45 protein-coding genes, 3 rRNA genes and 7 pseudogenes (1 of these 55 only partly in view) are annotated in these 57,671 nt (G+C 68.0%); 33 read left to right on the top strand and 22 right to left on the bottom strand.

From position 1 onward, the window contains the following. Positions 1–33: 33 nt before the first annotated feature. On the bottom strand, positions 34–2,193 hold the full coding sequence (locus C4B68_RS17540) for a protein kinase domain-containing protein (RefSeq protein ID WP_099506238.1): 2,160 nt from the start codon (positions 2,191–2,193) through the stop codon (positions 34–36). 134 nt (positions 2,194–2,327) lie between these two features. On the opposite strand from C4B68_RS17540, the gene C4B68_RS17535 reads away from it, so the two are divergent. From C4B68_RS17535 to C4B68_RS17525, 3 genes are all read left to right on the top strand, one after another. Further along, positions 2,328–2,648 carry a peptidase gene (locus C4B68_RS17535; RefSeq protein ID WP_099506239.1) on the top strand — a complete coding sequence of 107 codons (321 nt, stop codon included), beginning with the start codon at positions 2,328–2,330 and terminating at the stop codon, positions 2,646–2,648. 61 nt (positions 2,649–2,709) lie between these two features. Then, a complete protein-coding gene (locus C4B68_RS17530; RefSeq protein WP_099506240.1) occupies positions 2,710–3,210 on the top strand; it encodes a hypothetical protein in 501 nt (166 codons plus the stop codon). Positions 3,211–3,369: 159 nt separating this feature from the next. Beyond that, positions 3,370–4,173: a class I SAM-dependent methyltransferase gene (locus C4B68_RS17525; RefSeq protein ID WP_099506241.1), complete on the top strand. Its 804-nt coding sequence runs from the start codon at positions 3,370–3,372 to the stop codon at positions 4,171–4,173. Here C4B68_RS17525 and C4B68_RS17520 read toward each other — a convergent pair. Continuing rightward, positions 4,128–4,930: pseudogene (locus C4B68_RS17520) on the bottom strand (SulP family inorganic anion transporter); the annotation flags it as partial. The gene C4B68_RS17525 and the pseudogene C4B68_RS17520 sit on opposite strands and share 46 nt — an antisense overlap. Before the next feature lie 229 nt (positions 4,931–5,159). On the opposite strand from C4B68_RS17520, the gene C4B68_RS17515 reads away from it, so the two are divergent. The 3 genes from C4B68_RS17515 (at position 5,160) to proC (ending at position 8,014) form a co-directional block, all read left to right on the top strand. After that, positions 5,160–6,098, top strand: coding sequence for an ABC transporter ATP-binding protein (locus C4B68_RS17515; protein WP_373682278.1), 939 nt, complete (start codon positions 5,160–5,162; stop codon positions 6,096–6,098). Beyond that, positions 6,095–6,961 carry an ABC transporter permease gene (locus tag C4B68_RS17510; protein WP_240634391.1) on the top strand — a complete coding sequence of 289 codons (867 nt, stop codon included), beginning with the start codon at positions 6,095–6,097 and terminating at the stop codon, positions 6,959–6,961. The genes C4B68_RS17515 and C4B68_RS17510 overlap by 4 nt, the downstream gene beginning before the upstream one ends. Before the next feature lie 243 nt (positions 6,962–7,204). Then, complete coding sequence (gene proC / locus C4B68_RS17505) at positions 7,205–8,014, top strand: pyrroline-5-carboxylate reductase (protein ID WP_099506242.1); 810 nt, start codon at positions 7,205–7,207, stop codon at positions 8,012–8,014. 72 nt (positions 8,015–8,086) lie between these two features. Here the strand turns inward: proC and trpS are convergent, their stop codons facing one another. Continuing rightward, positions 8,087–9,088 carry a tryptophan--tRNA ligase gene (gene trpS, locus C4B68_RS17500; protein ID WP_099506243.1) on the bottom strand — a complete coding sequence of 334 codons (1,002 nt, stop codon included), beginning with the start codon at positions 9,086–9,088 and terminating at the stop codon, positions 8,087–8,089. An 848-nt stretch (positions 9,089–9,936) separates the two neighbouring features. Between trpS and C4B68_RS17490 the strand changes: the two genes are divergently transcribed. From C4B68_RS17490 to C4B68_RS17440, 11 genes are all read left to right on the top strand, one after another. Beyond that, positions 9,937–11,462 (top strand): 16S ribosomal RNA (locus tag C4B68_RS17490). Positions 11,463–11,781: 319 nt separating this feature from the next. After that, a 23S ribosomal RNA gene (locus C4B68_RS17485) occupies positions 11,782–14,901 on the top strand. A gap of 92 nt (positions 14,902–14,993) precedes the next feature. Continuing rightward, positions 14,994–15,110, top strand: a 5S ribosomal RNA gene (gene rrf, locus C4B68_RS17480). Together the 16S, 23S and 5S rRNA genes form the textbook arrangement of a ribosomal RNA operon. Positions 15,111–15,172: 62 nt before the next feature. After that, positions 15,173–15,817, top strand: a complete 645-nt coding sequence (locus tag C4B68_RS17475) for an HAD family hydrolase (RefSeq protein WP_099506164.1) — start codon at positions 15,173–15,175, stop codon at positions 15,815–15,817. Between the two features lie 185 nt (positions 15,818–16,002). Beyond that, positions 16,003–17,211, top strand: coding sequence for an MFS transporter (locus C4B68_RS17470; protein WP_099506165.1), 1,209 nt, complete (start codon positions 16,003–16,005; stop codon positions 17,209–17,211). Next, the gene (locus tag C4B68_RS17465) at positions 17,162–18,334 is read left to right on the top strand and encodes an acetoin utilization protein AcuC (RefSeq protein ID WP_099506201.1); all 1,173 of its coding nucleotides are present in this window, start codon (positions 17,162–17,164) and stop codon (positions 18,332–18,334) included. The genes C4B68_RS17470 and C4B68_RS17465 overlap by 50 nt, the downstream gene beginning before the upstream one ends. A gap of 198 nt (positions 18,335–18,532) precedes the next feature. Further along, a complete protein-coding gene (locus tag C4B68_RS17460; RefSeq protein WP_099506166.1) occupies positions 18,533–19,348 on the top strand; it encodes a phosphatase in 816 nt (271 codons plus the stop codon). A gap of 129 nt (positions 19,349–19,477) precedes the next feature. After that, positions 19,478–19,690 carry a helix-turn-helix domain-containing protein gene (locus C4B68_RS17455; RefSeq protein WP_004984898.1) on the top strand — a complete coding sequence of 71 codons (213 nt, stop codon included), beginning with the start codon at positions 19,478–19,480 and terminating at the stop codon, positions 19,688–19,690. A 141-nt stretch (positions 19,691–19,831) separates the two neighbouring features. After that, positions 19,832–19,930: a 30S ribosomal protein bS22 gene (locus tag C4B68_RS17450; protein ID WP_003948845.1), complete on the top strand. Its 99-nt coding sequence runs from the start codon at positions 19,832–19,834 to the stop codon at positions 19,928–19,930. Positions 19,931–20,326: 396 nt separating this feature from the next. Beyond that, complete coding sequence (locus tag C4B68_RS17445) at positions 20,327–21,388, top strand: NAD-dependent epimerase/dehydratase family protein (protein WP_099506167.1); 1,062 nt, start codon at positions 20,327–20,329, stop codon at positions 21,386–21,388. A 14-nt stretch (positions 21,389–21,402) separates the two neighbouring features. Then, positions 21,403–22,458: a lysophospholipid acyltransferase family protein gene (locus C4B68_RS17440; RefSeq protein ID WP_099506168.1), complete on the top strand. Its 1,056-nt coding sequence runs from the start codon at positions 21,403–21,405 to the stop codon at positions 22,456–22,458. A gap of 82 nt (positions 22,459–22,540) precedes the next feature. Here the strand turns inward: C4B68_RS17440 and C4B68_RS17435 are convergent, their stop codons facing one another. The 3 genes from C4B68_RS17435 to C4B68_RS17420 all read right to left on the bottom strand — a co-directional run bounded on the left by C4B68_RS17435 (position 22,541) and on the right by C4B68_RS17420 (position 26,454). Continuing rightward, complete coding sequence (locus tag C4B68_RS17435; RefSeq protein WP_099506169.1) at positions 22,541–23,767, bottom strand: DUF5667 domain-containing protein; 1,227 nt, start codon at positions 23,765–23,767, stop codon at positions 22,541–22,543. A gap of 255 nt (positions 23,768–24,022) precedes the next feature. Beyond that, positions 24,023–24,793, bottom strand: a complete 771-nt coding sequence (locus C4B68_RS17430) for an ECF subfamily RNA polymerase sigma factor, BldN family (protein WP_099506170.1) — start codon at positions 24,791–24,793, stop codon at positions 24,023–24,025. Positions 24,794–25,521: 728 nt separating this feature from the next. Next, complete coding sequence (locus tag C4B68_RS17420) at positions 25,522–26,454, bottom strand: HAD family hydrolase (RefSeq protein WP_099506172.1); 933 nt, start codon at positions 26,452–26,454, stop codon at positions 25,522–25,524. 152 nt (positions 26,455–26,606) lie between these two features. Here C4B68_RS17420 and C4B68_RS17415 point away from each other — a divergent pair, with 152 nt between their 5' ends. The 6 genes from C4B68_RS17415 (at position 26,607) to C4B68_RS17390 (ending at position 32,947) form a co-directional block, all read left to right on the top strand. Continuing rightward, positions 26,607–26,906 (top strand): glutaredoxin family protein, encoded by a 300-nt coding sequence (locus C4B68_RS17415; RefSeq protein WP_099506173.1) that lies wholly within the window; start codon positions 26,607–26,609, stop codon positions 26,904–26,906. A 298-nt stretch (positions 26,907–27,204) separates the two neighbouring features. Continuing rightward, entirely contained in the window at positions 27,205–27,963 is a 759-nt protein-coding gene (locus C4B68_RS17410) for a redox-sensing transcriptional repressor Rex (RefSeq protein WP_099506174.1), read from the top strand. Beyond that, positions 27,960–29,666 (top strand): glutamyl-tRNA reductase, encoded by a 1,707-nt coding sequence (locus tag C4B68_RS17405; RefSeq protein ID WP_099506175.1) that lies wholly within the window; start codon positions 27,960–27,962, stop codon positions 29,664–29,666. Before C4B68_RS17410 ends, C4B68_RS17405 begins: the two co-directional genes overlap by 4 nt. Next, a complete protein-coding gene (gene hemC, locus C4B68_RS17400) occupies positions 29,663–30,622 on the top strand; it encodes a hydroxymethylbilane synthase (RefSeq protein ID WP_099506176.1) in 960 nt (319 codons plus the stop codon). The genes C4B68_RS17405 and hemC overlap by 4 nt, the downstream gene beginning before the upstream one ends. Then, positions 30,619–32,331, top strand: a complete 1,713-nt coding sequence (locus C4B68_RS17395; protein ID WP_099506177.1) for a bifunctional uroporphyrinogen-III C-methyltransferase/uroporphyrinogen-III synthase — start codon at positions 30,619–30,621, stop codon at positions 32,329–32,331. The genes hemC and C4B68_RS17395 overlap by 4 nt, the downstream gene beginning before the upstream one ends. Positions 32,332–32,602: 271 nt before the next feature. Further along, positions 32,603–32,947, top strand: a complete 345-nt coding sequence (locus C4B68_RS17390) for a DUF4145 domain-containing protein (protein WP_143674514.1) — start codon at positions 32,603–32,605, stop codon at positions 32,945–32,947. A 162-nt stretch (positions 32,948–33,109) separates the two neighbouring features. Here the strand turns inward: C4B68_RS17390 and C4B68_RS17385 are convergent, their stop codons facing one another. The 4 genes and pseudogenes from C4B68_RS17385 to C4B68_RS17370 all read right to left on the bottom strand — a co-directional run bounded on the left by C4B68_RS17385 (position 33,110) and on the right by C4B68_RS17370 (position 36,506). Beyond that, positions 33,110–34,369 carry a cation:proton antiporter gene (locus tag C4B68_RS17385; protein ID WP_206337081.1) on the bottom strand — a complete coding sequence of 420 codons (1,260 nt, stop codon included), beginning with the start codon at positions 34,367–34,369 and terminating at the stop codon, positions 33,110–33,112. Positions 34,370–34,562: 193 nt separating this feature from the next. Continuing rightward, positions 34,563–34,715, bottom strand: a pseudogene (locus C4B68_RS44735) (hypothetical protein); the annotation flags it as partial. A 315-nt stretch (positions 34,716–35,030) separates the two neighbouring features. Then, the gene (locus C4B68_RS17375; RefSeq protein WP_099506180.1) at positions 35,031–35,744 is read right to left on the bottom strand and encodes a cysteine hydrolase family protein; all 714 of its coding nucleotides are present in this window, start codon (positions 35,742–35,744) and stop codon (positions 35,031–35,033) included. Positions 35,745–35,897: 153 nt separating this feature from the next. Beyond that, positions 35,898–36,506 (bottom strand): TetR/AcrR family transcriptional regulator, encoded by a 609-nt coding sequence (locus C4B68_RS17370; RefSeq protein WP_099506181.1) that lies wholly within the window; start codon positions 36,504–36,506, stop codon positions 35,898–35,900. 308 nt (positions 36,507–36,814) lie between these two features. Here C4B68_RS17370 and C4B68_RS41905 point away from each other — a divergent pair. Continuing rightward, a pseudogene (locus C4B68_RS41905) lies at positions 36,815–37,627 on the top strand (transposase); the annotation flags it as partial. Positions 37,628–38,065: 438 nt separating this feature from the next. Here C4B68_RS41905 and cynS read toward each other — a convergent pair. Beyond that, entirely contained in the window at positions 38,066–38,536 is a 471-nt protein-coding gene (gene cynS / locus C4B68_RS41900; protein WP_099506182.1) for a cyanase, read from the bottom strand. Between the two features lie 63 nt (positions 38,537–38,599). Here cynS and C4B68_RS41895 point away from each other — a divergent pair. Beyond that, positions 38,600–38,767 (top strand): annotated as a pseudogene (locus C4B68_RS41895) (LysR family transcriptional regulator); the annotation flags it as partial. 52 nt (positions 38,768–38,819) lie between these two features. On the opposite strand, the gene C4B68_RS17345 reads toward C4B68_RS41895, so the two are convergent. After that, complete coding sequence (locus tag C4B68_RS17345; protein WP_099506183.1) at positions 38,820–39,881, bottom strand: glycoside hydrolase family 130 protein; 1,062 nt, start codon at positions 39,879–39,881, stop codon at positions 38,820–38,822. A gap of 361 nt (positions 39,882–40,242) precedes the next feature. On the opposite strand from C4B68_RS17345, the gene hemB reads away from it, so the two are divergent. Further along, positions 40,243–41,241 carry a porphobilinogen synthase gene (gene hemB, locus C4B68_RS17335; protein WP_099506184.1) on the top strand — a complete coding sequence of 333 codons (999 nt, stop codon included), beginning with the start codon at positions 40,243–40,245 and terminating at the stop codon, positions 41,239–41,241. Between the two features lie 34 nt (positions 41,242–41,275). On the opposite strand, the gene C4B68_RS17330 is transcribed toward hemB, so the two are convergent. Further along, a complete protein-coding gene (locus tag C4B68_RS17330) occupies positions 41,276–42,157 on the bottom strand; it encodes a DUF4253 domain-containing protein (RefSeq protein ID WP_099506185.1) in 882 nt (293 codons plus the stop codon). 48 nt (positions 42,158–42,205) lie between these two features. Continuing rightward, a complete protein-coding gene (gene argS / locus C4B68_RS17325) occupies positions 42,206–43,975 on the bottom strand; it encodes an arginine--tRNA ligase (RefSeq protein ID WP_099506186.1) in 1,770 nt (589 codons plus the stop codon). A 237-nt stretch (positions 43,976–44,212) separates the two neighbouring features. Between argS and lysS the strand changes: the two genes are divergently transcribed. After that, positions 44,213–45,973, top strand: coding sequence for a lysine--tRNA ligase (gene lysS / locus C4B68_RS17320; protein WP_099506203.1), 1,761 nt, complete (start codon positions 44,213–44,215; stop codon positions 45,971–45,973). A 75-nt stretch (positions 45,974–46,048) separates the two neighbouring features. On the opposite strand, the gene C4B68_RS17315 is transcribed toward lysS, so the two are convergent. The 3 genes from C4B68_RS17315 to C4B68_RS42460 form a co-directional block, all read right to left on the bottom strand. Continuing rightward, a complete protein-coding gene (locus tag C4B68_RS17315) occupies positions 46,049–47,410 on the bottom strand; it encodes a DUF2637 domain-containing protein (protein ID WP_099506187.1) in 1,362 nt (453 codons plus the stop codon). A gap of 169 nt (positions 47,411–47,579) precedes the next feature. Further along, positions 47,580–48,419: a DUF3558 family protein gene (locus C4B68_RS17310; protein WP_099506188.1), complete on the bottom strand. Its 840-nt coding sequence runs from the start codon at positions 48,417–48,419 to the stop codon at positions 47,580–47,582. 142 nt (positions 48,420–48,561) lie between these two features. Then, positions 48,562–49,398: a hypothetical protein gene (locus tag C4B68_RS42460; RefSeq protein ID WP_099506189.1), complete on the bottom strand. Its 837-nt coding sequence runs from the start codon at positions 49,396–49,398 to the stop codon at positions 48,562–48,564. A 202-nt stretch (positions 49,399–49,600) separates the two neighbouring features. Between C4B68_RS42460 and C4B68_RS17300 the strand changes: the two genes are divergently transcribed. Continuing rightward, complete coding sequence (locus C4B68_RS17300) at positions 49,601–50,794, top strand: RtcB family protein (RefSeq protein WP_099506190.1); 1,194 nt, start codon at positions 49,601–49,603, stop codon at positions 50,792–50,794. Positions 50,795–50,886: 92 nt separating this feature from the next. On the opposite strand, the gene C4B68_RS41890 is transcribed toward C4B68_RS17300, so the two are convergent. From C4B68_RS41890 to C4B68_RS17290, 3 genes and pseudogenes are all read right to left on the bottom strand, one after another. After that, positions 50,887–51,060, bottom strand: a complete 174-nt coding sequence (locus C4B68_RS41890; protein ID WP_167459101.1) for a hypothetical protein — start codon at positions 51,058–51,060, stop codon at positions 50,887–50,889. Between the two features lie 149 nt (positions 51,061–51,209). Further along, positions 51,210–51,845, bottom strand: a pseudogene (locus C4B68_RS17295) (SDR family NAD(P)-dependent oxidoreductase); the annotation flags it as partial. A 117-nt stretch (positions 51,846–51,962) separates the two neighbouring features. Continuing rightward, entirely contained in the window at positions 51,963–52,298 is a 336-nt protein-coding gene (locus tag C4B68_RS17290) for a YnfA family protein (RefSeq protein WP_099506192.1), read from the bottom strand. Positions 52,299–52,610: 312 nt separating this feature from the next. Here C4B68_RS17290 and C4B68_RS17285 point away from each other — a divergent pair, with 312 nt between their 5' ends. The 3 genes and pseudogenes from C4B68_RS17285 to C4B68_RS17275 form a co-directional block, all read left to right on the top strand. Beyond that, entirely contained in the window at positions 52,611–52,937 is a 327-nt protein-coding gene (locus tag C4B68_RS17285; protein WP_373682274.1) for a hypothetical protein, read from the top strand. Positions 52,938–53,189: 252 nt separating this feature from the next. After that, positions 53,190–53,681 (top strand): MarR family winged helix-turn-helix transcriptional regulator, encoded by a 492-nt coding sequence (locus tag C4B68_RS17280; RefSeq protein ID WP_099506194.1) that lies wholly within the window; start codon positions 53,190–53,192, stop codon positions 53,679–53,681. A 27-nt stretch (positions 53,682–53,708) separates the two neighbouring features. Then, positions 53,709–53,999 (top strand): annotated as a pseudogene (locus C4B68_RS17275) (zinc-binding dehydrogenase); the annotation flags it as partial. Positions 54,000–54,076: 77 nt separating this feature from the next. Here the strand turns inward: C4B68_RS17275 and C4B68_RS17270 are convergent. Continuing rightward, positions 54,077–54,567 (bottom strand): annotated as a pseudogene (locus C4B68_RS17270) (DUF6597 domain-containing transcriptional factor); the annotation flags it as partial. 131 nt (positions 54,568–54,698) lie between these two features. On the opposite strand from C4B68_RS17270, the gene C4B68_RS17265 reads away from it, so the two are divergent. Beyond that, on the top strand, positions 54,699–55,805 hold the full coding sequence (locus tag C4B68_RS17265; RefSeq protein ID WP_099506195.1) for an LLM class flavin-dependent oxidoreductase: 1,107 nt from the start codon (positions 54,699–54,701) through the stop codon (positions 55,803–55,805). Continuing rightward, positions 55,802–56,461, top strand: coding sequence for an FMN reductase (locus C4B68_RS17260; RefSeq protein ID WP_099506196.1), 660 nt, complete (start codon positions 55,802–55,804; stop codon positions 56,459–56,461). The genes C4B68_RS17265 and C4B68_RS17260 overlap by 4 nt, the downstream gene beginning before the upstream one ends. A 125-nt stretch (positions 56,462–56,586) precedes the next feature. On the opposite strand, the gene C4B68_RS17255 is transcribed toward C4B68_RS17260, so the two are convergent. Further along, positions 56,587–57,671, bottom strand: partial view of an APC family permease gene (locus C4B68_RS17255; RefSeq protein WP_240634389.1) — the 3' portion only. Its footprint extends 886 nt past the window's final position; the window shows 1,085 of its 1,971 coding nt (coding positions 887–1,971); its start codon lies off the right edge, out of view — the gene reads right to left on this strand; the stop codon is at positions 56,587–56,589.

Here is a 57,671-nt window from a genome sequence, read left to right as displayed (position 1 = left end):
GGGCCGCTCCTGTGGGGGCGGCCCTTTTGTGTCTCACCAGGCCGAGGGATCGCGCGTGTCGACAGCGAAGAGGGAGCCGTCGGGGGCGGTGGAGTAGACCTTGCCGTTGGCGGGGAGGGGGGCCGGAATCGTGCTGACGCGTGAACCTCGGTCATTGCCGAGCCGTGCCTTCGTCTGTCCGAGCAGCGTGCCCCGCGCCGTGTCGACCGAGAGCAGGCGCCCGTCCACGCCGGTGAAGTAGAGCCGTTGTCCGGCCACGACGGGTGCCGAGGCCCTGCTGACCGACGTCTCCGCGCGCCACAGCTGGTCCGACGTCTTGGTGTCCACGGCCACCAATGAACCGTCGCCGCCCAGCAGATACACCGCGTTCCCCTGTACGACCACCTGAGCCTGCGGCTGCGGGACGCGCAGCGCGATGCGGTGGGTCTTGCGGTTCGCGACGTCGTATCGCACGACGGAGTCCGTGTACTGGTCGATGGTGGTCGAGGTGAACCAGAGCGTTCCGTCATGGGCGCCGACGAGGCTCAGCACGCCGTCCATGTACCGCTGCCAGATCATGGCACCGGTCTCGGGGTCCACCGCGGCCACCCGCGTCTCGCCCGGGTTCGCCGTCACCACGTAGGCGACCCCGTCCCCGTACGAGAGGAACTGGGGCAGGTTCAGCCCCGGGATCGCGTGGCGCCACTTCTCCTTGCCCGTCGGGGCGTCCAGCGCGATGACCTCGGAGTCGCGGCCGGTGAGCAGGACGACGTCGCCGACGTGGGCGACGCGTCCCTCGTAGCGCGCGATGTCGCGACTCCAACGGGTCGAGCCCGTGGCGGGATCCAGCGCCGTCAGGCGTTTCCCGTTCCGGCTGACGACCTGTAGCAGCCCGCCGGACAGGACCGGCGCCGGAGTGGAGTAGGTACTCGCGCCTCCCGTGTCGCTTCGGGACCACAGCACCTTGCCGTCGGTCGGATCGATCGCGGCGGCCAGGACTCCGGGCCGGACGCAGTACAACGTCCGGGACCCGTACGTGCATTGCGGCAGGCCGTCGGCCCTGGCGCCAGGGGCGCTCAGGTTGATGTCCCACGGCTGGAAGCCGCTCTTCGTCTGCTTCCCGTCGTGTTTCTCCGGGGCAGGGGTGTCCGAGTCGCCGAGGAACGCCAAAGCGCCGATGGCGGCGGCGAGCACGGCGACGGTGGAGATGGCGGCGGGCAGGCGCCAACGTTGTGTCCGAGAGGCCTTCTTGGACTCCGGCTCGGGTGGGACGTCCTGCCGCGGTCGACCTCCCTTCGGGCCCGGAGCGGCCTCCCGCTGCCCCGACCGCACCGACTCCACATTTCTGGTGCGCTGTTCAGGAATGAACGCCTGGGTGTCGTACGAGGCGGAAACCGACCGCAGCGCGGTCATCAGTTCGTCCGGTGTGGGCCGGTCCTCGGGTTCCTTGGCGAGGCAGCGCGCAACCAGGTCGACCAGATCCTCCGGTACGCCTGTCAAGTCCGGCTCGTCGTGGACGACTTGATAGGCCACGAGATAGGGACTGTCGGAGTCGAAGGGCCCGCTCCCGGTAGCCGCGTGCACGATCACCGAACCCAGCGCGAAGACGTCGGCGGCTGGTCCGACCTCCCGCGGCCTGCGGAATTGTTCCGGAGCCATGAACGGCGGAGTGCCGATCAATTTGCCCGTCTCCGTCCGCAGTTCACTGTCCGACGGCCGCGAGATACCGAAGTCGATGACCTTGGGCCCGTCGTCGGCCAGCAGTACGTTGCTGGGCTTGAGGTCGCGATGGACGACTCCGGCCCGATGAATGTCACGCAAGGCCTCGGCGAGACCGGCCATGAGATGGCGCAGCCGGGCCGGAGGCATGGCGCCGTTCCGCTTCACGTGCTCGGCGAGGGTCGGCCCGGGAATGAACAGCGTTGCCATCCATGGGTGTTCGGCTTCGGGATCGGCGTCCACGACAGGCGCGGTGAAGGCGCCGCTGACCCGCCGGGCGGCCGCGATCTCCTGCCGGAAACGCCCCCGGAATTCAGGGTCTTGAGCGAACCCGGCGTGGACGACCTTGACGGCGAGCCGCAACCCGGAGGCGGACCGCGCCAGATGCACGATGCCCATGCCACCGGAGCCGAGTTCCGCCTCCAGCAGGTACTGCCCGGCGTAGCGCGGACGTTCCGCTTCCGGGTCCGTACCGGTGCTGCGCTGTGGCGGCATCACTCACCCCCGTGTGTCCGTCCGCATGCGCGACGCGCCGAGCCTAGTCGATGCTTCGTGCGAAGCATCGGGGGCTTGCTAGCCTCGGCGCTCCGCAGGGATTTGGCGTGAACCATTCAACGGGGGAGGCCAGGATGGCCACGGAAGACATCGAGATCACAAGCGCGGGCGAGACGGCGGAAGCGGAGCCCCAGAGCGCCGAGGCGCTCCGCACGTACCCGCTAGCACCGGGCTACAACGTCAACGTCCGCAGCGGTCCGGGCACCCACTTCAGCATCGTCCGCACCCTGCCGGCGGGCTCGCGGGTTCCGATCTACTGCCAGTGCCCGGGAGAGTCCGTCAGTGGCCCCTACGGGACGACCACGATCTGGGACAACATTTCCAATGGCCAGTTCGTCTCCGACGCGTACGTGAACACAGGCACCGACGGCTACGTAGCCCCGCGCTGCTCCTGACGACGGTGGTCGGGACCCCGCGGAGGTCCGCCGGAGCGATCACCGGAGCAATAATCGTCGAGTGAGCGACGAGACCAACACCGGAACCGGCGCCCCCGCGGGGCCCCAGCCCGAGCCCCTGCGCTTCTTCGGGACGACCTGGGTGGAGCACGACGGCGGCTACGCGGGCCGCAGGGCAGCCGTGGCCGTCGGCTCCCTGGCCGCCGCGGTGGCCGCCTGCTTCGTCCTCCGCTTCGCCTACCAGGGCCTGGCCATCGCGGACGTAGGAAAGCCGGTGACCTTCCTGGTCGTGCTGATGTTCGCGGTGTGCAGCGCCCTCGCGTTCCGCCACACCTGGGACGCGTTCGGCAAGCGCCCCGACCCCGGCCGCCAGGCCTCGCTCCGGGGCCTTCTGGCTGTCGGCTTCATAGGCTCCCTCCTCGCCTGCTTCTTCCGCTCCCTCACCGAGGCCCCCGGCGAACGACTCCACCGCGAGGAGTACGAGACGGCCCGCGAGCAGTACGCCCGCCGCACCAAGCGCCGCACGGGCAACCCGTCCCGCAAGCGGGGCCGCCGCGCTTAAGCCAGGGCCGGCAATTTTCAGCCCGTCCGGCGTTTGAGGACGAGCGCGTCAGCGCGATAAGCGGGGGTCTGGGGCGGCAGCCCCCAGGTACGGGACGGGCAGGGGCGGCGGGGGCGAAAACCCACTGCCTCAACCCCCACCACCCGCCACCATGACGGTATGACCACCCCGTCCCACACCCCGGCCCCCACTCCCACCCGAGCCCACTCCTTCAACCACGCCGCAGCCCAGTACGCCGCCAACCGCCCCTCCTACCCCTCCACCCTCTTCGACACGATCGAAGCCCTGGCCACCCGCCAGCTCACCGGCGCGAAGGTCATCGACGTAGGCGCGGGCACCGGCATAGCGACGGCCCTCCTCCACGCAAGGGGCGCCGACGTCCTGGCGGTGGAACCCGGCGACGGCATGACCGCCGAATTCCGCCGCGCCCACCCCCGCCTCCCGGTCATCCGGGGCAACGGCAACGCACTCCCCCTGGCCACCGCCTCCGCCGACTTCGTCACCTACGCCCAGTCCTGGCACTGGACAGACCCGGTCCACTCCGTACCGGAGGCCTTGCGTGTCCTGCGCCCGGGCGGCGCCCTCGCCCTCTGGTGGAACACGGACGCTCTGGACGTCCCCTGGATCGCGGCGGCAGCCGACCGCGCCGAACGCTTCCTCGGCATCGACCAGGTCGTGGAGAAGAACGGCAGCGGCGCGAAGGCAACGACCGCCCTGGCGGCCGACCCGGGCGGCCACCTGGACTTCGCCCGCCGCCAGGTCCGCTGGAGCCGCCGCGTCCCGCTGGACACGCACCTCGCCAACGTCGCCAGCCACTCGGCGTTCCTGGTCCTGGGCGAGCAGGCAACGGAGGCGTTCTTCACGGAGGAGAGGAACCACCTCCTTCGCACATTCCCCGACGAAAGGGTGGAGGAGACCTACATCGTGGACGTCCTGGTGGCGACGGTGGCACCCCGTCCCTGATCCCGCCCCGCGGCCCACCCCTCCCAAGTCGCCGCACACGCATGATCCACGTGCCGCAGCCCTCCCAGCTCGAGGCGTACGTCCCGGTCGTGCGGCAACGCCTCCCACGCGTCCAGCAGCTTCGGCAGCCGCAGGAACGTGGCGTCGCCGACGACCCGTACGACCAGCCCCGAGGCCCCTGGTCCTCGGTCTCCACCTGCACATGGCTGATGTCCCACGCGGTCTTGGCCACGGCGAGCGCGAGCCCGGCCAGCACCCCCTCGAAGAGATTCCCGACCACAATGGCCACCGCGGTCACGCCCAGCACGACCACCTCCCCGCGATGCCCGCGCCACAACACCCCTACCACCCGCACCGGCACGAGCTTGCACCCCGCGTACACCAGCAACCCCGCCAGCGCCGCGATCGGAATCGCCCGGAGCACCCCCGGCATCACAGCCGTGAAGAGCAGCAGCCACACGCCGTGCAGCACCCGCGACGCCTTCGTCCGCGCCCCGGCCTGCACATCGGCCGCACTCCGTACGATCACCGCGGTCATCGGCAGCGCCCCGAGCACCCCGCAAACGGCGTTCCCGGTGCCCTGCGCGATCAACTCCCGGTCGTAGTCGGTCCGCGGCCCCCGATGCAGCCGGTCCACCGCCGCCGCGCTGAACAACGACTCCGCCGACACGATCAGCGCGAACGCCAACACCGTCCCGATCACGCCCACTTCCGCGAGCCGCCCCACATCCGCAGGGGACGGCAGCCGTACGGCATCACACCGGCACACAGGCACAGGAGCACCACGCCCCGCCACTGTCACGTGCACTGAAATCCATTGTCGATAAAGGGAGTTGACCCCGCACCCTTCCGTGTAACTCCCAGGTACGGAAGCGCGCCGTCCCGAACCCCCCGGACCGCCCTCTTCCGGTCGCGCCGACGCGCGCCTGCGCCGCCGGATGCGACCGGGCTTGACCGCCGAGCCCGGCAGGAGCAATATTCATCGCATGATGATTATTGAGCCAGGCGACCCCGTCCGGTCACCCGATCCCGGAGGCTCACCGGACCCCGTGCAGTCGCCGCCCGCCGTCCGCGCCGAAGGCCTCACCGTCGTACGCGGCCCCCGAACCGTCCTGCGCGGACTCGACTTCGCCGTACCGCGCGGCCAGATCACCGGCCTGCTCGGCCCGTCGGGCTGCGGCAAATCGACCCTGATGCGCTCGACCGTCGGCACCCAGGCGAAAGTCGCCGGCACCCTCGAAGTCCTCGGCCGCCCCGCCGGGGACGCCGCACTGCGCTCCCGTATCGGCTACGTCACCCAAGCTCCCTCCGTCTTCGACGACCTGACCGTCCGTCAGAACCTCGATTACTTCGCCGCGATCCTCGACCCCGGCCGCGCCGCCTCCGAACGCCGCCACGCCAACGTCACCCAGGCCATCGCCGACGTCGACCTCACCTCCCACGCCGACGCCCTCGCCGGCAACCTCTCCGGCGGCCAGCGCAGCCGCGTCTCCCTCGCGGTCGCTCTCCTGGGCACCCCGGAACTCCTGGTCCTCGACGAACCCACCGTGGGCCTCGACCCGGTCCTACGCCGCGACCTCTGGAACCTCTTCCACACCATCGCCGCGGAGCGGAACGCGACTCTCCTGGTCTCCTCCCACGTCATGGACGAGGCCGAGCGCTGCCACCGCCTCCTCCTCATGCGCGAGGGCGAGATCCTTGCCGACGACACCCCCGACGCCCTGCGCGAACGCACCGACACCGACACGGTCGAAGCCGCCTTCCTCCACCTGGTCGACGAAGCAGTCGCAGCCGCCAGCCGGCCCACAACGGGAAACCCATCCACGACGGGCCCCCAGCCCACGACGCGCGACGCGGCCCACCCCGACTCCGAGAACACCGACTCCCCGTCCGGCGACGACCCTCGCAAGGAGCCCCTCCGATGAGGACCACCTCAGCCACGAGCCCCGGCACGACTCCAGGCACAGGCACAGGTACGGGTACGAATCCGGGCAGCAGGACCGGCACCATCACCAGCGCCGGCACCACCGCGGCGTCCCGCCCCCGCGCGCTCAACGCCTCCCGCACCACCGCCACCGCGGCACGCGTGCTGCGCCAGCTCCACCACGACCCGCGCACCATCGCGATGATGATCCTCATCCCGTGCGTGATGCTCGTACTGCTCCGCTACGTCTTCGACGGCAGTTCGCGCACCTTCGACTCCATCGGCGCCTCCCTGCTCGGGATCTTCCCGCTGATCACGATGTTCCTCGTGACATCGATCGCCACCCTCCGCGAGCGCACCTCGGGCACCCTCGAACGCCTCCTGGCCATGCCCCTGGGCAAGGGCGACCTGATCGCCGGCTACGCCCTGGCCTTCGGCGCCCTGGCCATCGTCCAGTCGGCCCTGGCCACCGGCCTGGCGGTCTGGTTCCTGGGCCTGGACGTGATCGGCTCCCCCTGGCTGCTCCTGCTGGTCGCCCTGCTCGACGCGCTCCTCGGCACAGCCCTGGGTCTCTTCGTCTCGGCTTTCGCGGCCTCGGAATTCCAGGCCGTCCAGTTCATGCCGGCCGTGATCTTCCCCCAACTCCTCCTCTGCGGCCTCTTCACACCGCGCTCCAACATGCACCCAGCCCTCGAAGCGATCTCCAACGTCCTCCCCATGTCCTACGCCGTCGACGGCATGAACGAGGTCCTCAAACACACCGACATGACAGCCAACTTCATCCGCGACGCCCTCGTGGTCGCAGGCTGCGCACTCCTTGTCCTGACCCTGGGTGCGGCCACTTTGAGGCGCCGCACAGCATGATTCTTTTCAGCCCGTCCGGCGTTTGAGGACGAGCGCGAAGCGCGAAACGGGGGGTCTGGGGGCGCTGTATCCATCAGCGGCTCCGCCGCGGGCCCCAGGTACGGGACGGGTAGGGGCGGAGGGCGAAAAGGCACCCCACGGTCACCACCCCTAACCGTCCGCCCAGCGGACACCCCACCCCATCCGGCACCCCCGGTGCGAGGATGGACCCCGGACGACGCACCCCCGGAGGGCACCCGCACCATGAGCCAGAAAGTCGCAGTCCTCGGCACCGGCAAGATCGGCGAAGCACTGCTCAGCGGAATGATCCGGGCCGGCTGGGCCCCCACCGACCTCCTGGTCACCGCCCGCCGCCCGGAGCGAGCCAAGGAACTCCAGGAGCGCTACGGAGTCACCCCGGTCACCAACCCCGAGGCAGCGAAAACCGCCGACACCCTGATCCTCACGGTCAAACCGCAGGACATGGGCACCCTCCTCGACGAACTCGCCCCGCACATCCCCGCCGACCGCCTGGTCATCAGCGGCGCGGCAGGCATCCCCACCTCCTTCTTCGAGGAGCGCCTGGCCTCAGGCACTCCAGTCGTCCGTGTCATGACGAACACCCCCGCCCTCGTCGACGAGGCCATGTCCGTCATCTCCGCCGGCAGCCACGCCACCGCCGAACACCTCGCGCATGCCGAGGAGATCTTCGGCGCCGTCGGCAAGACGCTGCGCGTCCCCGAGTCCCAGCAGGACGCCTGCACCGCCCTCTCCGGCTCGGGACCGGCGTACTTCTTCTACCTGGTCGAGGCCATGACGGACGCGGGCATTCTGCTCGGCCTGCCCCGCGACAAGGCCCACGACCTGATCGTCCAGTCCGCGATCGGCGCCGCAGTGATGCTCCGCGACAGCGGGGAGCACCCCGTGAAGCTCCGCGAGAACGTCACGTCCCCCGCGGGCACCACGATCAACGCGATCCGCGAACTCGAGAACCACGGTGTCCGCGCAGCCCTCATCGCCGCACTGGAAGCAGCCCGCGACCGCAGCCGCGAACTCGCCTCCGGCAACAGCTGACAGGTCCCCGGCGCCGGGCTCACCCCTGCCGGGCGCCTAGGGGACGCTCGTCAGCCAGGCAGCTCAACCCGCTCAATCACCTGCCGGCAGCAACCCGATCGCCCGATACGCCGCGTCCACCTTCGGCCTCGCCATCTCCCTGGCTTTCTCCGCACCGTCCCGCAACACCCCCTCCACGTACGCAGGATCCGCGCACAATTGCTTGTGCCTCTCCTGTACGGGCCTGAGGAGCTCGACCACGGCCTCGGCGGTGTCCTTCTTCAAAGCGCCGTACGACTCATATACACCGCTCAAGGCCTCGGGGTTCCCACCTTCACAGGCGGCAAGAATGTCCAGCAGATTCGCGACACCGGGCCGCGCCTTCCGGTCGTACACGACGTCCTGCCCACTGTCCGTCACGGCCCGCATGATCTTCTTCCGTACGACATCGGGCTCGTCGAGCAGATAGACGATCCCGGGCCCGACGTCATCGCTCTTGCCCATCTTCGACGTCGGCTCCTGAAGACTCATGACCCGCGCCGCGACCTCCGGATGGGTGGCCCGCGGCACCACGAACGTGTGCCCGTACCGCTGGTTGAACCGCACCGCCAGATCCCGCGCCAGCTCGACATGCTGCGTCTGGTCATCACCCACCGGCACCTCATCGGTCCCGTACGCGAGGATGTCCGCCGCCATCAGCACCGGATACGTCAGCAGCGACAGCCGCACACTGCCACCCCGCTCCCGCTCCCGCGCGGCCTTCTCCTTGTACTGGATCATCCGCCGCATCTCCCCATCGGTCGCGACGCACTCCAGCACATACGACAGCCGCGCGTGCTCGTCCACATGACTCTGTACGAACACGGTGCACAGCTCCGGATCCAGCCCCGACGCAAGCAACAGCGTCGCCGCCTGCCTGCTGAGCCTGCGCACCCGCGCCGGATCGTGCTCCACGGTCAGCGCGTGCAGATCGACGACACAGAACAGAGCGTCTGCCCGGTGCTGATCGACGTCGGCCCACCGCCGTACGGCCCCCAGGTAGTTCCCCAGCGTCAGATGCCCGGTCGGCTTGACCCCACTGAAGATCCGCTTCATCTCTCCACCTCCTGGTCGAGACCGCCGCACCCGCCGGCCGGCGCTCTCCAGGAGGGAGACACAAAAACGGCCGCCGAGGCGGGCGGCCGTTGAGTACATACGTGAGTACGGCCGCCGTCAGGCGGCCCACCACTGCTGGGTGCACGTATGCGTAGTCATGCCTCTGAGGCTACGCCTCCGGAGGGCACTATGGAGGGGAGTTGACACGCCCCTACCCCGTGCGTATTGTTCTCCGAGTTGTCCGACGTGAGCACCGACTCCGGTCGGTCCCCGGACAGCCATTCCGCACCAAGCACTTAACGAACGGCGATCCGTCGTCGGCTCGTTTTCATGCGTGTTTGCGAAATGAGGATTCCGCGTTCGAAAGGACGCCACCCCGATTAGCTCGGGAGCCAGGAATCCGCTAAGGTATCATTCGTTGGAACGGCCCAAGGGCCGGGAAGACAACCCCCGCTGACTGGGAATCAGGCCCGAAAGGATCTGATAGAGTCACAATCGCCGGAAGGGGAAACGCGAAAGCGGAAACCTGGAAAGCGTCGAGGAAATCGGATCGGGAAGATCTGGTAGAGTCGGAAACGCAAGACCGAAGGGAAGCGCCCGGAGGAAAGCCTGAGAGAGTCTCTCGGGTGAGTACAAAGGAAGCGTCCGTTCCTTGAGAACTCAACAGCGTGCCAAAAATCAACGCCAGATATGTTGATACCCCGTCTCCGGCCGATCGGCTGGGGCGAGGTTCCTTTGAAAAAGTCCTGCCCTTCGGGGCAGGCGCACAGCGAGGACGCTGTGAACGATCGGTCTTATTCCGGCTGATCGTTCCGCTCTCGTGGTGTCGTCCCGATTACGGGAAAACATTCACGGAGAGTTTGATCCTGGCTCAGGACGAACGCTGGCGGCGTGCTTAACACATGCAAGTCGAACGATGAAGCCCTTCGGGGTGGATTAGTGGCGAACGGGTGAGTAACACGTGGGCAATCTGCCCTTCACTCTGGGACAAGCCCTGGAAACGGGGTCTAATACCGGATACGACCCGGGAGCGCATGCTCCTGGGTGGAAAGCTCCGGCGGTGAAGGATGAGCCCGCGGCCTATCAGCTTGTTGGTGAGGTAGTGGCTCACCAAGGCGACGACGGGTAGCCGGCCTGAGAGGGCGACCGGCCACACTGGGACTGAGACACGGCCCAGACTCCTACGGGAGGCAGCAGTGGGGAATATTGCACAATGGGCGAAAGCCTGATGCAGCGACGCCGCGTGAGGGATGACGGCCTTCGGGTTGTAAACCTCTTTCAGCAGGGAAGAAGCGAAAGTGACGGTACCTGCAGAAGAAGCGCCGGCTAACTACGTGCCAGCAGCCGCGGTAATACGTAGGGCGCAAGCGTTGTCCGGAATTATTGGGCGTAAAGAGCTCGTAGGCGGCTTGTCGCGTCGGTTGTGAAAGCCCGGGGCTTAACCCCGGGTCTGCAGTCGATACGGGCAGGCTAGAGTGTGGTAGGGGAGATCGGAATTCCTGGTGTAGCGGTGAAATGCGCAGATATCAGGAGGAACACCGGTGGCGAAGGCGGATCTCTGGGCCATTACTGACGCTGAGGAGCGAAAGCGTGGGGAGCGAACAGGATTAGATACCCTGGTAGTCCACGCCGTAAACGGTGGGCACTAGGTGTTGGCGACATTCCACGTCGTCGGTGCCGCAGCTAACGCATTAAGTGCCCCGCCTGGGGAGTACGGCCGCAAGGCTAAAACTCAAAGGAATTGACGGGGGCCCGCACAAGCAGCGGAGCATGTGGCTTAATTCGACGCAACGCGAAGAACCTTACCAAGGCTTGACATACACCGGAAACATCCAGAGATGGGTGCCCCCTTGTGGTCGGTGTACAGGTGGTGCATGGCTGTCGTCAGCTCGTGTCGTGAGATGTTGGGTTAAGTCCCGCAACGAGCGCAACCCTTGTTCTGTGTTGCCAGCATGCCCTTCGGGGTGATGGGGACTCACAGGAGACTGCCGGGGTCAACTCGGAGGAAGGTGGGGACGACGTCAAGTCATCATGCCCCTTATGTCTTGGGCTGCACACGTGCTACAATGGCAGGTACAATGAGCTGCGAAGCCGCGAGGCGGAGCGAATCTCAAAAAGCCTGTCTCAGTTCGGATTGGGGTCTGCAACTCGACCCCATGAAGTCGGAGTTGCTAGTAATCGCAGATCAGCATTGCTGCGGTGAATACGTTCCCGGGCCTTGTACACACCGCCCGTCACGTCACGAAAGTCGGTAACACCCGAAGCCGGTGGCCCAACCCCTTGTGGGAGGGAGCTGTCGAAGGTGGGACTGGCGATTGGGACGAAGTCGTAACAAGGTAGCCGTACCGGAAGGTGCGGCTGGATCACCTCCTTTCTAAGGAGCACTTCTCACCAACGACCTTCGGGGACTTGGTCAGAGGCCAGTACATCGGCGAACGTCCGATGCTGGTTGCTCATGGGTGGAACGTTGATTATTCGGCACGATCCAGGATGGATCAGGCGCTAGTACTGCCCCTCGGGGCGTGGAACGCTGATCTGGTCAGCTGATCGTGTCGGGCACGCTGTTGGGTGTCTGAGGGTACGGCCGAATGTGGCTGCCTTCAGTGCCGGCCCCAGTGCACTCGGACTACTGGTTCGGGGTGATGGGTGGTTGGTCGTTGTTTGAGAACTGCACAGTGGACGCGAGCATCTGTGGCCAAGTTTTTAAGGGCGCACGGTGGATGCCTTGGCACCAGGAACCGATGAAGGACGTGGGAGGCCACGATAGTCCCCGGGGAGTCGTCAACCAGGCTTTGATCCGGGGGTTTCCGAATGGGGAAACCCGGCAGTCGTCATGGGCTGTCACCCGCTGCTGAACACATAGGCAGTGTGGAGGGAACGCGGGGAAGTGAAACATCTCAGTACCCGCAGGAAGAGAAAACAACCGTGATTCCGGGAGTAGTGGCGAGCGAAACTGGATGAGGCCAAACCTCAAGTGTGTGAGACCCGGCAGGGGTTGCGCTTGGGGGGTTGTGGGATCTCTCTTCTGTTGTCTGCCGGCGACAGGACGAGTCAGAAACCGTTGATGTAGGCGAAGGACATGCGAAAGGTCCGGCGTAGAGGGTAAGACCCCCGTAGTCGAAACGTCAGCGGCTCGTTTGAGAGACACCCAAGTAGCACGGGGCCCGAGAAATCCCGTGTGAATCTGGCGGGACCACCCGCTAAGCCTAAATATTCCCTGGTGACCGATAGCGGATAGTACCGTGAGGGAATGGTGAAAAGTACCGCGGGAGCGGAGTGAAATAGTACCTGAAACCGTGTGCCTACAAGCCGTGGGAGCGTCGGACACATCTTCGGATGTGTCTCGTGACTGCGTGCCTTTTGAAGAATGAGCCTGCGAGTTTGCGGTGTGTTGCGAGGTTAACCCGTGTGGGGAAGCCGTAGCGAAAGCGAGTCCGAATAGGGCGGTTTAGTAGCGCGCTCAAGACCCGAAGCGGAGTGATCTAGCCATGGGCAGGTTGAAGCGGCTGTAAGAGGTCGTGGAGGACCGAACCCACCAGGGTTGAAAACCTGGGGGATGACCTGTGGTTAGGGGTGAAAGGCCAATCAAACTCCGTGATAGCTGGTTCTCCCCGAAATGCATTTAGGTGCAGCGTCGTGTGTTTCTTGCCGGAGGTAGAGCACTGGATAGGCGATGGGCCCTACCGGGTTACTGACCTTAACCAAACTCCGAATGCCGGTAAGTGAGAGCGCGGCAGTGAGACTGTGGGGGATAAGCTCCATGGTCGAGAGGGAAACAGCCCAGAGCATCGACTAAGGCCCCTAAGCGTACGCTAAGTGGGAAAGGATGTGGAGTCGCAGAGACAACCAGGAGGTTGGCTTAGAAGCAGCCACCCTTGAAAGAGTGCGTAATAGCTCACTGGTCTAGTGATTCCGCGCCGACAATGTAGCGGGGCTCAAGCGTACCGCCGAAGTCGTGTCATTGCAGCAATACTCCCAACGGAGGCTGTGATGGGTAGGGGAGCGTCGTGTGCCGGGTGAAGCCGCGCCGGAAGGCAGTGGTGGACGGTTCACGAGTGAGAATGCAGGCATGAGTAGCGATACACACGTGAGAAACGTGTGCGCCGATTGACTAAGGGTTCCTGGGTCAAGCTGATCTGCCCAGGGTAAGTCGGGACCTAAGGCGAGGCCGACAGGCGTAGTCGATGGATAACCGGTTGATATTCCGGTACCCGCTGTGAAGCGTCAAACATCGAATCCAGTGATGCTAAGCCCGTGAAGCCGTTCCGGACCCTTCGGGGAAAGGAAAGTGGTGGAGCCGGTGACCCGAGCTGGTAGTAGGTGAGTGATGGGGTGACGCAGGAAGGTAGTCCATCCCGGGCGGTGGTTGTCCCGGGGTAAGGGTGTAGGACGTCAGGTAGGTAAATCCGCCTGGCAATTGTCTGAGACCTGATGCCGAGCCGATTGTGGTGAAGTGGATGATCCTATGCTGTCGAGAAAAGCCTCTAGCGAGTTTCATGGCGGCCCGTACCCTAAACCGACTCAGGTGGTCAGGTAGAGAATACCGAGGCGTTCGGGTGAACTATGGTTAAGGAACTCGGCAAAATGCCCCCGTAACTTCGGGAGAAGGGGGGCCATCACTGGTGAGGGGACTTGCTCCTCGAGCTGGGGGTGGCCGCAGAGACCAGCGAGAAGCGACTGTTTACTAAAAACACAGGTCCGTGCGAAGCCGTAAGGCGATGTATACGGACTGACGCCTGCCCGGTGCTGGAACGTTAAGGGGACCGGTTAGTCAGGATTCGTCTTGGCGAAGCTGAGAACTTAAGCGCCAGTAAACGGCGGTGGTAACTATAACCATCCTAAGGTAGCGAAATTCCTTGTCGGGTAAGTTCCGACCTGCACGAATGGCGTAACGACTTCTCGACTGTCTCAACCATAGGCCCGGTGAAATTGCACTACGAGTAAAGATGCTCGTTTCGCGCAGCAGGACGGAAAGACCCCGGGACCTTTACTGCAGTTTGATATTGGTGTTCGGTTCGGCTTGTGTAGGATAGCTGGGAGACTGTGAAGCAGGCACGCCAGTGTTTGTGGAGTCGTCGTTGAAATACCAGTCTGGTCGTGCTGGATGTCTAACCTGGGTCCGTGATCCGGATCAGGGACAGTGTCTGATGGGTAGTTTAACTGGGGCGGTTGCCTCCCAAAGGGTAACGGAGGCGCCCAAAGGTTCCCTCAGCCTGGTTGGCAATCAGGTGTTGAGTGTAAGTGCACAAGGGAGCTTGACTGTGAGACCGACGGGTCGAGCAGGGACGAAAGTCGGGACTAGTGATCCGGCGGTGGCTTGTGGAAGCGCCGTCGCTCAACGGATAAAAGGTACCCCGGGGATAACAGGCTGATCTTCCCCAAGAGTCCATATCGACGGGATGGTTTGGCACCTCGATGTCGGCTCGTCGCATCCTGGGGCTGGAGTCGGTCCCAAGGGTTGGGCTGTTCGCCCATTAAAGCGGTACGCGAGCTGGGTTTAGAACGTCGTGAGACAGTTCGGTCCCTATCCGCTGTGCGCGTAGGAGTCTTGAGAAGGGCTGTCCCTAGTACGAGAGGACCGGGACGGACGAACCTCTGGTGTGCCAGTTGTCCTGCCAAGGGCATGGCTGGTTGGCTACGTTCGGGAGGGATAACCGCTGAAAGCATCTAAGCGGGAAGCCTGCTTCGAGATGAGGACTCCCACCCCCTTGAGGGGTTAAGGCTCCCAGTAGACGACTGGGTTGATAGGCCAGATCTGGAAGCGCCGTAAGGTGTGGAGGTGACTGGTACTAATAGGCCGAGGGCTTGTCCTCAGTTGCTCGCGTCCACTGTGTTGGTTCTGAAACCACGAACAACCCCGTTGTCGGGCCACGGCGACGGTGCGGTATTCACAGTTTCATAGTGTTTCGGTGGTCATAGCGTGAGGGAAACGCCCGGTTACATTCCGAACCCGGAAGCTAAGCCTTACAGCGCCGATGGTACTGCAGGGGGGACCCTGTGGGAGAGTAGGACGCCGCCGAACTAATCGTAGAGAAAACCCCCTTGCCGAATGGCAGGGGGGTTTTCTGCGTTTAGGGTCGAGTCATGCGCTACGACCTGGTCATCTTCGACAACGACGGCGTCCTCGTGGACAGTGAGCCGATATCCAACACCATCCTGGCCGCCTATCTCACCGAGCTCGGACACCCGACCTCGTACGAGGACTCGATCAGGGACTACATGGGGGCGGCCATGCATCGCATCCACGACCTCGTCCAGGAGCGTAGCGGCGGGCGGCTGCCGGACGACTTCGACGACGTCTTCCATGGGCGCGTCTTCGCCGCCTTTGAGCGGGAGTTGGAGCCCGTTCCCGGCGCCGTGCAGGTCCTTGAGAAGCTGGCCGCGGACGGCGTGCGGTACTGCGTGGCCTCGTCCGGGAGCCATGAGCGGATTCGGGTGGGGCATCGGAAGACCGGGCTCGACCGGTGGTTCGACGAGGGGCGCGTTTTCAGTTCGCAGGACGTGGGGCGGGGCAAGCCGGCGCCGGATCTGTTTCTGCACGCGGCCGACAGGATGGGCGTACCGCCGCAGAAGTGTGTCGTTGTCGAGGACAGTCCGCTCGGGGTGCAGGCGGCGAACGCTGCCGGGATGGATGTGTACGGGTTCACGGCCATGACGCCCGCCGCCAAGCTGGCCGGTGCCACGCGACTCTTCGGTGACATGGGCGAGTTGGCCGACCTGTTCGTATGACCGTCTCCGGGGAGTTGCCCGGGGATGACGCTCGGGGAGGAGCCGGCCTGGCAGGCTGCCCACCATGCCTCGGCCTGGCAGGCTGCCGACCATGCCCGGTGAGCGGGCCTCATCCGCAGAGCTGAGCAGAATTCATCTTCGGCTTGATCTACCCACCGGTAGGCCGGAGCCCTACGCTCGCCGCCATGACTGATGTGCTGCGGCGCGGTCGGGCTTCTTTGGCATTCAGCTTCTTCGTTCAAGGCGTCGCCTTCGCGCTGCTCGTGACGCGCATTCCAGCCATCCAGGACCGTTACGGCGTCTCCGACGCGCTGCTGCCCGCCTTCCTGGCCGCCGTGCCGATCCTCGCCGGAGCCGGGAGCGTGGCGACCGAGCACCTGGTCAAGCGCATACGGCCGAGCCGGCTGCTGCGCTGGTCGCAGCCCGTCGTGCTGCTGGCGCTGCTCGGCGTCGCGGCGGGGGACCAGGTGGCCGAACTGGCGGTGGCCCTCGGTGCCTTCGGGCTCGCGGTCGGCGTGCTCGACGCCTCGATGAACATGCTCGGGGTGAGCCTGCAGTGGACGTACGGGCGCAGCATCATGCTCGGCTTTCACGCGGCGTACAGCCTCGGTGGGATCGTCGGCGCCTCGCTCGCGTGGGCGGGGGCGTACTGGCACCTCTCGCTCCTGGTGTCGTATCTGCCGGTCGTGCTGGTGCTGCTGCCCGCGGCGTTCGTCGGGAGTCGGTGGTACGTCGACGGGGGCGCCCCCGATGAGAAGGAGGCGGCCGAGGGCGGGCCCGTCGTCTTCAAGCTGTTGCTGCCGCTCTGTCTGGTGATGACGTTCGCGTACATCGGGGACTCGACGGTCTCCAACTGGAGTGCGAAGTATCTGCAGGACGTGCTGGGCAGTTCGGAGCAGCTGGCGACGGTTCCGTACAACGTGTACATGGTGATGACCCTGGCGGGGCGTGCCGTCGGGGACTTCGGGGTGCGGCGGTTCGGTGCCGTGGCCGTCGTACGCCTGGGGGCGGTCGTCGCGGCGCTCGGGTTCGCCGTGGTGGCGGTGGCGCCCGGGGCGTGGGTGGGGATGCTGGGGTTCACTCTGCTGGGGCTCGGGCTGTGTGTGATCGTGCCGCAGACCTTCGCGGCCGCCGGGCGGCTCTTCCCGGGGGCTTCGGACACCGCCATCGCGCGGCTCAACATCTTCAACTACGTGGGGTTCCTGATCGGTTCGCCGTTGGTGGGCGCGTTGGGGGACGTCTGGAACTACCGCGGCGCCATGCTCGTACCGATGGTGCTCGTCCTGGTGACCTTGGGGTATGCCCGGTCGTTCGATCCTCAACCGGACCGATACGGTGACCGGCATGAGCGGCCACGCACAGCTGATGTGGGACGAGGCGGTAACGGGCTATGACTTCGGTCCGGATCATCCGATGGATCCGGTCCGGCTCGCGCTGACCCGGCGACTGATCGGCGCCTTCGGTCTCGACCGCGAGGTCGACGTGGTCGCGGCGAAACCGGCCGGGGAGTCGACGCTGCGGCTCGTACACCGCGAGGACTACGTCGAGGCGGTCAAGGCCGCGTCCGCCGATCCCGAGGCCGCTGACCCCTCGTACGGGCTCGGGACCATGGACGATCCCGCCTTCGCGGGGATGCACGAGGTGTCGGCCCTGATCGCCGGGCAGTCGGTCGGGGCGGCCGAGGCGGTGTGGCACGGGGACGCGCTGCACGCGGTGAACTTCGCGGGCGGGCTCCACCACGCGATGCCCGGGGGCGCGTCGGGGTTCTGCATCTACAACGACGCCTCGCTGGCGATCGCGCGGCTGCTTGAGCTGGGGGCCGAACGGGTGGCGTATGTGGATGTGGACGTGCACCACGGGGACGGTGTGCAGGCCGCGTTCTGGGAGGACCCCCGGGTGCTGACGATCTCGTTGCACGAGCATCCGCGGACGTTGTTCCCGCAGACCGGGTGGCCGGAGGAGACGGGGGGCGACTCGGCGGAGGGGTCCGCCGTCAATGTCGCGCTGCCGGCCGGGACCGGGGATGCGGGGTGGCTGCGGGCCTTTCACTCCGTGGTGCCCGAGCTGATGGCCGACTTCCGGCCGCAGGTGCTCGTCACGCAGCACGGGGCCGATACGCACTTCGAGGACCCGCTCGCGCACCTCGCCGTGTCGCTTGATGCGCAGCGGGCTGTGCAGGTGGCCTGTCATGAGCTGGCGCACGAGTACGCGGAGGGGCGGTGGGTTGCGCTGGGGGGTGGGGGGTACGCCGTCGTGGATGTCGTGCCACGGTCGTGGACGCATCTCGTCGCTGTCGCGGCGGGGCGGGCTGTTGAGCCCGAGACGGTGATTCCTGAGAGCTGGCGGCAGGAAGTCTTCGCGCGTACGCGGCAGTTGGCGCCCGCACGGATGACTGACGGGCGGTGGCCGGTGTCCTGGAAGGGGTGGGAGGCGGGGTACGACCCCGCCGACCGGGTTGATCAGGCAGTGCTTGCCACGCGGCGGGCCGTGTTTCCGTTGCGGGGGTTGTTGCCGTAGCGGTTTGTCGCCCCCTCCGCCCCTACCCGTCCCGTACCTGGGGGGCTGCCGCCCCCAGACCCCCGCCTATCGGCCTGAACGGCCTCGTCCTCAAACGCCGGACGGGCTGTAACGGGCTGGGACCCCCCGTTACGCCAACTGTGGGGCCTTTCTCCGTTTTCCGGGTGGCCCGAAGGTCAATGCGTCAGCATCGCTGTCGTGTTGAGCACCGGAGCATTGCGTGCACACCTGTTGGCCGCCCGGTTGGCCGGGCCCGTGGCCACCTCGCGGGAGGAGAGTCTGCGCAGTTATCGGCTCTTCGCCGCCCGTGATCCCCGCGTACTGCTCGGGCTTGATCCCGAATGGACCTGGCAGCAGCGGGACTTGATCGAGTTGATGGCCGACAAGTGTGGGGTTTCGGCCGATCCGACGCACACGACGGGGCATGATGTGATCGATCCCGAGCGGACCCTGGCGGCTCTCGACGCCTTCGCGGAGAGGGTCGAGGAGGCCGCCCGTAACCGCGAACCCGTACTCCTCGGCACCGGTCATCCGCATCGGCTGATCGGTTTCTACGCCGCGCTGGCGGACGCCCTGTCGGCGGCGGGATGTACCGTCCTCACCCCCGCGCAGGGTAGCTGTGTCGACATAACGACCCGGTTCGGCCTACGCACGTACAACCTTGACTACGTACAAGGTGTCGCGCTGGTGCGCGAACCCGGCGTGCGGGACACCGGTCGCGCGACCGGCGCACACACCCACTCACCCCTCCCGGTTCGGACCGCTCTGGCCGCCGCCGCGGAGTCCGGCGGGCCGCTCCCTGAGCTGGTTATCGGAGACCACGGATGGGTCTGCGGAGCAGGTCAGCTGGGGTTCGAGGCCATGGGTTTGGCCGATACGGACGATCCTGCGCTCTTCGTCGGAGAGGCAGAGGGGCGGGTGTCCGTCGTCGTTCCGCTTGATGACGCTGTGCGGTCTGATTACTACCGACCGCTTACTCGCTATGTACTCAATCGAGCGTGTCTGTCACAGTAGGCGGCCGATGCCATCCCCTCTTCCCCACTCGCATCACACGCCCCTACATTGGGGAGTGAGCACGCAACGACGAAGAGTCACCGGAAGGGGAAGCCGGTGGCCGTCGAGTGCGGAAGGTTCAGGTGTGTCATGGCTGCAGCTGGCGAGAGGCCTCTGAACGAGGTTCAGTTCCTGACCGTGGCGGAAGTCGCCTCGGTGATGCGAGTGTCGAAGATGACCGTGTACCGCTTGGTGCACAGCGGTCATCTGCCGGCGATCCGGGTGGGAAGGTCCTTCCGGGTGCCGGAGCAAGCGGTTCACGAGTACCTCCGTGAGAGCTATGTGGGGGTGGAGACGGCCTGACGGTATTCCGGGAGACCCTGCAAGATCTCCCGGAACACCTCGATTACGACCTCAGCGCTCGGACGGGTAGGCTGGCCCCTCATAGGTCGTGTGGGCCCATGCAGCCCAGCACCGAGTAAAGAGAAGTGAGCGAGGGTAGTCGTGGGCTCTGTTATCAAGAAGCGGCGCAAGCGGATGGCGAAGAAGAAGCACCGCAAGCTGCTCAAGCGCACGCGCGTTCAGCGTCGCAACAAGAAGTAGTCCGCGGAGAACTGCGATCAGCGGTTCACCGAGGACTACTTACGGCGCAACGCCGCGAGAGCGTGTTCTGCGGCCCCCCACCAAGCACTGGTGGGGGGCCGCAGTCATGTCCCGCATTTTCCGATCACGTATTCCGATCACGCGAGTCCCACGTGTCCCGATCACGCGAGTCCCACGCATCCCGATCAGGCGAGCGACCGCCCGAGCGATTGCCCGAGCCCTGTGCGTACGCCTGTGGGCCGAATGGCTTGGTCTGTTCGTACGTCTGTGGATGTCGTCACTTCGTGCATCGGGCGGTCATCACAGCGCAACATCAACCCGCTAAGTTGGCGCACACGGGGTACACGGCAGGGTGCGAGCGGAGCTACGTCCAGTTCTGGAAGAAAGGCGCTGATCTTGGGGAAGGTCGTGCTCGTGACCGGAGTGGCCCGGCAGCTGGGGGGCCGGTTCGTACGACGGATCCAGCGTGATCCACAGGTGGACCGGGTGATCGCCGTGGACGCGGTCCCGCCCGAGCACCTTCTGGGCGGCGCCGACTTCGTCCAGGCGGACATCCGGCAGCCCACCATCGCGCGGGTGCTAGCCGAGCACTCCGTCGACACGGTCGTTCACATGGACGTAACGGGCACGGCGCTGGGCTCAGGCAGCCGGACCACGGTCAAGGAGACCAACGTCATCGGCACCATGCAGCTGCTGGGTGCCTGCCAGAAGTCCCCGACGGTCAAGCGGCTCGTCGTGAAGTCCAGCACGAACGTCTACGGGTCCGCGCCCCGCGACCCCGCCGTCTTCACCGAGACCACCCCGCCCAAGTCGCTGCCCAGCGGCGGCTTCGCGAAGGACACGGTGGAGGTCGAGGGGTACGTACGAGGGTTCGCGCGGCGGCGGCCCGACGTGGCCGTGTGTGTGCTGCGGTTCGCGAACATCCTGGGGCCGAGCGCGGACTCCCCGCTCGCCGCCTACTTCTCGCTGCCCGTGCTGCCCACCGTGTTCGGCTACGACCCGCGGCTGCAGTTCGTGCACGAGGACGACGTCATCGACGTGCTGCGGATCGCCTCGCACGAACCCGAGCGCGGGACGCTCAACAGCGGCACCTTCAACATCGCGGGCGACGGCGTCCTGCTGCTCTCCCAGTGCTCACGGCGCCTCGGCCGTCCCACCGTGCCGCTGCTGCTGCCCGCGCTCTCCTGGGCGGGCACGGCGGTGCGTACGCTGGGCGTCACGGACTTCTCGCCGGAACAGCTGCGGCTGCTCACGCACGGCAGGGTCGTGGCCACCAACCAGATGCGCGAAACGCTGGGATTCAAGCCGAAGTACACGACGGCGGAGACCTTCGCGGACTTCGCCCGCAGCCGGGGCCCCGGACTGCTGCCCCCCGAGGCCCTTGCGGGGGCCGTCGACCGGATCGCCGCGCTGCCCCACCTGGGCGGCGGCCACCCCCCGACGCAGAGCGCCACATGAGGAGCGCATCAACGATGGCGGACGCCAAGGTCATTCCGTTCGACGACGACCGCTCGCGCGGGGGCGCGGTGCAGCGCCCGCCGCGGCGGCGGACCGCGGGGAGCCGGCGCAAGGGCGAGCCCGCGGTGGTACGCGAGGTACAGCCCCTGCCCGGGCGGGTTCCCGCACAGGATGATGTCCCTGTGACACGTGAGGAACAGCCGCCCCAGAAGGCCCCGGAGGGCTCCGGCAGCGGCCTGGAGCGGCGCATCGCGGGCGGCCTGTCCTTCCTGCGCCGTCGGCTCACGGGCGAGTACGAGATCGACGACTTCGGCTACGACGCCGAGCTCACCGACCAGGTCCTGATGTCCCTGCTCCGTCCCCTCTACGACAAATACTTCCGCGTCGAGGTGAAGGGCATCGAGAACATCCCGTCCGAGGGCGGGGCGCTGATCGTCGCCAACCACTCAGGGACGCTCCCGCTGGACGGCCTGATGATGCAGGTCGCCGTCCACGACAACCATCCCTCGGGCCGCCACCTCCGTCTCCTAGCCGCAGACCTGGTCTTCATGCTGCCGGTCGTCAACGAGCTGGCCCGCAAGGCCGGTCACACCCTCGCCTGCGCCGAGGACGCCGAACGGCTCCTGGAGCGCGGTGAACTGGTCGGCGTGATGCCCGAAGGCTTCAAGGGCATCGGCAAGCCGTTCAGCGAGCGCTACAAGCTCCAGCGCTTCGGCCGCGGCGGCTTCGTCTCCACCGCCCTGCGCCAGGGCACCCCGATCATCCCGTGCTCGATCGTCGGTGCGGAGGAGATCTACCCGATGATCGGCAACGCGAAGACCCTCGCGCGCCTCCTCGGCTTCCCGTACTTCCCGATCACCCCGACCTTCCCGTGGCTCGGCCCGCTCGGCGCCGTCCCCCTGCCCACGAAGTGGACGATCCAGTTCGGCGAGCCGATCCCCACAGAGGGCTATCCGCCGGAGGCGGCCGAGGACCCGATGCTGATGTTCAACCTGACGGACCAGGTCAGAGAACAGATCCAGCACACGCTGTACAAGCTGCTGGTGCAGCGCCGGTCGGTGTTCTTCTGATCGTTCCTCAACGTCTGATCGTTCCTGTACGTCGATGGGGGCGCCCTTCTCGGGAAGGGCGCCCCCATCGACGTAAACGCTCCTACTCGGTGTCCTCGCCGTCGATGCCCAGGCCCGGCAGGAGGCCGGGCAGCAGGGGCGGCAGCGTGACGTCCGGGCCGCCGGGTGTGCTGCTGTTGCTGCTGGACGGGGACGAACTGGCGCTGTTCTTGGGCGGGTCCAGGAGGCCGCCCGTGTTGCCGCCGAGGAGGCCGTCGCTGCTGCTGCCCGAGCTGGAGGGGTTGGGCTTGCCGCTGCTGTGGCGTCCGCTGGAGGAGCCGCTCGGGGTGCTGGGCGCGGGCCCGTCCGTGCGGGGCGACCCGGCGGACTCCTCGCTGTTGCCCCGGTGACGGCCCGTGCCTTCCGGCGCGGGCGTCTGGGGGAGCAGCGAGCGTAGCGGCTCGACCTCTTCGTCTATGGCGTCGAAGACGGACGAGACCTCGCTGCTCACATCCCCGAGCTGGAACGGCAGCCGGTCGCGCAGTGCGCCCCAGGCCCCGCGGTGCGACTGGGAGAAGGCGGACAGGGCCTGGATGGGGCCCAGTGAGCCGTCCCGCTCGTACGCCTCGTGCAGAAGGCGGTGGCCCTCGGAGGCGTCGTGCCGCATGCCGGTCAGGGCGCGCCGGATCTCGCCCACGGCCTCGTGGTCGAGCTGTCCGTCGCGGCCGCGCTCCAGCAGCCGGCGTGCCTCGCTGAGTCGCGTCGAGGCCTGGTCGAGGTAGAGCTCGCCGCGGTGGCCGTCTCCTTCGGCCAGGCCCAGTTTGATGTCCTCCATGCCCCGCTTGAGGCCGTAGAGCGAGTCACCGGGCAGGGCGTCGGAGCTGGCCGCGGCCACGCCGCCGAAGGCTCCCGCAGCCACACCGACGGTGAGCCCGCCCGCGGCGAGGCCCTTCGACAACCGGGAACGCGGTCGCAACTTCCCCAGCCCGCTCGCCCGGTGCGCGCCCCTGGCCCGATGGGACCGCTGCTCGGGCAGCGAACGGTCGGGACCCTCGCCTCCGGCGGCGGTGCCCTCCAGCAGCATGGCCTCCATCGCGGCGACGAGCTGGGCTCGCTGCACGACCTTGACCTCGGGGTCCAGCTCCGGTTTGGGCAGCTCGCCGAGACCGGTGGCGAGGGCCAACAGCAGGCCCTGCTCGGTCTGTTCCGACGCAGCCTGGGACGGTGCCGATCCATCGGGCTGCTCGGCCGCCGTGCCCTGGTCGGACTGCTCCTCCAGGGCCTGGGCGAAGGCGTGCGCCCGCCGGTGTGCCGATACGTTCGCGATCACTGGCGGCACCTCCTCTCGTCATGACGGTCGACTCCCCAGGGGGTCCTGAGGGTTGCACGTCCTGAGCGCATCCACACGATCGAGTGATCAGCGATGGCCAGGACGTGACCACAGGGAGCCTGTATCCCGCACAACGAGCGTCGCGGCACTTGGGTTACGGACGACGGATGATCGGACCACGAAGTCAACAGGCTTTTACAGAAAGTGAGTTGACGGTAGCTGAACGTATGGATCCGTGTGCGGCAGGGGCGTTGCTCAGCGGGCGTCGTCCGGGAGGAGCCGGGCGAGGGTGCGCACGGCTCGGTACTGGAGGGTCTTGATGGCGCCCTCGTTCTTGCCCATCACGCGGGCGGTCTCGGCGACGGACAGCCCCTGGAGGAAGCGGAGCGTCACGCACTCCTGCTGCTGGGGGTTGAGCCGCCGTACGGCGTCGAGGAGCGCGGCGTTGGAGAGCGACTCCAGGACGGAGTCCTCGGGGGACCGCTCGACCTCGTTGGCGTCGAGCATCTCCCCGGTCGTGACCTCCAGCCGGAAGCGGCTGGACTTGAAGTGATCCGCGACGAGGTTGCGGGCGATGGTGACGAGCCAGGCGCCGAAGTCGCGGCCCTGCCAGGTGAAGGTGCCGATGCGGCGCAGGGCGCGGAGGAAGGTCTCGCTCGTCAGGTCTTCCGCGGTGGCCTTACCTCCCACCCGGTAGTAGATGTACCGGTACACGGTGTCGCTGTACTGGTCGTAGAGGCGCCCGAAGGCGTCGGCCTCGCCGGACTGGGCGCGCTCCACGAGGTCCATCATCCGGGCGCTGTCGCTGTCCGCGGCCGGGCGGCGTGCGGTGGTGGCCGCGCCCGAGCGGCCCCGTCTGCCGACCGCCGCGTTGCCCTCGGCCAGGGCGTAGCAGGGGCCGACGGGCGCGGGGGCGGCGAGGGCGGGGACGGCGTACGCGGTGGGGACGAAGCCGCGCAGACGGTCCAGGACCGTTGCGCGCAGCGTAGCCAGGCCCGAGGCGTCAACCCCGACGTGTGAGTACACGGGACTCCCAGAGGCAGAGCTTCCATCACGTGCAGTGCGGGACCGTTCACCCGTCGTAGCGACGGAGGGGTACCGGTTTGCGTCTGAGGAGGATAACGCTTCGTACAGGCAGCGCTACACCCAGTTGCTCAAATCATCGATTACGTCGCTTCTGTTGCTGATCGACGCCTTATCAAGTGCCGGTCGGTGACCGGTTGTTGACCGAATCAGTCCGCGTTCCGTTTGAGTGCGGGGCGTGTTGTGGCCGCCTGCGCGGAACGGGACTGGCGGGGGTCCCTTCCGGGTAGGACCGCAGATTGGTTTCGCCCCCGCCGCCCCGTACCTGGGGGCTGCCGCCCCCAGCCCCCCGCATCGGCCTGAACGGCCTCGTCCTCAAACGCCGGACGGGCTAAAAGGCTTCGCCGGACGGGCTAAAAGCTTTCGCCGGACGGGCTGAAAGATCTGGGCGCGCGCCCCCACGCACCCGCAGTCGCCAGCGCACGGGAGGGGCCGTGCCGGTACATCACATGCCCGTCGCCCCGTTCGGATCTGGAGACGGTTCCTGTAATCCAACGTCTGATCCACCGGCCACGACGGGCGGATGTACCGGCACGGCCCCGACCCACCACCGGCGGAAAGCGACCCACCCACCGGCGGATAGCGACCCACCCACCGGCGGATAGCGACCCACCCACCGGCGGATAGCGACCGGCCCACCGGCGGAAAGCGAGCCCGCGGAACGGGAACAGTCAGCGGCGGCGCCGGTGCAGGGCGATCGCGGCCGCCGTGCCGCCCGCCACCGCGCCCACCCCGGCAGCCGCAGGGATGCCGACCTTCGCGGCCTTGCGCGCCGTGCGGTAGTCGCGCAGCCGCCAGTCGCACTCGCGCGCGTGCTTGCGGAGCTTGGTGTCGGGGTTGATGGCGTGGGGGTGGCCCACCAGCGACAGCATGGGGATGTCGTTGTGCGAGTCGGAGTACGCCGCGCAGCGGGAGAGGTCCAGGCCCTCCGCCGCGGCCAGGGCGCGTACCGCCTCCGCCTTCGCCGGGCCGTGCAGCGGTTCACCCACCAGCTTGCCCGTGTAGACGCCGTCCACCGACTCCGCCACCGTGCCGAGCGCGCCCGTCAGCCCCAGCCGGCGCGCGATCACCGTCGCGATCTCCACCGGCGCCGCCGTCACCAGCCACACCCTCTGGCCCGCGTCCAGGTGCGCCTGCGCCAGCGCCCGCGTACCCGGCCAGATGCGCTCCGCCATGTACTCGTCGTAGATCTCCTCGCCGATCGACATCAGCTCCGAGACCCGGTGGCCCTTCACGATCGACAACGCCGAGTCGCGCGCGTCCTGCATGTGCTCCGGATCCTCGACCCCGGCGAGCCTGAACCACGCCTGCTGCCAGGCGAATCGGGCGAGATCGCGTGTCTCGAAGAACTTCCGTTTGTACAGGCCCCGGCCGAAGTGGAAGAGGGCGGCGCCTTGCATCACGGTGTTGTCGAGGTCGAAGAACGCGGCGGCCTTCTCGTCGCCGAGTACCGGGAACTCCGGTTCCTCCACGGCGGCGTCGGGCGCCAGCTCTTCCAGTTCCTGCGAGGACTTGCGCGCTGCCTCCGCCGAGGCCTCGCCTGCCAACACGCTCCGCGCGGTTGCGGAGCGCCTACGGGGAGTGAGCCATCCGAGAGCGGCCATGCCGTGAGCATAGCCAGTTTGTTCGGTGCTTCCGGAGTCGAGAGGATTCGACGCTGTGAACTCTCCGCGACCGCGCCGTTAAAGAAGTGATCTGGAAGCTTCCGTACGGCGCGCGCCCGGGCCCCGTCCCGTACCGCGCCCGAAGCGCGAGAATGGCCGGTATGAGTCCCATGTTCCGGCGCAGCGACCGCCGTACGGAGAGCAAGGCACCCGAGCACCGCCTGGTCACTCTGATCAGGAAGCCCGGGTGTCACCTGTGTGATGACGCAGAACTGGTGATCGAGAAGGTATGTGCCGAACTCGGGGTCCCCTGGGAGCAGAAGGACATCACCCTCGACGAGGAACTGCATCGCGCGTACTGGGAGCAGATCCCGGTCGTCCTGGTCGACGGCGCCCAGCACACGTTCTGGCGCGTGGACGAGGAACGCCTTCGCAAAGCCCTCGCGCGGTGAAATCCGCTGACCGGGCAGTCCAAGTGGCTCGGAAAGTCGCTTAGGATCGACGGCGATTGGTCTCGGGGGCGGGATTCGTTGAGGAGAGTGTGCGGTTTTGCCCCCTTCAGGCGTGGAACGAAGCTGCGCGCGCGCCGGTTCCATACGCGCGCGCCGGGCCCGCGTGACCCCGGTCACGTTGGCCGGGCAAATCGGACACCATCTTTGTGCACGCGTTCACAAAGACATAGCCTGCATTCGACGGGGCGGTCTAGGTACGGGTGACCGCCTGCAGCCCCGCGCTACCCGCAGGAGCACCGTGGCAACTGGCCGAACTCACCGACCGGCGACCCGCAGCCGAGGGATTCCCGAGGCCACCGTCGCCCGGCTTCCGCTGTACCTCCGAGCCCTCACCGCACTGTCGGAGCGCTCGGTACCCACGGTCTCCTCCGAGGAGCTCGCGGCCGCGGCGGGGGTCAACTCCGCGAAGCTGCGCAAGGATTTCTCCTACCTCGGCTCCTACGGGACCCGTGGTGTGGGCTACGACGTCGAGTATCTCGTCTACCAGATCTCCCGCGAACTGGGCCTGACCCAGGACTGGCCGGTTGTGATCGTCGGTATCGGTAACCTCGGCGCGGCACTGGCCAATTACGGAGGGTTCGCGTCCCGTGGTTTCCGGGTCGCGGCGCTGATCGACGCCGATCCCGAGATGACCGGCAAGCAGGTCGCCGGGATCACCGTGCAGCACAGCGACGACATGGAGAAGATCATCTCCGAGAACGGCGTCTCCATCGGGGTCATCACCACCCCGCCGGGCGTCGCCCAGCAGGTCTGCGAGCGGCTGGTCGCCGCCGGAGTCACCTCCATCCTCAACTTCGCGCCGACCGTCCTGTCCGTCCCGGACGGCGTCGACGTACGCAAGGTCGATCTCTCCATCGAGCTGCAGATCCTCGCGTTCCATGAGCAGCGCAAGGCCGGCGAGGAGGCCGAGGCCCAGGCGGGCGCCGTGGTCGCGGCTCACCAGGAGAGCGACGGCAAAGGGCCTGACGGGGATGTTCCCGCCGTGATGCCGGCATGAGTCTCCTCGTCGTCGGGCTGAGTCACCGCAGCGCTCCGGTCAGCGTCCTGGAGCGGGCCACGCTGTCCGCGGACGCCCAGGTCAAGCTGCTCCAGGACACCGTCGCCGCCGAGCCGGCCACCGAGGCCGCGGTGCTCGCCACCTGCAACCGCATCGAGCTGTACGCCGACGTGGACAAGTTCCACGCGGGCGTCGCCGAGCTGTCCACGCTGCTCGCCCAGCACAGCGGGGTCGGGCTCGAGGAGCTCACTCCGTACCTGTACGTGCACTACGAGGACCGGGCCGTCCACCACCTCTTCTCGGTGGCCTGCGGGCTCGACTCGATGGTCGTGGGCGAGGGCCAGATCCTCGGCCAGATCAAGGACGCGCTCGCCACCGCGCAGGAGCTGCACACCGCCGGCCGCCTGCAGAACGACCTGTTCCAGCAGTCGCTGCGGGTCGGCAAGCGCGCCCACTCCGAGACCGGCATCGACCGCGCCGGACAGTCCCTGGTCACGTTCGGCCTGGAGCAGCTGGCCTCCGGCGCCCCCGTCGACGGCTGGACCCGGGGCAAGAGGGCCCTCGTCATCGGCGCCGGCTCCATGTCCTCCCTGGCCGCCGCGACGCTCGCGCGCGCCGGGGTCGCCGAGCTCGTCATCGCCAACCGCACGCTGGAGCGCGCGGAGCGCCTCGCTCAGATCCTCACCGACGGCGAGGACACGGACGTGCTGGCCCGCGCGGTACCGATGGACGCGGTACCGGTCGAGCTGACACGTGCCGACATCGCCGTCTCCTGCACCGGCGCCACCGGGCTGGTTCTGACGGCCGAGGTCATCACGGCCGCCGTCGAGGGACGCACGGGCACTCCCGTGGCCGTACGGGACGACGTTCCGGCCGGTCCGACGGGCCACCTCGCCCCGACCAGCGTCGGCACGGAAGAGGGCTGCCCCCTCGACCTGTCCGCCGTGCAGGGCGCCACCGGCTTCTCCGTGATGGGCGAGGCCGCCGTGGCCGGCATGGACGCGGCCACGCTGGAACAGCACGCCGCCTGGGTGGACAAGGGCACCGGCACCGACGAGCGGCGCGACAGCCGTCGCATGGCCGACGCCGACGCCGAGCTCATCACCGCGCTCGCCGCCACGGTCGCCTCCGCCGGCCGCGTTCCCGAGCTCCGCCGCCCCGAGCGCGTCGTCGGGGCCCCCCGCCCCGAGCCCGTGCTCGCGCTGCTCGACCTCGCGATGCCCCGCGACATCGACGCGGCCGCGCACCGGCTGCTCGGCGTGCGCCTCGTCGACATCGAGTCGCTGGCCGAAGCGTCCGCCGACGCGCCGATGGCGGCCGACGTGGACCAGGTCCGGCGTATCGTCTCCGACGAGGTGGCGGCCTTCGGCGCCGCCCAGCGCGCCGCGCACATCACCCCGACCGTCGTGGCGCTGCGCACCATGGCCGCCGACGTCGTCGCGAACGAGATCGCGCGGCTGGAAGGACGGCTGCCGGCGCTCGACGACAAGCACCGCGCCGAGATCACGCAGACCGTGCGGCGCGTCGTCGACAAGCTGCTGCACGCGCCGACCGTACGGGTCAAGCAGCTGGCCGCCGAACCCGGTGGCGCCGGGTACGCGGACGCGCTGCGGACCCTGTTCGACCTGGACTCCGAGACGGTCGCCTCCGTCTCGCGGGCCGAGAACGACACCGAGAACGCCAGGAACCGAGGGCGAGCATGACTGAGCAGGCACTGAGGCTGGGAACCAGGCGCAGCAAGCTCGCCCTGGCCCAGTCGGGGCAGGTGGCGAATGCCGTGAGCCAGGTGACCGGACGGCCCGTCGAGCTCGTGGAGATCACGACGTACGGCGACACCTCCCGCGAGCACCTCGCGCAGATCGGCGGCACCGGCGTCTTCGTGACCGCGCTGCGCGACGCCCTGCTGCGCGGTGAGATCGACTTCGCGGTGCACTCCCTCAAGGATCTGCCGACCGCGCAGCCCGACGACCTCGTGCTGGCCGCCGTACCGCTGCGCGAGGACCCGCGCGACGTGCTCGTCGCCCGCGACGGACTCGCCTTCGCCGAGCTCCCGAACGGCGCCCGCGTCGGCACCGGTTCGCCGCGCCGCATGGCCCAGCTGAACGCGTACGCGCGCAACCACGGCATGACGATCGAGACGGTCGCCATCCGCGGGAACGTCGACACCCGCATCGGATACGTACGGAACGGGGAGCTCGACGCCGTCGTGCTCGCCGCCGCCGGAATCAACCGGATCGGCCGTAGCGACGAGGTGACCGACTTCCTGTCGGTCGACACCGTTTTGCCCGCCCCCGGCCAGGGGGCCCTCGCGATCGAGTGTGCCGCGGACAACGCGGACCTCATCGCGGCGCTCGCCGAGCTCGACGACCCGCTCACCCGGGCCGCCGTGACCGCCGAGCGGTCCCTGCTAGCCGCCCTGGAGGCCGGCTGCAGCGCGCCCGTGGGTGCGCTGGCCGATCTTCTGGCCGACGGGCAGATTGTCAAGGAAATGCGCCTGCGCGGCGTCGTCGGCACAACCGACGGCTCGACGCTGGTGCAGCTGTCCACCACCGGTCCCGTGCCCGAGACGTACGACCAAGCAATGGCGCTCGGCCGTGAACTCGCCGCCGAGATGCTTGCCAAGGGCGCGGCCGGTCTGATGGGGGAGCGAGCACATTGAGCCCCACCACCCTTCCCGCCGGTCCGGAACACGGGCACGTCACCTTCCTGGGTGCCGGACCCGGAGATCCAGGACTACTGACACTGCGCGCCGTCGAGGCGCTGGCGAAAGCGGACGTCCTCGTCGCCGAGCACGAGGTGCTCGACGTGGTCCGCGTCCACGCCAGACAAGGCGTCGCCGTCCTCACTACGGATCCGGAGACATCTTCGTCTGCGGGTACGTATGCGGGCGCAGGCACGCCTCAGCTAGCGGTTGTTGACGGCACGTCAAGAACCGTTGGTGACCCTGCGTCGAGGGACGCCGCCAATCTTGTCATGGAGGCCGCGCGGGGCGGCAAGCGGGTCGTCCGTGCGGTGTTCGGGGACCCCGGGCTCGACACGTACGCCGCCGAGGAGATGCTCGCCTGCGCCGCCGCGGGCGTCCCGTTCGAGGTGGTGCCCGGTATCGCGGCCGCCGTCGGCGTGCCCGCGTACGCGGGTGTGCCGCTGCGGGACGCGCAGGGTGTGGACGTACGGTTCGTCGACGCGCGCACGGCCTCCAGCCGCTGCTGGACCGAGATCGGCGTGTCGGACGGCACGGTGGTCGTGTCCGCGTCGCTCGACTCGGTGACCGCGGCCGCGGGCGAGCTCGTCGCGGCGGGCCGCAAGCCGGACACCCCCATGACCGTGACGATCGCCGGTACGACGACGCGTCAGCGCACCTGGTCGGCCACCCTCGGCACGATCGCGCAGACGTTGAAGCAGGCGAAGGTGCTGCCGTCCCCGGACGGCGGGCGCCCGGTGATAGCCGTGGTCGGGGAGCGGTCCGCCGCGGCTCAGCGTGAGCAACTGTCGTGGTTCGAGAGCAAGGCCTTGTTCGGCTGGAAGGTTCTCGTCCCGCGTACGAAGGAGCAGGCGGCGTCGCTCTCCGACCAGCTGCGGTCGTACGGGGCCGTGCCGCACGAGGTGCCGACGATCGCCGTCGAGCCGCCGCGGACGCCTCAGCAGATGGAGCGGGCGGTCAAGGGGCTCGTCACCGGGCGGTACGAGTGGATCGCCTTCACGTCGGTGAACGCGGTCAAGGCCGTGCGGGAGAAGTTCGAGGAGTACGGGCTCGATGCGCGGGCCTTCGCCGGCATCAAGGTCGCCGCGGTGGGCGAGCAGACCGCCAAGGCGCTGGTGGCCTTCGGTGTGAAGCCCGACCTGGTGCCGTCCGGGGAGCAGTCCGCCGCCGGGCTGCTGGAGGACTGGCCGCCGTACGACCCCGTCTTCGACCCGATCGACCGGGTGTTCCTGCCGCGGGCCGACATTGCCACGGAGACGCTGGTCGCCGGGCTGATCGAGCTGGGCTGGGAGGTCGACGACGTCACGGCCTACCGGACCGTGCGTGCCTCGCCGCCGCCGGCCGAGACGCGCGAGGCGATCAAGGGTGGCGGTTTCGACGCCGTGCTCTTCACGTCGTCGTCCACCGTGCGGAACCTCGTCGGTATCGCGGGGAAGCCGCACAATGTGACGGTGATCGCGTGTATCGGTCCTGCCACCGCCAAGACGGCGGAGGAGCACGGGCTGCGGGTCGACGTCCTGGCTCCTGAGCCGTCCGTCCACAAGCTGGCGGAGGCGCTTGCCGACTTCGGGCTGCGGCGGAGGGCTGCCGCCATCGAGGCCGGGGATCCGGTCACTCGGCCGAGCGAACGGCGACCGGGGTCGCGCAGGCGGCGTACGACGACGTGAGGTGCGGCGGAGTGCTCCTTGCTGGTGCACTTCGCCACGCTCGCTCATAAGCGAACCTCCTCCGGGGCCGGCGTTCAGCCGTCCAATGCCATGAGTCGTGCGAAGTCCCTTGCTACAGCTGTCTGTTCATGTCATCCTGCCAGGCTTTGCGTTATGGCATGGCGACGAGAGAGCCGGGGGAACGCATGGTGACGGCGGCAGCGGGAGCCCGTCCGGGGGAGACGCCGAGCAGGTTGCGCGATTGGCTGCGGGCTCAGCCAACTTCGGCCATTTGCTTCAGCACGAGCCGCTGTTGGTGACCCTGGGCTGTGCGGCGGAGTCGTACGTCCACACCGACCCGCACGCGGCCATGGTGAAGGCTCCTCTTTTCGGCGAGATCATGACCAAGCATCTGGTGACCTTGGTCAACCTCACCGTGCCCGGCAACAGGCAGGTCGACCGGATCAACGCCCTCAGTGGGGCAGACATCCTCGTGCCTCAAGTGCGCGCCTGGTTCGAGGCGATCCGCGCAACGGGCAACCGAGCTGTCCACGAGTACTACGCCAACGTTCGTGAAGCACTCCAGTCCGTGGAGACGTGCTTCCGCCTCGGCGACTGGCCCCGGCGGGAGGCGTAGCGCAGGCTCGCCCGGATGAGATGGACCACGCAGGTCTGCACGACGGCCTGAACTGGGCGGATGAGGTTTTCGGCAGGCGCAACCACCGCCATGCCCACGGCAGCCTGACCCAGGGCCGAGAACCGAGCACACTACACCCTGACACACCATCAACCAGCGAAATCACACCAAGTTGACAATGCCCCGCCGTGTCGGGCCATCCGCTGCCGGGTGCTGCCGGGAGCGGTGGAGAAGGGGCAGCGCGATCAGGGGGAAGAAGACCACGGAGAGCAGCCCGGCGGCGACCAGCGCGGACGCGTTCTCGGGTCGTATGGCGTCCAGTTTCAGGCCGATGGTCGCCGCGGCCACTATGACCGGCAGTGATGTGGCCTGGAGTAGAGCGCCGGCCGCGACTTCCGGCCAGGAGAGTCCGGCTGCGCGGTACAGCAGTGCCGGAAGGCCGCGGACCAGCAACAGCGCGGCCAGGAACATCGGCACCCGGAGGATGGTCCCGGCGTCCTCAAACAGGGCGCCGAGGTTGAACTGGATACCGCTCGTCACGAAGAACACGGGAACGAGGAATCCGTAGCCGAGGCCGGCGAGCTTCATGTGGAAGCGGGGGTGGGACCGTTCGGCGTGGGGGTCGACCAGCCGGAGGACGGCACCTGCGACGAAGGCGCCGAGGATGGCCTCGAAGCCCAGGTGGAGCGCCATCGCCGAGAGCCCGACGACCAGCAGCATCGCCAGCCGGAGGCGGATCTGGGCACTGGTGTCGGCCAGCCGGTCGAGGGTGCCGGTCAGCGAGGCCCACCGTCCGATGCGTACGGACGCCGCGACGATGAGCGCCGAAATCCCAGCCAGGGCAAGGAGAAGGAGGATCCGCGAGCCCGCACCGGAGCTTCTTTCCGAGAAGAGCAGCGACAGAAGGACGACGGCTCCGACCTCGCCGGCCGATGCGCCGCCGATCGTCAGCTGTCCCACCGGCCGGTCGATCGCCCCGGAGTCCTTGAGGATCGGGACCAGCAGACCCAGCGACGTCGCCATGAGAGCAGTGCCGACCAGCAGGGGATTCTCGACGAGTCCGGCGATGTGCATGAGCCCGCCGACCGCAGCCGCAAGGGCGGCCGAGGCGAACAGGCCGGTGCCGATCAGCCGCGCGCGGGGCCCGCGGAGCTGCTGGATGTCGATCTCCAGGCCGGCGAGGAACAGCAGGAAGCCCAGGCCGATGACCGACAGCATGTCGACGGCGGTGTCCGCCTCGACGACGTGCAGCACGGCCGGGCCGAGGACGATGCCCGCCAGGATTTCGAGCACCGCGCCGGGGAGGGGAAGCCGGGGGACCGTGGCGAGCAGAAGCGGCACACCGGCCGCTATGGCCAGCACGATCAGAAGGTTGTCGTAGCCCATGGGGACTCCAGTGGCGAGGAGGGTGTGGTCCGTCAAGCCGACGCTCCGTGCCGTGGGTGCTCCCACGGACAGCCGGGGCCGTTTCGCGGACGGTCTTGCCGTCCGCCGCGAGCTGCAGCACCGGCGTCTGGCCGGCGATGCCGGCCGGCGGGTCGGCCGCGTGCGCCTGCACGAACGCGCCGACCGCGGCGTCCAGCGCGTCCGCGTCCACGCGGGCCAGAGCCCGGGTGAGGGTGGTGGCCACGGGCAGCCGGGCCGCGTCCCCGTTCGGGACCTCCAGGGCGGCGAGAATGCCGGCGCCCCGGCCGCGGGCCCAGCGGATCACGCCGCGCACCGAGCGCACCCCGCACAGCAGGGCGCAGGCCGCCAGGCCGATCAGCATCGGCCAGCCGTGCGTGACCAGGTGTGAGGTGCGCGGGTCGGGAACCTCGCGGACCGCATCGAGCAGCGAGGGCAGCCGCTCTGACGTGCACAACTCCTCTGCGGACAGACCGCGTTGATCAAGAAGCCGGCGGGAGGAGGACAGGGTGGGGCAGGATGGCATGCGGGCGCGGCCTTCACGATCATGCTGATGGGAATCAACGTGATCATGGACGGTCGCGCCCTTCGCCGTTCACCCACCCCTCACATCCAGCATCCGAGCACGCATCACGCCTGCACCCAACCGCGTACGTCCTTCGGTCGTCGGATGCGGTGGTCAGTGTTCGCGCAGCGCCGCAACAGCTTCCGCCGTCGTCCACGTCGCACTGGCCAGATAGCGGTAGTTGACGAGCGCGGAGAGGTACCCGTCGCCTTCGGGAAGCCGGGCTCCGGCTGTGGCGTCACGCACGACGACCACTTCGAAGCCCTGCTCGATGAGTTCACGCAGATGGCTCTCGACACACAGATTGGCGGCCATGCCGGCCAGGATGACCTGCGAGACTCCGTGCTTGCGCAGTTGAAGGACGAGGTCGTTCGACTCGGGCCCGAAGATCTTGTGCGGCGAGGTGACGATGGTCCTGCCGTCGAGGATGTGTTCCCGGTAGGCGGGCAGGAAGTCGGCCCCGGAGAGCGCGAAGCCGTCGAGAGTGAGAGGGCCCGGGCGCTTGAACATGCCCACAGCGTGCATGTACTGCTCCAGCGGGCCGCCGAACTGCCAGGCATCGTCGGACGGGTAGTAGTAGTGCGGCGAGATCGCCACGGTGATGTCAGCGGCCTTGGCGGCTTCAAGCAGTTGCCCGATATGGAGAACGGTGTCGTTGTCGGTGACGCTGCCACCGAAGACTTCCCATGTGGCACCGGCCGGGCTGAGGAAGTCGATCTGCGGGTCGGTGACGACGAGAGCCGTGCGTGACAGGTCGAGACGGAAGCCGCTGTCCGGAAGCGCGGGCGCGGAGGGCTCTGCGTAGGGGTTGGCCTGGTTGGACGTCATGAGTGGACTCCTGATTGGTAGCTCGAAGGTGCAAGAGCAATTGCATCATAACTGTCCAGTCGTCTATAAATCCATGAGCGACTCGTGTGGGTCCGATAACCGAGAGTCATCGATCTGGCCCCCGCACACAGGGGCACTGCGGAGTGTCGGTCCTCAGGTGGAGGTCGTCTGCGTGCCGAGCAGCCGTGGCAGGGCTGTAGCGAGAAAGCGGTCGTAAGGGGCACTGCTCCGGTCGAGGCGGCCCCGCATGGCCGCGCCCTCCCAGGATTCGATGAGCATGGACGCCAGCTCGGTCGCCTCGGGGGAAGCTGCGGCGTGCTGCCCGCTTCCGCTCTCCGCGAGGCAGCCTGCGACCAGGCGGGACCAGTGGTCCATGATGGCGGCCAGTTCCTCACGCGCCTCTTGATTGCCGTCGGACAGTTCGAGGGTCATATTGCCGATGAGGCATCCCAATGCGAAGTCCTGCTCGGCATGGTCCCGGGTCATAGCCTCGAAGAACCGGACGACGCGCCGTACGGGCGGAGTGGACTCGTCGCTGAGTATGGGGGCGTGATCGCGGACGATCCCGGCCCAGTACTGCCTGAGGACGGCAGCGGCGAAGGCGTTCTTGCTGCTGTAGTAGCTGTAGAACGAGCCCTTGGGCACACCGGCGGTGTCCGTGATCTCTTTGATGCCTACCGCGTTGAACCCCTGGGAGTGGAAAAGGGTCAATCCCGCATTGAGGAGGTTCTCACGGACGAGGGGATTCGCAGGTCGGGACACAGGCTCATTCTACCGCCGGCCTTGCGTGATGATCCGTCAGGTTGTCGGTGAGCCCCTTTCCGCTCACCGGGACAGGTCGCTCGCGGACCGGTACATGCCGCAGCGACCTCGCCGACAGTACCGCGGCCGGCCGCCGGACCGGCGAGATCCACAGGCCCGTCCGCGGGGACATGCTCGGCGACAGCGGTCGCACCAAGCGGGACACGGGCGTCCGGGATGACCGGGGGTAGGGGGCCGGCCACGGCCGGTCCGCATAGGGATCGGCGTCCAGGAAACGTGCCACCCGGACGTTCTGGTCGGCTGCCGAGCTGGCCCGATGCGACCCGAAGACCGTCCAACGCTACGTCCAAGCCCGCGACGGTGGCCGGAACCCATTCGAGCGGGCCGCAGGCCCGAAGCTGATCGACCCGTTCCTGGAGAAGATCGAGGAGTGGGTCGACCAGTCGAAGGCGAAGATCCGCGTCGATGTCGCCCATGACCGGCTGCTCGACCTGGGTTACGCGGGCGGCCCGCGCTCGACTCGCCGGGCGGTGAACGCGGCGAAGACCGCGTGGCGGGCGGGCAAGCGCCGCACCTATCGGCCCTGGATCCCCGAGCCGGGGATGTGGCTGCAGTCCGACTGGGGCGAGGGCCCGAAGATCGGCGGTCGGCGGACGTGGCTGTTCTGTGCGTGGCTGGCCTGGTCCCGGTTCCGGGTGGTCATCCCGGTCTGGGACTGCACGCTCGGCACCCTGGTCTCCTGCCTGGACACCACGCTCCGCCGCCTGGGCGGGGCGCCGACCTGCGTGCTGACCGACAACGCCAAGACGGTCACCGTCGAGCACATCGCCGGGATCCCGGTCCGGCACCCGCAGATCGTCGCTGCGGGCCGCTACTACGGCTGCCAGGTCGAGAGCTGCGTGCCCTACGACCCGGAGTCCACGGGCGGCGCGGAGGCCACCGTCCGGATTGCAAAGGCGGATCTGGCGCCCACGGAGGCGAACCTGGGCGGCGAGTACGCCACGTTCACCGAGCTCGCCGCCGCCTGCGACCACTGGTGCGAGCAGGTGAACAACCGGCGGCACCGCTCGACGGGGCAGATACCCCCCGACCGGCTCCACGTCGAACGGCACCGGCTGCACCGGCTCCCCGACGAGCCGTTCGCGCTGGCCCTGGGCGAGGAACGGCTGGTCAATGACGACCAGACGATCAGCTTCGGCTCGGTGCGCTACGCGACTCGGCGCGGCCACGTCCGCACCAAGGTCTGGTGCCGGATCGTCGGCGAGGAATTGGTGGTGACGGCCCGCCAGGAGACCGACCTCGTCGAGATCGCCCGGCACAAGGTCTCCACTCCGGGCGCCCCGCAGATCCTCGACGAGCACTACCCGTGCCACCCGTCCTGCCGCAGCGTCCACCGGCCGGTTCCCAAGCCGCGGACCGAGGCCGAGATCGCCTTCCTGGCGATCGGGCCCGGCGCGGAACGCCGGCTGATCGAGGCCGGTCCGGCCGGAGCGGTGAGGATCCGCGCCAAGATGGCCCGCGGCGTGATCAAGCCCCGAAGGACTTACGAACTCGACCACTTAGAAGGGCTTGTAGGGCAGGTACTTTCCGTCCAGAGTTATCACGGCGCGCTCGCCGCCCTCGGGGTCGGCGACCTTCTTTACGTCGAGCTTGAAGTTGATCGCGGAGATGATGCCGTCACCGAACTGCTCGTGGACCAGGGCCTTGAGCGTGGTGCCGTAGACCTGGATTATCTCGTAGAAGCGGTAGACCGTGGGGTCGGTGGGGATGCCGCCCTCGATCGAGCCGCGGGTGGGAATGGTGCGCAGCAGCATCGCCGCGTCGTTGTCCAGGCCGAGGAGCTCGGCGACGGCCTTGGCCGACTTCTCCGGCAGGGCGTGCTGGCCGAGGACGGCGGCGGTGACGAACGCGACCGACAGGCCGGCGGCGTCCGCGATCTGCTGCCAGGTGAGGTCCTTGCGGGTCTTGGCCTCGACTGCGGCGATTGCGAGCTGCTGACGGGCGTTGCTGTCGAACTGAGCGTGCACCATGGGAATGGTTCCTTTCAGGCGGTCCGTCCCGTGAGGTTGCAGGGGGTCGGGAAGGAGCCGGAGCTGCGTCATCTGCGCTACCTGCTCGCAGTCGGCGAGCACGCAAACTTCACCCGTGCCGCCGAGGAACTGCACATCGCCCAGCCCACCCTGTCCCAGCAGATCAGGCAACTGGAGAAGGCCCTGGGTGTCCAGTTGCTGGACCGCACCGGCCGCCGGACGGCGCTGTCACGTTGTTGGGCGCGTGGGTCTCTGACAGCGCGTGGAAAGTCCTCGTTGAGAATCAGGACGCCACCGTGCGGTAGAAGAACATCTCTCGAGTCTCAGGCGCGGAGTCCCATCCCTGCGCGAAGGCGAGTGTGCCGTTCAGGCTGGTAAGCCCTCCCCAGGCCAGGGAGCCACCTCGGTTGAGGGCTCGCTGAGTGAAGGGTGCATTTCTGGAAAACAGGGCCTGCGCGGCGGCGAAATCGCCGTTCTCGTCGCTGTAGAAGAAGTCCAGGACCAGATCGTGCGACTCGTCATGCTCGGTGACGGCGCAGGCGACCTCGTAGAGCGTGCCGCCGAGTTCGGTCAGATCAAGGTACTGCTGCGGCTCGAAGGTCCAGTTGATCATGTCGGTTGACCGGCCCACGTAGCGGATTCCGTTACAGCCCTCCGACAAGTACATGAGGTACTGTCCGTCGATCTTCACGGCCTCGCCGTTCGGATTGCGAGGGATGACCGCGCCTTTCGCCCACAGCCTGGAGACTTCGTACGGCACGGCAAGGCCGAGCTTCTCCCAGTGCAGTAGGTCGTCCGACACGGCTACGTTGATATCGCACCCCAGTGTCTCCACTGGATATCCGGGCGATGGGTATTCCGATTGCTCTTGGGAGCCGGCTGCTGACCAGATTCCGTTGTAAAACATGAAATAGCGACCCTCGGCCGCGTAGACCTTTGGGTCTTCACAACTCAGCAGCTCATTGTCCCTGGTTGGGAAGATGATGGGGTTGTCTGCGAAGTCCACCCAACCTGATCCGTCGTTGATTGCAAGCCCGATTCGGCTGGCGGTCGACTCTTTCCGCGGCGAGGCACGGTAGAAAAGGTGGAGCGACGAGTCCTTGACGATCGCAGACGGATTGAATATTGAACTCGAGGTCCAGCCGATTCCGGTCGGATCATTCCACTGGCCGGTGGGGCGAAATGTGAGCGAATCATCCTTTGTAAACGGCCCCAGCGCCCATGCAGGCCGAGAGCTGTAACTGGCCGAGAATTGGTCCGTCGAGATCGCGGCGGTCAGCGGGTTGTCGAAGGTGAGTGCGTCGGAATAGGCCGCCGCGAGTTCCTTCGGAGAGAGTGGAATCATGATCCGTTCTTCCTGTCAGGAACGGGCCGTAAGGAGACAGCGCTCCAACGGCTCATCGTTCACAGGAACGCTATGGGAGCTAGACAACGTTGTCTAGATACAGCCGTGCAGACATGAACGGGTCCGGGCACGCCGCGAGGCATACCCGGACCCGGCCAGGTGGAGCCGGTCAGTGGCAGTTCTCGCCCGGTCGGCACGGACCGCGCTTGGCGAAGTCGCGTTTTTCCGCCGCCTCCGCCCCTGCCCGTCCCGTACCTGGGGGCTCCGCCCCCAGACCCCCGCTCCTCAAACGCCGGACGGGCTGAAATCTGCCGACAGCGCGTCGGCATAGGTGCCCGTGGGGCGGGCGTAGCGTAGGGCCATGACGAAGTACGGATCCTTCCCCGGTACGCGGCCGCGGCGGCTGCGTACGTCGCCTGTCATGCGGCGCATGGTTGCCGAGACCCGCCTGCACCCCGCCGACCTCATCCTTCCCGCGTTCGTGCGGGAGGGCGTGAGCGAGCCGGTGCCGATCGCGGCGATGCCCGGGGTCGTACAGCACACGCGGGACAGCCTGAAGAAGGCGGCCGTGGAGGCGCTGGAGGCCGGGGTCTCCGGGATCATGCTGTTCGGCGTACCGGAGGACTCGAAGAAGGACGCCCTCGGGACGCCCGGGACCGACCCGGACGGGATCCTGCAGGTCGCGATCCGCGACGTACGCGCCGAGGTCGGCGACGAACTGCTCGTGATGTCCGACCTGTGTCTCGACGAGACGACCGACCACGGGCACTGCGGAGTGCTCGACGCGGAGGGCCGTGTCGACAACGACGCGACGCTGGAGCGGTACGCGGAGATGGCTCAGGTGCAGGCCGACGCCGGGGCGCATGTGGTCGGGCCCAGCGGGATGATGGACGGTCAGGTCGGGGTCATCCGTGACGCGCTCGATCAGACCGGGCACGAGGACGTCGCCATCCTCGCTTACACCGCCAAGTACTCGTCCGCCTTCTACGGCCCCTTCCGGGAGGCTGTTGGCTCGTCCCTGAAGGGCGACCGCAAGACGTACCAGCAGGACCCCGCCAACGTACGGGAATCCATGCGGGAGTTGGCCCTCGACCTCGAAGAGGGCGCCGACATGGTGATGGTCAAGCCGGCGGGGCCGTACCTGGACATCCTGGCCAAGGTCGCGGACGCGGTCGACGTGCCCGTCGCCGCGTACCAGATCTCCGGTGAGTACTCGATGATCGAGGCCGCAGCGGAGAAGGGCTGGATCGACCGCGACAAGGCCGTCCTGGAGACCCTGACCGGCATCAAGCGGGCCGGGGCCCAGAACATCCTCACCTACTGGGCCACCGAGGTCGCCCAGAAGCTGGGCGCTCGGTAGCTCCGCCAGATGCCGCTGCCCGGGTGACGTGAGGTCAGTCCCACCAGAAGGACCACGCCTGTTTGCCCAGCACCTCCTGGGCCGCGTACGCGCGCAGCGTCTCGTGGTCGCCCTGGGTGATGTTGTCCGGGCAGAAGGCGAAGTGTTCGGCGGCGACGGCCTCCGCCTCGGCCATGGTCGTGGGCGGGGCCGCCACCGACAGGACCAGCTGGTCGAAGGTGAGGGCCACGACGCGTATACCGAAGCGGTCCTCCCAGGAGCGCAGGACGGCGCACAGGCGCGCCACGTCGCCCTCGTAGTTCACCGGTCCCGACCAGCCGATCGCCGCCGGGATGTCCGCGCTGCGGCGCGCCGGGACGAGCGCGAGGCGCGGCTCCTTCATCCACGTGCCGCTGTCCGCAAGGGAGTCGGCGATCTCGGCGGCGCGGGTGTCCGGGTCGGCCGCACGCTCGGTGGCGGGGGCGAGGCCCGGCCACGCGGGACCGTAGGGGGCGACCGTCTCCTCGTACGGATGCGGCTCCCCGAAGATCTCGACGACCTTCTCCTTGCCGGGGTAGTCCTTGTCCGCGCCGAGTTCGTCCGCCGCGTAGTCCTCCCAGAACTCCGCGAGCACCTCCTCGGCGTCGTGATCCCCGGGATACGACACCTCGCCGGGCGTCAACTCCCAGTCCTCCGGGCCGCCTTGAGGGCCGCCGATGTCGATGAGCAGCGGGAGCAGCCCGGACGTCCGCCGGGCGGGCTCGAGCGCCGCCCAGCCGCCGGGGGCGGCCGACGCGTCGGCGTGCCACAGCAACGGCTCGTGCCACGGGCCTTCATAGGTCGCGTCGATCAGTCTCCCGGACGGGAGCTCAAGCCCGAGCGAGCGGCCGCTCGGGTCGGCCGCCAGCCCGGGCAGCGGGTTCGGAAGTGTCGCCATGCCAGTGACTGTAGGGGCAGCCACTGACAACGCCCCCGCGGCGGTTTGTCAGAGGCGCTCGGGCGTCCTGATTCCCAGCAGCGCCATCCCCTGATGCAGCGTGCGGGCCGTGAGGTCGACGAGGAACAGGCGGTTCTCGACGACCTCCGTCGGGTTGTCGTCGCTCAGGACCTGGCACTTGTCGTAGAACGAGGTCAGGAGGGACGCCAGGTGGTAGAGGTACGCGGCCAGCTTGTGCGGCGCGTACTCCTGCGCGACCTCCGCGATCGTCTCCGCGAAGCGGTCCAGGTGCAGGCCCAGCTCGCGCTCCGCCGGGGCGAGTTCCAGCTCCGGGTGGGCGGCAGGGCGCGCCTCGCCCGCCTTGCGCAGGATCGACTGGATACGGGCGTACGCGTACTGGAGGTACACGGACGTGTCGCCGTTCAGCGAGACCATCTGGTCCAGGTCGAACTTGTAGTCCCGTACGGCGGAGGTCGACAGGTCCGCGTACTTCACGGCGCCGATGCCGACGTACCGGCCGTTCTCCTCGATCTCCTGCTCGGTCAGGCCCACCTTCTCGGCCTTCTCCCGTACGACGGCCGTGGCGCGGTCGATCGCCTCGTCCAGGAGGTCGACCAGACGCACCGTCTCGCCCTCACGGGTCTTGAACGGCTTGCCGTCCTTGCCGAGGACCGTGCCGAAGGCGAGCTGGTGGGCCTTGACGTCGTCGTTCAGCCAGCCGGCCCTGCGGGCGGTCTCGAAGACCATCTTGAAGTGCAGGGACTGGCGGGCGTCCACGACGTACAGGAGAGTGTTCGCCTTCAGGTTGAAGACGCGGTCCCTGATCGCGGACAGGTCCGTCGCCGCGTAGCCGTAGCCGCCGTCCGACTTCTTCACGATCAGCGGGACCGGGTTGCCGTCCGGGCCCTTCACGTCGTCGAAGAACACGCACAGCGCGCCGTCGGAGCGGACCGCCACGCCCGACTCCTCCAGGAGGCGGCACGTCTCGTCCAGCATGTCGTTGTAGCCGGACTCGCCGACCACGTCCGCGTCGCGGATCTCCATGTCCAGCTTGTCGAAGACCGAGTAGAAGTAGATCTTCGACTCGTCCACGAACTTCTGCCACATGGCCAGCGTCTCGGGCTCGCCCGCCTGGAGATCCACCACCCGGCGCCGCGCCCGCGTCTTGAACTCCTCGTCGGAGTCGAAGACCGTCCGCGCCGCCTTGTACAGGCGGTTCAGGTTCGACATGGCTTCCTCACCGGAGACCTCGCCGCCCTTGTGGTCCAGCTCGTGCGGGTGATCGATCAGGTACTGGATGAGCATGCCGAACTGGGTGCCCCAGTCGCCGATGTGGTGCCGGCGCACGACGGACTCGCCGGTGAACTCCAGGATCTGCACCACCGCGTCGCCGATCACGGCCGAGCGCAGGTGGCCTACGTGCATCTCCTTCGCCACGTTCGGCTGCGCGTAGTCGATGACCGTCGTGCCCGGTTGCTCCGTGACGGGCACGCCGAGGCGCTCGCCGTCCGCGTACCGCTGCGCGAGGTTCTCGGTGATCGCCCGGTCGGTGATCGTGATGTTCAGGAAGCCGGGCCCGGAGACCTCGATGTCCTTGATCACGTCACCCGTGGTGATCCGCTCGACGACCTGCGTCGCCAGGTCGCGCGGGTTCGCCTTCGCCTTCTTCGCGAGGGCCAGGATCCCGTTGGCCTGGAAATCGGCCCGGTCGCTTCGTCGCAGCAGCGGGTCCGCGGAACCGGCCTCCGGCAGGGCTGCCGAGAGGGCGTCCGCGAGGCGCTGGTGGACGGAAGCGGTGAGGGACGTGACCGAGGCCATGGAGTGGGTGCCGTTCTCCTCGAAGGATTCAGATAGACCCAGTCAGTATCCCATGGGGGACAACCGGATTTTTCGGCGGCGACGCGGCGGTGGCGCGGCGGCGGCGCATGCCGCGGGCGCGCCAGCGGAGCTCGGTGAAAAGCCGTTTTCGCGGTTCCCGCCGTAGCTGGGAGAATGGTCGCGTCAGCCGTGCGACCGTACCGGCTGCTCTCGCAGGAACTCCCGGAAAAAGAGGACGTGCCGATCGTGGCTCAGAGCACCGAGACCACCGACTGGGTCTCCCGTTACGCGGATGAGGTCATCGCCGAGTCGGAGCGTCGTGCCCCGGGCGAAGTGACATCAGTCGCTACCGCTCCGGTTGTGGTCGTCGCGTCCGGGCTCTCGCCCTCCGGGCCGATCCACCTCGGCAACCTCCGCGAGGTCATGACCCCGCACCTCGTCGCCGACGAGATCCGCCGCCGCGGATACACCGTGCGCCACCTGCTCTCCTGGGACGACTACGACCGCTTCCGCAAGGTCCCGGTCGGCATCCCCGGCGTCGACGACTCCTGGAGCGAGCACATCGGCAAGCCGCTGACCTCGGTGCCGGCCCCGAAGGGCTCGGAGTACCCGAACTGGGCCGAGCACTTCAAGGCCGCGATGATCACGTCGCTGGCCGAGCTCGGCGTCGAGTACGACGGGATCAGCCAGACCGAGCAGTACACCTCCGGCGCGTACCGCGACCAGGTCCTCTTCGCGATGAAGCACCGCGGTGACATCGACGCGGTCCTGGCGCAGTACCGGACCAAGAAGGCCCCCGGCAAGAAGCAGCAGAAGCCGCTTGACGAGGCCGAGATCGAGGCCGCCGAGGGGTCCGGCGCCGCCGCCGAGGCCGACGGCAGCTCCGCCGCCGGGTACTACCCCTACAAGCCCTACTGCGGCCGGTGCGAGAAGGACCTCACCACCGTCACGGCGTACGACGACGAGACGACCGAGCTGACGTACACCTGTACGGCCTGCGGTTTCTCCGAGACCGTCCGGCTGAACGAGTTCAACCGCGGCAAGCTGGTCTGGAAGGTCGACTGGCCCATGCGCTGGGCCTACGAGGGTGTCGTCTTCGAGCCGAGCGGTGTCGACCACTCGTCGCCGGGGTCGTCGTTCCAGGTCGGCGGGCAGATCGTCGGGATCTTCGGCGGCAAGCAGCCGATCGGCCCGATGTACGCCTTCGTCGGCATCTCCGGCATGGCGAAGATGTCCAGCAGCAAGGGCGGGGTCCCCACCCCGGCCGACGCCCTCCAGATCATGGAGCCGCAGCTGCTGCGCTGGCTGTACGTCCGCCGCCGCCCCAACCAGTCGTTCAAGATCGCCTTCGACCAGGAGATCCAGCGGCTGTACGACGAGTGGGACAAGCTCGCTGGCAAGGTGGCCGACGGGTCCGTCCTGCCGGCCGACGCCGCCGCGTACGCCCGTGCCGTCGGCACCGCCGCCGGGGAGCTGCCCGAGACCCCCCGTCCGATGTCGTACCGCACCCTCGCGTCCGTCGCCGACATCACCGCGGGCCACCAGGACCAGGCCCTGCGCATCCTGAGCGAACTCGACCCCGAGAACCCGCTCACGTCCCTCGACGAGGTCCGGCCCCGGCTCGACAAGGCCGAGACCTGGATCAACACGCAGGTCCCGGCCGAGGAGCGCACCGTCGTCCGCGACGAGCCCGACGTCGAGCTGCTCACGTCCCTCGACGACCAGGGCCGCGACTCGCTGCGCCTGCTCCTGGAGGGCCTGGAGGAGAACTGGTCCCTCGACGGGCTCACCCACCTCGTCTACGGCGTCCCCAAGGTCCAGGCCGGCTTCGCCGCCAACGCCACCGCCAAGGAGCTCCCGCCGGAGATCAAGGTCGCCCAGCGCACGTTCTTCGCGCTGCTGTACCACCTGCTCGTCGGGCGTGACACCGGGCCGCGTCTGCCCACGCTGCTGCTCGCGGTGGGACAGGACCGCGTGCGCAAGCTGCTCGGGGCCTGATCGCCCTTGTAGCCCTTGTACGACGATGGGGGGCGCCCGGTGATCACCGGGCGCCCCCCATCCACGTAAACAGGCCTATGCGATGTGGTCCTCCTCCAGCTCCAGGTTGAAGCGGTTCTGGAAGCGGTCCGAGAGGTTCTTCAGGGCGCTGGGGCTGAGCGTCTCGCCGTACGTGGCCTCGATGTTGTCGCCGAGGACGCGGGGCGTGGGGAAGCTGCCGTCTATCGACTGACGGAACACCTGGTAGTACCTCTCCTCCTGGGCCTTCTCGTCGGAGAGCGGGGTCAGCTCCTCACGCGGCGTGGGGATGGGGAGCGGCTCCGGCTGGGGCTCCGGCGGCATGGCCTGGGGGTGGAGTTGCTCCACCACGCCGCCCTCGCCCAGCTGGCGGGTGCGGCCTGAGGTGACCGGGATCGGGAAGCTGCCCGTCTCCTCCGGGCCGGGCTCGTACGCCTGGGCCTGCTGCTCCTCGTACCACTGCTGGTACTGCTCCTCGGGGACGTACGCGGGGTCGTAGCCGCCCCCGTAGACGATCTCCTGGGGGGCCTGTGCGGAGAACCAGGGGCTCTCCTCCGGCAGTTGCTGGTCCTGTGCGTAGTCCGGTTGCTGCGCGGGCTGGTCGCCGTCGGGGCGGCGCTGCTCGCCGGGAGGTCCCGCCTTCTGCGGGGCGGGCGCCGCGTCGGCCGCTGTGCCGAGTGGCGCGGGTGCCTCCAGTTCCGGCTTCGGCGCCGGGGGCAGCAGCGCCGGCTCGATCCCGGCCGCCGCCAGCCCCGCGGGTGCCGTTTCCGCCAGCGGGACCCCGTACTTCGCCAGCCTCAGCGGCATCAGCGACTCCACCGGGGCTTTGCGGCGCCAGGCGCGGCCGAAGCGGGAACGCATCCGGGCCTGGTAGACGAGTCGTTCCTGCTCCAGCTTGATGACCTGCTCGTAGGAACGGAGTTCCCACAGCTTCATGCGGCGCCACAGGAGGAAGGTGGGGACCGGGGAGAGCAGCCAGCGGGTGAGGCGGACGCCCTCCATGTGCTTGTCGGCGGTGATGTCCGCGATGCGGCCGACCGCGTGCCGGGCCGCCTCGACCGCGACCACGAACAGGATCGGGATCACGCTGTGCATGCCCACGCCCAGCGGGTCCGGCCAGGCCGCCGCGCCGTTGAACGCGATCGTCGCCGCGGTCAGCAGCCATGCCGTCTGGCGCAGGAGCGGGAACGGGATCCTGATCCAGGTCAGGAGCAGGTCCAGGGCAAGGAGGACGCAGATGCCCGCGTCGATGCCGATCGGGAACACGTAGGAGAAGTTCCCGAAGCCCTTCTTGAGGGCGAGCTCGCGGACGGCGGCGTACGAACCGGCGAAGCCGATACCGGCGATGATGACCGCACCGGTGACGACCACGCCGATGAGCACCCGATGCATACGTGTGAGCTGAATGGGCGCGGCCACCCGTACTCCCCTCCCCTTGCGTGTTGTTGCGCGCAACAGGGTGGCACATGTGTGTGGCGTACGGACGCGCGGTACTGGAGGAGCCCGGACCCTGCGGGGTCCGGGCTCCTCCAATTGTCCTGGTACGTCTACGAGTTGAGCCGCAGACCGAGACCTCGGCCAAGCCGGGTCAGCTCTTCTCGGCCGCGGACTTGGACGGCGACGCCGACTTCGACGCCGACGGAGGCGTGCTCGCCTTGGCGCCGCTCCCGCCCTCGTCCTCGTTCGCGGCGGACACCGCGGCCATTGCCTCCTTCGCGGCCTTCTCGGCCGCCTTCAGCAGGTCGGCGGCGCTCGGGGTCTTCTCGCCCGCGAGACCGGCGCCGTTGTAGTCGAGGGTGACGACGACGTTCTCGACGCGGGCCACGACCGTCTGCTGCTTGAAGGAGCCTTCCTTCTTCTTCAGGTCGTACGACACGGCCGTCGCCTCGTCGCCCGTCCCGGACACCGGCTCCGACTCGGTCTTCTTCGCACCCGTCACCGACTGCGCGCCCGTGACCTGCTTCTCGAAGTACGCGTGCGCCTGCTCGTTGCCGTCACCGCGCGAGTCCGACTCGAAGCGCAGCAGGGCCACGTTCAGCCAGCGGAACTGCGAGCCCTTCACTCCGTTGTTGTCGAGGCTGCTCCAGTTACAGTTGCCCCGCGCCGCCACATCGTCCGACTTGCCCTCCTTGCCGGACTTGGCACCCTTCGGGACCAGTTCGCCCAGCGTCTTCTTCGACAGCACCGAGCAGGGCTCGGGCAGCGTCGAGTACGCGGCCGGCTCGATGGCGTTGGCCGAGGCGCTCGCGGATGCCTTCGCGTCGGGGCTCGAACCGGCGCTCTTCTTGTCGTCACCGGAGCCGGAGTCCGAGGAACAGCCGGCGGCGACGAGCATCACCGGGACGGCGGCTGCGCTGACAAGGATGCGGGTGAGTCGCGGTGCTCGGCCTACTCGCTGTGCTGGTCGGTGCATGGTTCCTTCACTCATGGCGCTCGTGGTGCGGCCGCACATGGCAGGTGCGACCGGTCGGGTCCGAGGGGCCACGGTACGCGGTGAGACGCCTGTGCGTTTCCGGTTCGTGGGGTTTGAGGAGGGAACCGGGAGAGAGCCGGGAGGTGGCGCGGGTCCGCTACGAGTTGAGCGTGTCCGCGAGCTTCTGCGCCAGTTTCCGCGCCCTGTCCTGCATTTCCTCGCTGTCCGGAGCGTCGGTGGACGCGGTCGGCTGCTCGGCGTACTCGATCGTCACGATCACGTTCGACGTGCGGAACACCACAGTCACCGTGCGCCGCTGGGTCGTCGAGGACGCGGCGCTCAGCTTGTCGTTCAGGAACGCCTCGTCGCCGAGGTCGTCGAGAGTGCGGGGCTGGAGGGCGGCGGGGGGTTTGCTCGGGGAAGCGGGGGCGGTGGGGGAAGTGGCGGATGTGGAGGGGGCGGAAGGGGTGGCGGTGGCAGTGCTCGAGGCGCTACCCGAGGCACTGGTACTGGGGTTGGCGCTCCCGGTGCTGGAGCCGGCCGGCTCGGGAAGGTTGGCCGCCGTCTCCTTGCCCGTGTAGATCTGCGAGGCCTTGCCGTCGTCGCTCACCGCGTTGTCGTACGAGACCACGCGCTCGAAGTCGACGAAGAGGTGGTCGGAGGCGGACGTGGACTCCACCCTCCAACGGCAGCCGTCGCGCCGGTCCGTGTCGTACGTGAGCGTGGCCTCGCCCTGGTACGCCTTGTCGCGCTGCTCCTCGTCGGCGATCTGCCGGATGCCGGGCAGCAGCGAGTCGAGGCTGTCGCGACCGACCGAGCCGCACGCCTGCGGGATCGTGCGGTACTTGCCGGGCTGGGCCGCCGACGCCGTCGTACCGGTGGTGCTGCCCTTCGAGTCGTCCGCCGCGCCACCGCTCGCGGAAACACCCGTGCAGCCCGCCAGCAGTGCCGCGAGGAGCGCGGCGACGGCGGGTACGTACGCCTTCCGCTGCACGGTGAGGCTCCTCTCGACGATTCCGGACGGCAGTGCGGCCGGGGTGTCCTGTGGTTATTCGGTTGCCGCGTGGGGGCGGCCCCTGGAGACAATGTGTATCGCACGCACTGCCGTGAACGCCGGTCCGTTGTCCTATACGTCGACCTTGGCGTCGGTTTTGCGATTTAAGGCTTCTGTTGTTTTCCGGGGGAATGGGGAAGAAATGTCGTATGTGGAGATGCCCGGCGCGAAGGTCCCGATCCGCATGTGGACGGACCCCGCGACGGTCGAGGACGTCGCGCTGCGCCAGCTCCAGAACGTGGCGACGCTGCCGTGGATCAAGGGTCTCGCGGTCATGCCCGACGTCCACTACGGGAAGGGCGCGACGGTCGGGTCCGTCATCGCCATGCGGGACGCCGTGTGTCCCGCGGCGGTGGGGGTGGATATCGGGTGCGGGATGTCCGCCGTCAAGACGTCGCTCACCGCCAATGACCTGCCGGGGGATCTTTCGCGGCTGCGGTCGAAGATCGAGCAGGCCATTCCGGTGGGGCGGGGGATGCACGAGTCGCCGGTCGAGCCGGGGCGCTTCCACGGGCTGGCCACGGCCGGGTGGGACGACTTCTGGGGGCGGTTCGACGGGATTGCCGATGCGGTCAAATTCCGTCAGGAGCGTGCCACGAAGCAGATGGGAACGCTCGGAAGCGGGAATCACTTCACGGAAGTGTGCGTAAGTGAGGACGGTTCGGTCTGGCTGATGCTCCACTCCGGTTCCAGGAACATCGGCAAGGAGCTGGCCGAGTACCACATCGGCGTCGCCCAGAAGCTTCCGCACAACCAGGGGCTGGTCGACCGTGACCTCGCCGTCTTCGTCGCAGACACGCCGCAGATGGCGGCGTACCGCAACGACCTGTTCTGGGCGCAGGAGTACGCGAAGTACAACCGCACGATCATGATGGCGCTTCTGAAGGACGTCATCCGCAAGGAGTTCAAGAAGGCCAAGCCGGTCTTCGAGCCGGAGATCAGCGCTCATCACAACTACGTTGCCGAGGAGCGGTACGGCGGGATGGATCTGCTGGTGACCCGCAAGGGCGCGATCCGCGCGGGTTCCGGCGAGTACGGGATCATCCCCGGCTCGATGGGCACGGGTTCGTACATCGTGAAGGGGCTGGGAAACGAGAAGTCCTTCAACTCGGCCTCGCACGGCGCGGGGCGGCGCATGAGCCGTAACGCGGCGAAGCGCCGCTTCTCGACGAAGGACCTGGAGGAGCAGACGCGCGGCGTCGAGTGCCGCAAGGACTCCGGCGTCGTGGACGAGATCCCGGGCGCGTACAAGCCGATCGAGCAGGTGATGGAGCAGCAGAGCGACCTTGTGGAGGTCGTGGCGAAGCTGAAGCAGGTCGTCTGTGTGAAGGGCTGAGGCGCAGACCTGTGCGCGGGGCCCTGGCATGTGGTGTGTCGGGGCCCTGTTTTGGCGTGTCGGGGGCCTCTTTCAGTCGCGCGCCGGCGTGGTTACTTCGCGTGCGTTACCGCGTAGATCATGACGAAGGCCACGATGTGGATGCCGAAGAGGAAGTACGCGAGGAAGTACCAGACCTTGCGTTCGTTCTTCGTCTCCTCGGCGAGGCGGCGCTGTTCGAGGGCGCGTTGCCGCTGTTCCCGGTCGTTCGTCGGCTCGGTGGTCACAGTTCCCGGTGGACCTTCGTGTTCGACGCCTGTGCGCGGGGGCGGACGAGGAGGAGGTCGACGTTGACGTGGCTGGGGCGGGTGACCGCCCAGGTGATGGTGTCGGCTACGTCGTCGGCGGTGAGGGGCTGGGCCACGCCCGCGTAGACCTTGGCGGCCTTCTCGGCGTCGCCGCCGAAGCGGGTCAGTGCGAACTCGTCGGTCTTGACCATGCCGGGCGCGATCTCGATGACCCGCACCGGCGTGCCGACGATCTCCAGGCGGAGGGTTTCGGCGAGGACGTGCTCGGCGTGCTTGGCGGCGGCATAGCCGGCGCCGCCCTCGTAGGTGCCGTGGCCCGCGGTCGAGGAGAGCACCACGACCGTGCCGTCGCCGCTCGCGGTGAGGGCGGGGAGGAGGGCCTGGGTGATGTTCAGGGTGCCGATGACGTTCGTCTCGTACATCAGGCGCCAGTCCGCCGGGTCGCCCGTCGCGACCGGGTCGGCGCCGAGCGCTCCGCCCGCGTTGTTGACCAGGACGCCGATCGTCTTGAACGCCGTCGCGAACTCGTCGACCGCGGTGCGGTCCGTGACGTCCAGGGCGTACGCCGTTGCCTGGCCGCCCGCCTTGTTGATCTCTTCCGCCAGCGTCTCGATGCGGTCCTTGCGGCGGGCGGTGAGGACGACGCGGTAGCCGGCGGCGGCGAGCTGCCGTGCCGTCGCCGCGCCGATGCCGCTGCTCGCGCCGGTCACCACGGCGATGCGGGAGGTTGCGGTGGGCGCGTTGGGCGCGGCCGGCGGGGTCATTCGGGCTCCTCGGGCGAGTGCGGCGATTCTCGTCAGGATAGGCCGGTGGTGAGTGGTGGCGTCGAGCCGTCCGGGTGCCGGAAGGGGGTGCGGTCGGTTTCCCGGAGTGGGGTGCGGTCAGTTTCCGCGTGGCGCGTACATGATTACCGCCATTCCCGCCAGGCAGATCAGCGCGCCCGTGACGTCCCAGCGGTCGGGGCGGTAGCCGTCGGCGATCATGCCCCAGGCGAGGGAGCCGGCCACGAAGACCCCGCCGTACGCGGCGAGGATGCGGCCGAACTCGGGGTTCGGCTGGAGGGTGGCCACGAAGCCGTATATGCCGAGGGCCATCACACCGGCGCCGATCCAGAGCCAGCCGCGGTGTTCGCGTACGCCCTGCCAGACCAGCCAGGCGCCGCCGATCTCGAAGAGTGCGGCGACGACGAAGAGGGCGGCGGAGCGGAGGATCAGCATGCGGTCACTTTTGCATGCCGGGTCGTATCGGGTGTCCTACCGGGTGGCAGGCCGGGTCTGCGCGGGTTTCAGGCCGGGTCTGCGCGGCTTTCGTCACCTGATGGACGGCGCCTGTCGGTCGTCAGGTGTGGGATATATCCGGTGACCGGGTGCCCGAGCGGAGGAAGTGACGTCATGCGGATGTTGTGTGCGGTGGGTGCGGGGGCTTTGTTGCTGGTGAGTGCGGCGCCGGCGTCGCCCGTTGCCGCGGTGGCTCCTGAGGCCGATCTTGCCTATCACGGGTACGTGGCCATGGGGCGAGGGAGCGTCTCCGTGCGGTTCACTCCCCAGAACCATGGGCCGAGCCCCGTCGCCGACGCGACGGTTCGGCTGAGCTGGTCCGTGCAACTCGCGGATGTGCAGCAACTGCCGGAGGGCTGTGCGCGGGTGGAGGCCCGGGCGGTGGTGTGCCGGACGGGGGCGTTGGACGCGGATGGGCTGGGGGAGGAGATCCGGCTGACGGTGCGGCTGCGGGGGGAGCCGTCCGAGGTGGCGATGTCGTTCGACACGGTGTGGGGTGGTGGGGCCGTGGATGGGAATCGGGTTAATGATCGACAGCGGGTGTTGGTGCTGGATACGGGTGACTCGTACGTGTTCTAGCGGGGGCGCTTTCTGCCGGGTTCGCTTTCTGCCGGTGGGTGGGTCGGGGCCGTGCCGGTACATCCGCCCGTCGCCGCTGGATCCGACGTTGCCCTAAGGAGCCGTTTCCAGATTCGAACGTAAGCGACGGGCATGTGATGTACCGGCACGGCCCCTTCCGTGCGTTTGCGGCTGCAGGCCGTTGGCCGCAGCCGTCTCTCGGGGATGTCTGCGTCGTACGATTACTGTCTGGCGCAGATGAAGGGTGCGGGTATGGCCGGGAGCGGGCGGGAGCGGTTGCTTGACGAGTTGGGCACGGTGTCGCGGCGTTATATGGCGTCGTACGCGCTCTTCAATCAGGCCCTTGCCGATCATTTGAAGCTGCATCCGACGGATGTGCAGTGTCTGAATCTGCTGAGTCTGGGGGACGGGCCCGTAACGACCGGGCGGATCGCGGAGATGACCGGGCTGACGACCGGGTCGGCTACGCGGCTCGTGGATCGGCTGGAGAAGGCCGGCTATGTCGTACGGGAGCGGGACGCCGTCGATCGGCGGCGGGTGCTCGTGGCTACCGTGCCGGAGAAGATGGCCGAGCTCGGGCAGATGTGGGATCGGTTGGGGGGCGGATGGTACGCGCTCTTCGATGGGCTTGAGGATGATGAACTCGCCCTGATCATCGGGCATATGCTGCGCACGGTCGACTTCACCGCGGAGCAGATGGATCGGCTGAGGGGTGGGGATCTTCAAGGGGATTCGGAGTCGTAGCGCTCTCGCGCCTCGTTGACCTGCGTGGACGCTGTGCTGGATGCCGCAGTCCTTGGCGAGGCAGCCCTGGAGTGGGTGCGGGACGGGGGCGCCTGTGCCGGTGTGATCCCGCAGGCGGCCCCCGCCTCGGTGCGCGGGGTGCGGACCGGTGCGGTCGAGGTGAACGCGGACGGCGCCCGCCTTGCCGAGCTGGCCGGGCTCGTGGACGAGGGGGCGCTGACTCTCCGGGTGGCCGAGACGTACGCCCTGGACGAGGCGGCCAAGGCGCACGCCCGGCCGGCGGAGGGCGGGGTGCGGGGGCGGGTGGGCCTCCTCCCCTGGCGTTCTAGTGATGGTGTTCCTGTGGTGCCTTGCGCGGCAGCAGCCGTACGAGGAGAAGGCATGCGGCGACGGCGCTCGGCCTGGGGATCGGGCTGGGGGCCGAGGGCGAGGAGGAACGCGTCGAGGGCCGCCACGCGGGCGTCCTCGGCGTCGGGGCGAGGATCGCGCTGGGGTCCGTGTCCGGGTACACCTCGGGCCGGCGTATCCGCCTGCCCGTCCACTCCGTCACCGGCTGCCCCGGGGCGAAGGCCCGGAAGCCGCCCGGCCGGAACTTGATGCCGCACACCCGGCCCCGTCCGTCCAGCTTCTGCGTGAAGAGGCTGAGCTGGATGCCCGCGAGCTCGGCGAAGGGTTCCTGGCCCTCGAACTGATGGAAGACGATGTTGACCGCCGGGTGCGGGACCACGTGGGAGACGTACGGCTCGGAGAGGTTCCAGTCGATCAGCCAGTACTGCTCGACATGGCGGCGCAGGGGCCCGGCCGGTTCGCGGCGCCGGAAGTGGACGCGCGCGAAGAGTTCCGCGGCGTCGACGATGCCTCGGGTGTCATGGCGTGGGACGGCCATGAGGGGATCGTAGGGCGGGGCGCTGACATCGTCGGCTGGTGTGGGGGCGGCCGTCCGGAATACCTGCGGAGGCTCGCTGGTTCGAGAGTCAGGTATAGTTGAACGGTCAACAATCTGGAGGGTGAGCGACCATGCAGTTCGGGATCTTCAGCGTCGGGGATGTCACACCGGACCCGACCACGGGCGGGACGCCGACCGAGCGGGAACGCATCAAGGCCATGGTCGCCATCGCGGAGAAGGCCGAGGAGGTCGGGCTCGACGTCTTCGCGACCGGGGAGCACCACAACCCGCCGTTCGTGCCGTCGTCGCCGACCACCATGCTCGGCTACATAGCCGCGCGCACGGAGAAGCTCGTCCTCTCCACCTCCACGACCCTCATCACCACCAACGACCCGGTGAAGATCGCCGAGGACTTCGCGATGCTCCAGCATCTGGCCGACGGGCGGATGGATCTGATGATGGGGCGCGGGAACACCGGGCCCGTCTACCCCTGGTTCGGGCAGGACATCCGCCAGGGCATCAACCTCGCCGTCGAGAACTACGCGCTGCTGCACCGGCTGTGGCGCGAGGACGTGGTGACGTGGGAGGGCAAGTTCCGTACGCCGCTGCAGTCGTTCACGTCGACGCCGCGGCCGATGGACGGCGTACCGCCGTTCGTCTGGCACGGGTCGATCAGGTCGCCCGAGATCGCGGAACAGGCCGCGTACTACGGCGATGGCTTCTTCCACAACAACATCTTCTGGCCCGCCGACCACACCAAGCGGATGGTCGAGCTCTACCGGCAGCGGTACGCGCACTACGGGCACGGCACGCCCGAGCAGGCGATCGTCGGGCTCGGCGGGCAGGTGTTCATGCGGCACAACTCGCAGGACGCCGTACGCGAGTTCCGGCCGTACTTCGACAACGCGCCGGTGTACGGCCACGGGCCGTCCCTCGAGGACTTCACCGAGCAGACTCCGCTGACCGTCGGCTCGCCGCAGCAGGTGATCGAGAAGACGCTGAGCTTCCGGGAGTACGCCGGTGACTACCAGCGTCAGCTGTTCCTGATGGACCACGCGGGGCTGCCGCTGAAGACCGTCCTGGAGCAGATCGACCTGCTGGGCGAGGAGGTCGTGCCGGTGTTGCGCGAGGAGTTCGCCAAGGGGCGTCCTGCCGGGGTACCGGAGGCGCCGACGCATGCGGCTCGGGTGGCCGCGGCCGCGGCCGAGGGGTCCGCGGAAGGGGTGACTGTCGCATGAAGCTTGTCGTCGTCTCGGCGGGGCTGAGTGTTCCGTCGTCCACGCGGTTGCTGGGCGACCGGCTGGCGGCCGCCGTGGTCCAGGGCACGGGCGCCGATGTCCAGGTCGTGGAGGTGCGCGACCTGGCCGTCGAGATCGCGCACAACTTCACGAACGGCTTCCCCGGGAAGGGGCTGTCCGCCGCGATCGATGCCGTGGCGTCCGCGGACGGGCTCATCGTCGTCACGCCCGTCTTCTCCGCCTCCTACAGCGGGCTGTTCAAGTCCTTCTTCGATGTGCTGTCCGCCGGGGACAAGGACGTGCTGGCCGGGAAGCCGGTGCTGGTCGCGGCGACCGGGGGCTCGGAGCGGCACTCGCTGGTGCTCGAGCATGCGCTGCGTCCATTGTTCTCGTATCTGCGGGCTGTGGTCGTGCCGACCGCGGTGTACGCGGCTTCGGAGGACTGGGGGGCGGAGGGGCTGGCTTCGCGGATTGAGCGGGCTGCGGGGGAGTTGGCCGGGTTGATGACGGCTACGGGGGGTGGGGGTTTGCGGGGGCTGGGCTCGGCTGCGGCTGCGGCTGCGCCCGGCCGGGCTGAGGCCGCCCCTGGCGGGGGCGGTGCTGGTGGCTTTGAGGTGGTTCCCTTCGAGGAGCAGCTGGCTGCGTTGCGGTCGTAGGTGGTGGCAGGGGAGGGTTTTCGCCCCCTCCGCCCCTACCCGGCCCGTACCTGGGGGCTGTCGCCCCCAGACCCCCGCCTATCGCGCTTCGCGCTCGTCCTCAAACGCCGGACGGGCTGAAGATCTCAGCCGACGTGCACCCGTGGGCGGCGGGAGCGGTTCGGTTCTGCCTCGCGGAGGATTTCTCGGGTGACCGGGGCGACCTCGCCCTGGCCGAAGAGGAAGAAGCGGAGGAAGTTGGCGAAGGGGTTGCCCTCGGTCCACTCGAAGTAGATGTGCGGGATGCTGCCGGTGGACTCGCGGACGTGCAGGAGGAAGGCGGCGAGGGCGTTGGGGATGGAGGAGGACTCCAAGGTCAGCACGCGGTAGCGGCCGTGCATGACCTCGCCGCGTACGTACAGGCCCGCCTCGAATTCGGAGGGGTCGCGGATCGTGACCTCGACGAAGACGAAGTCCTCCTGGGGCGCGAGGTCGTTGTCGGCCCTGATCTGCTCGATCTTCTCCCGGTACTCGGTGAGGTCACGCGTGTCCGGCTCGTTGGCGATGAACTGGATCCGGCGGCTGGCGATGTCCCGTACGAACCGTTCCGTCATGTCGTCCATCGTCACGCTGGTGACCCGCAGTTCGAAGGAGCGGGCCAGCCGGGACAGCAGCGAGACGAGCATGATGCCCGCGATGAAGCAGCCGCCGATCTTGACGCCGTCGGGGCGCTCGATGACGTTCAGGATCGTCGTGTAGAGGAACACCGTCGAGATCACCGCGAACGCGATGGTCCAGTTCCGCTGTCCGGCCCTGCCGGCGGCGATGGTGACCGCGATGGCGGCGGAGCTGATGAGGACGAGGACACCGGTGGCGTACGCGCCGCCCTGTGCGTCGACGTCGGCGTTGAAGATCCACGTGACCAGGAACGCGACCAGGGTGAAGACGATCACCATGGGGCGGACGGCGCGCGCCCAGTGCGGGGCCATGCCGTAGCGGGGGAGATAGCCCGGCATGAGGTTCAGGAGTCCGGCCATGGCGGAGGCGCCCGCGAACCACAGGATGGCGATCGTGGAGATGTCGTAGACCGTGCCGAAGGCGTTGCCCAGGTACTCGTGCGCCAGGTACGCCAGCGCGCGGCCGTTGGCCTCGCCGCCCGACTCGAACTCCTTCGCCGGGATGAGGAGGGTGGTGATGAAGCTCGTGCAGATCAGGAAGACGCTCATGATCA

It is taken from the genome of Streptomyces dengpaensis (assembly GCF_002946835.1).
Lineage (GTDB): Bacteria > Actinomycetota > Actinomycetes > Streptomycetales > Streptomycetaceae > Streptomyces > Streptomyces dengpaensis.
Note: the sequence above shows the minus strand (reverse complement) of the source record. Positions and strands in the feature narration are given on the sequence as shown.

Excerpts from the sequence above, each read along its gene's own strand:
- argS (WP_099506186.1), bottom strand. The coding sequence starts at position 43,975 with ATGGCCTCGGTCACGTCCCTCACCGCTTCCGTCCACCAGCGCCTCGCG.
- cynS (WP_099506182.1), bottom strand. The coding sequence starts at position 38,536 with ATGGTGCACGCTCAGTTCGACAGCAACGCCCGTCAGCAGCTCGCAATC.
- C4B68_RS17280 (WP_099506194.1), top strand. The coding sequence starts at position 53,190 with ATGGCCGGGAGCGGGCGGGAGCGGTTGCTTGACGAGTTGGGCACGGTG.
- C4B68_RS17405 (WP_099506175.1), top strand. The coding sequence starts at position 27,960 with ATGAGTCTCCTCGTCGTCGGGCTGAGTCACCGCAGCGCTCCGGTCAGC.
- C4B68_RS17510 (WP_240634391.1), top strand. The coding sequence starts at position 6,095 with ATGAGGACCACCTCAGCCACGAGCCCCGGCACGACTCCAGGCACAGGC.
- C4B68_RS17475 (WP_099506164.1), top strand. The coding sequence starts at position 15,173 with ATGCGCTACGACCTGGTCATCTTCGACAACGACGGCGTCCTCGTGGAC.
- C4B68_RS17260 (WP_099506196.1), top strand. The coding sequence starts at position 55,802 with ATGAAGCTTGTCGTCGTCTCGGCGGGGCTGAGTGTTCCGTCGTCCACG.
- C4B68_RS17415 (WP_099506173.1), top strand. The coding sequence starts at position 26,607 with ATGGCCGGTATGAGTCCCATGTTCCGGCGCAGCGACCGCCGTACGGAG.
- C4B68_RS17525 (WP_099506241.1), top strand. The coding sequence starts at position 3,370 with ATGACCACCCCGTCCCACACCCCGGCCCCCACTCCCACCCGAGCCCAC.
- hemB (WP_099506184.1), top strand. The coding sequence starts at position 40,243 with ATGACGAAGTACGGATCCTTCCCCGGTACGCGGCCGCGGCGGCTGCGT.
- C4B68_RS17540 (WP_099506238.1), bottom strand. The coding sequence starts at position 2,193 with ATGCCGCCACAGCGCAGCACCGGTACGGACCCGGAAGCGGAACGTCCG.
- C4B68_RS17440 (WP_099506168.1), top strand. The coding sequence starts at position 21,403 with ATGGCGGACGCCAAGGTCATTCCGTTCGACGACGACCGCTCGCGCGGG.
- C4B68_RS17455 (WP_004984898.1), top strand. The coding sequence starts at position 19,478 with ATGGCTGCAGCTGGCGAGAGGCCTCTGAACGAGGTTCAGTTCCTGACC.
- C4B68_RS17535 (WP_099506239.1), top strand. The coding sequence starts at position 2,328 with ATGGCCACGGAAGACATCGAGATCACAAGCGCGGGCGAGACGGCGGAA.
- trpS (WP_099506243.1), bottom strand. The coding sequence starts at position 9,088 with ATGAAGCGGATCTTCAGTGGGGTCAAGCCGACCGGGCATCTGACGCTG.
- proC (WP_099506242.1), top strand. The coding sequence starts at position 7,205 with ATGAGCCAGAAAGTCGCAGTCCTCGGCACCGGCAAGATCGGCGAAGCA.
- C4B68_RS17290 (WP_099506192.1), bottom strand. The coding sequence starts at position 52,298 with ATGCTGATCCTCCGCTCCGCCGCCCTCTTCGTCGTCGCCGCACTCTTC.
- C4B68_RS17470 (WP_099506165.1), top strand. The coding sequence starts at position 16,003 with ATGACTGATGTGCTGCGGCGCGGTCGGGCTTCTTTGGCATTCAGCTTC.
- C4B68_RS17300 (WP_099506190.1), top strand. The coding sequence starts at position 49,601 with ATGTCGTATGTGGAGATGCCCGGCGCGAAGGTCCCGATCCGCATGTGG.
- C4B68_RS17465 (WP_099506201.1), top strand. The coding sequence starts at position 17,162 with ATGAGCGGCCACGCACAGCTGATGTGGGACGAGGCGGTAACGGGCTAT.
- C4B68_RS17265 (WP_099506195.1), top strand. The coding sequence starts at position 54,699 with ATGCAGTTCGGGATCTTCAGCGTCGGGGATGTCACACCGGACCCGACC.
- hemC (WP_099506176.1), top strand. The coding sequence starts at position 29,663 with ATGACTGAGCAGGCACTGAGGCTGGGAACCAGGCGCAGCAAGCTCGCC.
- C4B68_RS17345 (WP_099506183.1), bottom strand. The coding sequence starts at position 39,881 with ATGATTCCACTCTCTCCGAAGGAACTCGCGGCGGCCTATTCCGACGCA.
- C4B68_RS17420 (WP_099506172.1), bottom strand. The coding sequence starts at position 26,454 with ATGGCCGCTCTCGGATGGCTCACTCCCCGTAGGCGCTCCGCAACCGCG.
- C4B68_RS17375 (WP_099506180.1), bottom strand. The coding sequence starts at position 35,744 with ATGACGTCCAACCAGGCCAACCCCTACGCAGAGCCCTCCGCGCCCGCG.
- C4B68_RS17515 (WP_373682278.1), top strand. The coding sequence starts at position 5,160 with ATGATGATTATTGAGCCAGGCGACCCCGTCCGGTCACCCGATCCCGGA.
- C4B68_RS17330 (WP_099506185.1), bottom strand. The coding sequence starts at position 42,157 with ATGGCGACACTTCCGAACCCGCTGCCCGGGCTGGCGGCCGACCCGAGC.
- C4B68_RS17310 (WP_099506188.1), bottom strand. The coding sequence starts at position 48,419 with ATGAGTGAAGGAACCATGCACCGACCAGCACAGCGAGTAGGCCGAGCA.